The organism is Limnohabitans sp. 2KL-27, from assembly GCF_001269345.1.
Classification (GTDB): Bacteria; Pseudomonadota; Gammaproteobacteria; order Burkholderiales; family Burkholderiaceae_C; genus Limnohabitans_A.
Map to the genome: position 1 here is coordinate 1065114 of NZ_CXOP01000002.1, position 55069 is coordinate 1120182.

Genomic DNA, 55069 nt, shown 5'->3' on the forward strand with positions numbered 1-55069 from the left:
AAACCGTGATGCAACAGGAGGCGGGCAAACTCAAATTGGACGCCAGCGTGTTGCAAGCGGCGCAGCGCTGGTTGCACCGCGATGCGGCCAAGGTGCCAGCGGCTGCGCAAGCCCAGCTCAAGCAAGCCCGCGATGCCAGCCCTGTGCTGGACAAGATGGTGCAAATGCGCGAAGAGTTGAGCCAGATTTGGCTCAACACCTCACATTCCCGCGAGCAATTGGCCGCTGACCTGCAGGCCTGGTGCCGCCGGGCCGAAGAAAGTGGCATTGCCGCATTGCGCGACTTCTCGGTCAAGTTGCGTGCCGTGCGCCAAGCTGCCTGATTTTTTTTCGGCAGCCATTCCAACAGGGCCTTCGGGCCCTGTTGGCTTTTGGGGTCCAAGATGATTCGCAGGGGCTGTGATGCCCCAAGCCCATTGCGTGTGCCCGTACCTCTTTGTCATGCCCGCGCATGCGGGCAGCCATGATGGTCAAAGTCGCTGAGTCTCAGACAGGCTGGAATTGACAGACGCGCCGAGGAGGTTGGGCGGCGGCTGAACGGACCGCCTCATGCACCCCGTTTCGGACATAAAAAAACCCGCTGTGCAAACAGCGGGTTTTTTCTTGCAAGGTGCAGGCCGAATCACTTCAGCTTGATTTCCTTGTATTCAACGTGCTTGCGAGCTTTGGGGTCGAACTTCATGATCGACATTTTCTCGGGCATGGTTTTCTTATTTTTGCTGGTCGTGTAGAAGTGACCAGTGCCAGCTGTGGATTCCAGCTTGATTTTTTCGCGTCCGCCTTTGGTTGCCATGGTGTATGACTCCTAATGTTCTGGGTTTAGGCTTGACCGCGTGCACGCAGGTCTGCGAGCACGGCATCGATGCCGTTTTTGTCGATCAGGCGCAGAGCGGCGCTGGAGACGCGCAGGCGCACCCAACGGTTTTCTGTTTCAACCCAGAAACGACGGTATTGCAGGTTCGGCAGGAACCGGCGCTTGGTTTTGTTGTTGGCGTGGGAAACATTGTTCCCGGTCATTGGGCCTTTGCCCGTTACGTCGCAAACGCGTGCCATGTGGACACTCCGATACTTTTTAAACAGCTGGTGCCGATGGGTCTCGTGCAGATTTGCACGGGGCCTGGCGCTCCAGCCTCACCTCGCCAAGATGGGTGGCGGTATCCCAGATCGCTGGCCCTGTGATCCCGAATGACCATCCGGGCAGATCCAGCAAAGCCTCGAATTATAGCCAGAAAGCAGGGGCTTGGACGCTTGTGCTGGTCTTTTGTGACAAATACAGGGCGGTTTGGGTCTTGTTCGTGAGGCGTTGCGGGTGCCTGCCGGGGTTCAGAGGCGCTTCGCTTGGCCACATCACCCCGTCAGGCAACCCTGCGCCCTTTCGGTGTTCGTTGGCAGTCAACTTCTGGACCGCAGGGCTCAGGTTTACCTTGGAGTGCGATGGCGGCAGTGATTTAACCGTTGTTCTGTTCCAGAAAACGCTGCGCATCGAGCGCGGCCATGCAGCCTGTGCCCGCGCTGGTGATGGCCTGGCGGTAGACGTGGTCTTGCACATCGCCCGCGGCAAACACGCCGGGCACCGAAGTCTGGGTGGCAAAGCCCTTCAAGCCGCTTTGGGTCACGATGTAACCGTTCTCCAGTGCCAGTTGGCCCTGGAAGATGTCGGTGTTGGGGGCGTGGCCAATGGCGATGAAGCAGCCCTTGAGTTCGACATCGTGCAGACTGCCGTCTTTGGTGGATTTCAGTCGAACGCCGGTCACGCCAGTCGCATCGCCCAGCACTTCCTCTAGGGTCTGGAAGGTCTTGAGCTCAATCTTGCCGGCGGCGACTTTGTCCATGAGCTTGTCCACCAAGATGGGTTCGGCTTTGAATTTGTCGCGACGGTGGATCAAATAGACCTTGCTGGCGATGTTTGACAGGTACAGGGCTTCTTCCACGGCGGTGTTGCCGCCACCGACCACGCAGCAGACTTGGTCGCGGTAGAAAAAGCCGTCGCAGGTGGCGCAGCCGCTCACGCCGCGGCCCATGAAGGCGGTCTCGGTGGGAAGACCCAGGTATTTGGCCGAAGCGCCCGTGGCGATGATCAGGCTGTCGCAGGTGTAGGTGCCGCTGTCGCCGATCAGGGTGAAGGGGCGCTGTTCGAGTTTCACCGTGTGGATGTGGTCAAACACGATTTCGGTGTTGAAGCGCTCGGCATGTTCCTGGAAGCGTTGCATCAGGTCCGGGCCTTGCACACCGTGCACGTCGGCGGGCCAGTTGTCCACCTCGGTGGTGGTCATGAGCTGGCCGCCTTGCGCCATGCCGGTGATCAACAGGGGTTTGAGGTTGGCGCGAGCGGCATAGACGGCGGCGGTGTAACCGGCGGGGCCGGAGCCGAGAATCAGGACTTGGGCGTGTTTGGCAGAGGCAGACATGTGGAGCAATCGGTGTGGACAGACGGTTGAAAGAAAAGACAGTGCAGTGCACCGAATCTTCAGATTGTAAGAAACCGCCAAAGGCAAAGGGTGAAGAGGGCTTAGGCGCAAGCGTCTTGCGGTCTGGATGGGGCCTGATCGGGTAAGCTTGAGGCTTAATTTATGACCTATTCCCTGCACACATTGACCAACCCGACAGCCCGAGACAAGGCGCTGGAGGCACCTCAGACTTTTTGGGCGCGATTTGCCCAGGAAATCGTGTTGTTGATGGGTGGCGCCTTGTTGTTGCTGTGCCTGTTGGCTTTGATCAGTTACCAAGCCTCCGATCCCGCCTGGTCTACATCGGGCAGTGGTCAGGGGGTGCGCAACTGGGTGGGGCCCTTTGGGGCTTGGTTGGCCGACTTGGCTTACTTTGCTTTGGGGTATTCCGCTTGGTGGTGCTTGGCTGCGGCTGGCCGGGCCTGGTTGGTTGGTTTGGCCCGGTGGATGCGCGGCGCCTCCGAAGAGGAGCAGTCGGCCCATGCGGCGGGCAGCCTGCGCAGCCCTTGGACTTTCTGGATCGGCTTGATGGTCTTGGTGGCCGCGAGTGCGAGCATGGAGTGGGCCCGTCTGTACCGACTGGAGGCCCATTTGCCGGGGCACAGCGGTGGCATTCTGGGGTATCTGGTGGGCAGCACCAGCGTTCGATGGCTCGGCTTTACCGGCGCTGCACTGATGGGCATCGCCTTGGTCGTGGCGGGTGTCGCCATGGTGTTTCGTTTTTCATGGGGCCAGTTGGCCGAGTCGATTGGTGCGCGCATTGACGGCTTGATCCAGTCGCGCCATGAAAAGCGGGAAATTCAAGAGGATCTGGCCCTGGGCCAGAAAGCATTGCGTGAACGTGAGCAAAGCACACCATTTCAGGCCATTGAGCCGCAATGGGATTTGAACCCTTTGACAACGGCGCCTGAAGGTCAACTCGATCTCGAGCCCGTGCCTTTGCCCGTGCCACCCCCCGTCCCCAGGGTCATCGAGCCCACTGTCATGGAGGTGCCACGCAGCGATCGGGTCGTCAAGGAACGTCAAAAACCCCTGTTCACCGAACTGCCCGACAGCAAGCTGCCGCAGGTCGATTTGCTCGACAGCTTGTCCATTCGGCAAGAAACGGTGTCGCCCGAGACGCTGGAGATGACCAGCCGCTTGATTGAGAAAAAGCTCAAGGATTTCGGTGTGGAAGTGCGTGTGGTGGCGGCTGCCCCAGGCCCTGTGATCACGCGTTACGAAATCGAGCCAGCCACGGGTGTGAAGGGTTCACAGGTGGTGAACCTGGCCAAAGACCTGGCGCGCTCGCTCAGTCTGGTGTCCATCCGGGTGATCGAGACGATTCCGGGCAAAAATTTCATGGCCTTGGAGTTGCCCAACGCCAAGCGCCAGTCGATCAAATTGAGCGAAATTTTGGGCTCGCAGGTGTACAACGAGGCCAAATCCATGCTGACCATGGGTCTGGGCAAAGACATCATTGGCAACCCGGTGGTGGCCGATCTGGCCAAGATGCCGCACGTGCTGGTGGCTGGAACGACCGGTTCGGGCAAGTCGGTCGGTATCAACGCCATGATCTTGTCGCTGCTGTACAAGGCCGAGGCCCGGGATGTGCGCCTCTTGATGATCGACCCCAAGATGCTGGAAATGTCGGTGTACGAAGGCATTCCGCACCTGCTGGCCCCGGTGGTGACCGACATGCGCCAAGCGGCCCATGGTTTGAACTGGTGCGTGGCCGAGATGGAAAAACGCTACAAACTCATGAGCAAGATGGGCGTTCGCAACTTGGCCGGTTACAACCAGAAAATTGACGAAGCCACCGCCCGCGAAGAGTTCATCTACAACCCCTTCAGCCTCACGCCGGACGATCCTGAGCCGCTCAAACGCCTGCCGCACATCGTGGTGGTGATCGACGAGTTGGCCGATTTGATGATGGTGGTGGGCAAGAAGATCGAAGAGTTGATTGCGCGATTGGCCCAAAAAGCCCGTGCGGCCGGTATCCACTTGATTTTGGCCACCCAACGCCCCAGCGTGGACGTGATCACCGGTTTGATCAAAGCCAATATCCCAACCCGCATCGCGTTCCAGGTGTCGAGCAAGATCGACAGCCGCACCATCTTGGACCAGATGGGCGCCGAGGCGCTGCTGGGCATGGGTGACATGCTCTACATGCCCTCGGGCACGGGGTTCCCGATTCGGGTGCACGGTGCTTTTGTGAGCGACGAGGAAGTGCACCGCGTGGTGAGTTACCTCAAGAGCCAGGGCGAGCCCGACTACATCGAAGGCGTGCTCGAGGGCGGCACGGTGGACGACGATGGCGGCATGCTGGGCGAGGGGGAAGACAGCGAGAAAGACCCGATGTACGACCAGGCCGTCGAGGTGGTCTTGAAAAACCGCAAGGCCAGCATTTCTTTGGTCCAGCGCCACCTCAAGATCGGCTACAACCGTGCAGCCCGCTTGGTGGAGGACATGGAAAAAGCCGGCCTCGTCAGCGCCATGAGTGGCAGCGGGCAGCGGGAAATTTTGGTGCCCGCCCGGGCTGAGTGAGTGCGATGCCCCACTCTTTTTTCAACCGCCGAATGGCCATGAATTTTCTGGGCAAAGGCATGCTGGTCGCAGCGCTGTCGGTTTGGATGTTCCCCCTACAGGCCAGCAGTGTGGATTTGCTTGCCCAGTTCATGAAGCAGGCCCGCAGTGGCCGCGCCGACTTCACCCAGGTGGTCACGTCACCCAGCCGAGCGGGCCAGACCCCACGGGCCAAAACATCGAGTGGCCGTTTCGAGTTCCAGCGCCCAGGCAAATTCCGTTTTGATTACCGCAAGCCCTTTGTGCAGACCCTGGTGGCCGATGGGCAGACCTTGTGGCTGCACGATGTGGACCTGAACCAGGTCACAGCCCGCCAGCAGTCCCAGGTGCTGGGGTCAACCCCGGCCGCCTTGCTGACGGCGGCTTCGGATTTGCAGGCCTTGAAAAATGATTTTCAATTCACCCCCGAGCCCGATCGCGATGGTTTGCACTGGGTGCGAGCCACGCCCCAATCGCCAGACGGACAAATCCGCTCCGTGATGGTGGGCTTGCGTGCAGCCGCATCTGGCCCCGAGCTGGCCGTGCTCGATGTGCAAGACAGCTTGGGGCAGCGTTCTGTGCTGACCTTCTCTGGCTTTGAGCTCAACCCGGTTTTGCCCGCCAGCACCTTTGTGTTCAAAGCCCCGGCGGGGGTGGACGTCATTCGGCCTTGAGGCTGTCCGGGTGCCGATGAAAGCCGCCAGTTTGTCCTCCCATGCGCCTTTGGCCGAGCGCTTGCGCCCGCATCATTTGGGTGAGGTGATAGGGCAGCAGCATTTGTTGGGCGAGGGCATGGCCTTGCGACTGGCCTTCGAGTCGGGCCAGCCGCACAGTTGCATTTTGTGGGGGCCGCCGGGCGTGGGCAAAACCACGATCGCCCGTTTGATGGCCGACGCGTTTGATGCGCAATTTTTGAGCATCAGCGCGGTCCTGGGCGGGGTCAAGGACATCCGTGAAGCGGTGGAAAAAGCCGAAGCGGCCCGCACAGGTTTGCATCCCCAGCGCACCATCATGTTTGTGGACGAGGTGCACCGTTTCAACAAAAGTCAGCAAGACGCGTTTTTGCCGCACGTGGAAAGTGGCTTGTTCACCTTCATCGGTGCCACGACCGAGAACCCTTCTTTTGAGGTGAATTCGGCTTTGTTGTCGCGGGCGGCGGTGTATGTGCTGCAGCCCCTGACCGAGGAGGACCTGCAAAGCATCGTGCTGCGAGCGCAAGGCATTCAAGCCATTCCCGCCATCGAACCTCAAGCTTTGTCCCGCTTGCTGGCCTATGCCGACGGCGATGCCCGGCGTTTGCTCAATACGCTGGAAACCCTGGCCATGGCGGCCCAACAAGAAAGCATCGATCCGGTGACCGATGCATGGTTGATGCGGGTGCTGGGCGAGCGCATGCGCCGCTACGACAAAGGCGGCGAGCAGTTCTACGACACCATCAGCGCCTTGCACAAATCGGTGCGCGGCTCCGACCCCGATGCTGCCCTCTATTGGTTCGTGCGCATGCTCGACGGTGGTGCGGACCCGCGTTACATGGCCAGGCGTCTGATCCGCATGGCCAGTGAAGACATTGGCCTGGCCGACCCGCGTGCCCTGCGGATGGCGCTCGACGCCGCTGAGGTGTACGAACGCCTGGGCAGTCCCGAGGGCGAGTTGACGCTGGCGCAGTGTGTGATTTACTTGGCCGTGGCCCCCAAATCCAATGCCGCTTACAAAGCCTTCAACCAGGCCAAGGCCTGGGTCAAAAAAGACGGCACCCGGCCGGTGCCCATGCACTTGCGCAATGCACCCACCCAGCTCATGAAGCAGCTGGACTATGGCAAGGGCTACCGCTATGCCCACGACGAGGAAGACGGTTTTGCGGCAGGCGAGCATTACCTGCCCGATGGCATGCCTGAACCCGGCTTTTACAAACCGGTTCGCCGGGGTCTGGAAATCAAAATTGCCGACAAACTGGAAGAACTGCGAAAGAAAAATGCGGCCAAAGGGTAAGTCCCGACGGCAATGAAGACTGACGGGAACTTTCTTTCACTACAATCCCGCCACCCCGCCCAGCATCGCATGAACTGGCGGGGTTTTTGCTAGTTGTCAGGTCTCACCCAAAAGGTGATTCTTGATCCTAAAACAACAACCGAAGCTAAGACCCGCTAAGCGCAGGTCAAAACACGGAGGAATCCATGGACGTCTTTTTCCAGCAGGTCATCAACGGCCTGGTCATGGGCAGCATGTATGCGTTAGTGGCCTTGGGCTACACCATGGTGTACGGCATCATCAACCTGATCAATTTTGCGCACGGTGAGGTGCTGATGGTCGGGGCTTTGACCAGCTGGTCGGCCATTGGCATGATGCGGGACGCCATGCCCGGCGCGCCAGGCTGGGTCATTTTGATTTTGGCCACATTGATCGCGTGCGTGGTGGCTGTGGTCCTGAACTTTTCCATTGAAAAGATCGCCTACCGGCCGTTGCGCAACAGCCCCAAACTCGCCCCCCTGATCACGGCGATTGGCATGAGCATCTTGCTGCAGACCCTGGCCATGATCATCTGGAAGCCCAATTACAAGGCCTACCCCACTTTGCTGTCCAGCACCCCCATCAACATGGGCGGCGTGGTCATCACGCCCACCCAAATCATGATTTTGGGCGTCACGGCCGTGTCGCTGGCCATCCTGATGTGGCTGGTCAATTACACCCGCTTGGGCCGTGCCATGCGGGCCACTTCTGAGAACCCGCGTGTGGCCGCTTTGATGGGTGTGAAGCCCGACATGGTGATCTCGGCCACCTTCGTGATTGGCGCCATTTTGGCGGCCATTGCGGGCGTGATGTACGCCTCCAACTACGGCACCGCGCAGCACGCCATGGGTTTCTTGCCGGGCCTGAAGGCTTTCACCGCCGCGGTGTTTGGGGGCATTGGCAATTTGTCAGGGGCGGTCATTGGCGGCATCTTGCTGGGCTTGATCGAAGCCATTGGCTCGGGCTACATCGGTCACCTGACTGGCGGTGTGCTGGGCAGCCACTACACCGATATCTTTGCGTTCATTGTCTTGATCATCGTGTTGACCCTGCGCCCCTCGGGCCTGATGGGTGAACGTGTGGCCGATCGCGCTTGATGGGGACAACCATGAAAAACAACAAAACACTTCAATACATCCTGATCGGTGCTGCGCTGATTGTCTTGCCGCTCATCCTGCAAATTTTTGGCAATGCCTGGGTGCGCATCGCCGACATGGCCTTGCTCTACATTTTGTTGGCCATTGGCCTGAACATCGTGGTCGGTTATGCCGGTTTGCTCGACTTGGGCTATGTGGCTTTCTTTGCCGTGGGCGCCTACATGTACGGCCTGCTGTCTTCGCCGCATCTGACCAACACCTTTGCGTGGATCGCTGCGGCTTATCCCAACGGCATGCACATGCCCATTTGGCTGATCGTGCCCGTGGGCGCTGCCTTGGCGGGTATCTTTGGCATGTTGCTTGGTGCGCCCACGCTCAAGCTGCGCGGTGACTACCTGGCCATCGTGACTTTGGGTTTTGGCGAAATCATCCGAGTGTTCATGAACAACCTGGACCACCCGGTCAACATCACCAACGGCCCCAAGGGTCTGGACCAAATCGATCCGATCTCGATTTTTGGCCTCAATCTGGGCAAGAAGTTGATGATCGGCGATTTTGAAATCGCCTCGGTGTCGCTTTATTACTACCTGTTCCTGAGCCTGGTGCTGGTCACGATTTTGATTTCGCACCACCTGGAAGTGTCCCGCATTGGCCGCGCCTGGATGGCCATTCGTGAAGACGAAATCGCCGCCAAGGCCATGGGCCTGAACACCCGCAACCTCAAGCTGCTCGCGTTTGGCATGGGCGCCACTTTTGGGGGCGTTTCGGGGGCCATGTTTGCCGGTTTCCAGGGCTTTATCTCACCCGAATCCTTCAGCCTGATGGAGTCGGTGATGATCGTGGCCATGGTGGTGCTCGGCGGCCTGGGCTACTTGCCGGGCGTCATTTTGGGGGCGATTTTGTTGTCGGCTTTGCCCGAAGTGCTGCGCTACGTGGCCGGTCCCTTGCAAGAGATGACGGGTGGACGTTTGGATGCGTCCATCATGCGTCAGTTGTTGGTGGCGCTGGCCATGATCGTGATCATGTTGATGCGTCCTCGTGGGCTGTGGCCTTCGCCTGAACATGGCAATTCGCTCAAGACGAAATGAAGGAGCCGAACATGAATCCAACAGCCAACCCAGACACCGTTCTCAACGTCTCGGGCATTTCCAAGCGCTTTGGCGGTCTGCAGGCCCTCACCGATGTGGGCATGACCATTCAACGCGGTCAGGTCTATGGCCTGATCGGGCCCAACGGCGCGGGCAAGACCACGTTTTTCAACGTGATCACCGGCCTGTACACGCCCGACAGTGGCACTTTTGAGCTGGCGGGCAAACCTTACCAGCCCACGGCCGTGCACGAAGTGGCCAAGGCCGGTATTGCCCGGACCTTCCAGAACATTCGCCTGTTCGCCGAGATGACGGCGCTCGAAAACGTGATGGTGGGCCGCCATGTGCGCACCCATTCGGGCTTGCTGGGCGCGATTTTTCGCACGCCGGGCTTCAAGGCCGAGGAAGCCGCCATTGCCCAGCGGGCGCATGAGTTGCTTGACTATGTGGGCATTGGCAAATACGCCGATTTCAAGGCCCGCACGCTCTCTTATGGCGACCAGCGGCGCCTGGAAATTGCCCGTGCTTTGGCGACCGATCCGCAGCTGATTGCCTTGGACGAACCTGCCGCCGGCATGAACGCCACCGAAAAAGTGCAGCTGCGCGAGTTGATCGACCAGATCCGCAAGGACAACCGTACGATCTTGTTGATCGAGCACGACGTGAAGCTGGTCATGGGCTTGTGTGACCGTGTCACGGTGCTCGACTATGGCAAACAAATTGCCGAGGGCACGCCTGCCGATGTGCAGAAGAATGAAAAAGTGATTGAAGCCTATCTGGGCACGGGAGGGCACTGAGATGGCGAATGTTCTTTTGAAAGTCAAAGACCTGCAAGTCGGCTACGGCGGCATTCAGGCCGTCAAGGGCGTGAGCCTCGAGGTGCGTGAGGGCGAACTGGTCTCGCTGATCGGCTCCAATGGTGCGGGCAAGACCACCACCATGAAAGCCATCACCGGCACCTTGCCTTTGCAAGCCGGCGACATCGAATACCTGGGCCAAAGCATCCAGGGCCAAGGCCCTTGGGACCTGGTCAAGCAAGGCTTGGCCATGGTGCCGGAAGGCCGTGGCGTGTTCACCCGCATGACCATCACCGAAAACCTGCAAATGGGCGCCTACATCCGCTCGGACGCGGCAGGCATTGCGGATGACATCGAGAAGATGTTCACCATTTTCCCGCGTCTGCGTGAGCGCAAGGACCAGTTGGCGGGCACCATGTCCGGTGGCGAGCAGCAAATGCTGGCCATGGGCCGTGCTTTGATGAGCCGCCCCAAGGTCTTGCTGCTCGATGAGCCGTCCATGGGCTTGTCGCCTATCATGGTCGACAAGATCTTTGAGGTGGTGCGCGATGTGTACGCCCAGGGCGTGACGGTGTTGCTGGTGGAACAAAACGCCAGCCGGGCATTGGCCATCGCCGACCGCGGTTATGTGATGGACTCTGGCCTCATCACCATGACCGGGGTGGGCAAGGACATGCTCGAAGACCCCAAGGTGCGCGCGGCCTATTTGGGCGAGTGAGTCACCCGCGGTTCAGCAAAAAAGCCCGGCTCGCCGGGCTTTTTGCATGCTGGGCCAGATGGCTCAATCGACCCGTGCGCCGCTGGCCTTGACCACGCTTTCGTAGCGTGCCAGTTCTTTTTTCATGAACGCACCAAATTGCTCCGGGGTGTTGCCCACCGGCTCGGCCAGCAGTTGGCCAAAACGTGTTTTGGTTTCGGGCGTTTGCAGCGCGGCCACAAACGCTTTGTTCAGCCGATCCACCACATCCGGGGGCGTCGCCGCAGGGGCGACCAGCCCCCACCAAGTGTCGATCGAAAAGTCTTTCAGGGTTTCGCTCATGCTCGGGATGTCGGGCAGGGCGTTGCTGCGCTGGGCGGTGGTCACGGCCAGGGCCTTGAGTCGGCCTGCCTTGATGTTGGCAGCTGCCGTGGCCAGGTTGTCGAAGTTGAAATCGACCTGTCCCGACAACAAAGCCAGCTGCGCGGGGTTGCCGCCGTTGTAGGGAATGTGCACCGCAAAAATGCCAGCAGCCCGCTTGAACATTTCGCCGGCCAAATGGCCCGCACTGCCGTTGCCGCCCGAGCCAAAGTTCAGCTTGGCCGGATTCGCCTTGGCATAAGCCACCAGATCGGCCAGGGTGTTGATTTTGAGGCGCTGGGCGGTCTCGGCGTTCATCACCAGCACGTTGGGCACGCGCAGCATTTGCGTGATGGGCGCAAAGTCGCGGCTGGCGTCATAGGGCATCTTGGCAAACAGCCAAGGGTTGATGGCGTGCGTGGCCGTGGCCGCGATGCCGATCGTCAGGCCATCGGGCGCGGCCTTGGCCACCAAATCAGCGCCCAGATTGCCACCTGCACCAGGGCGGTTCTCAATGATCACCGTGCCCAAGCTGTCTTTCACGCGCTCGGCCAAGGCCCGCGCGGTGACGTCGATGGGGCCACCGGGTGCATAAGGCACGATGATGCGGATGGGTTTGCTTTGCGCCCAGGCGGGCGCGCTGAGTGCGAGGGATGCGGCGGCAAATTGACGACGGCTAATGGTCATGGGAATCTCCGTGGAAAAGGTCAACGTCAAGCCTTGGCTTTGTCGGCTTCGGAGGTGAACGAATCGGCGTAGAACTCCTCCTCGGGCAAACCGCCCATCGCCACATAGTCGCGCTTGGCCGAGTCGACCACGATGGGCGCGCCGCAGGCATAGACCTGGTGGCCTGACAGATCAGGAAAGTCCTGCAGCACCGCCTGGTGCACAAAGCCGGTGCGGCCGCTCCAGTGGTCTTCGGCCTCGGCGTTCGAGATCACGGGCACATAGCGCAGGTTGGGCATCTCGGCCAAGCGGGCCTCGACCCAGTCGGCCATGTACAAATCGGCCGGGCGGCGGCCACCCCAGTACAGCGTGGCCGGGCGGGTGATGCCGCGGTGCTGCATGTGCTCGATCAGCGCCTTGATGGGCGCAAAGCCTGTGCCAGAGGCCAGCAGCACCATGGGCTTGTCACTGTCTTCGCGCAGGAAAAAACTGCCATACGGGCCTTCGGCGCGCAGGATGTCTTTTTCTTTCATGGTGGTGAAGACCGGGTCGGTGAACTTGCCGCCGGGCATGTGGCGGATGTGCAGCTCGACCGTGGGCGGGGCCACTTCCAGCGTGTGCGGGGCGTTGGCCATGCTGTAGCTGCGGCGCGATCCATCACGCAGCAAAAATTCGATGTACTGGCCGGCGTGGAACTTCATCACATCGTTGGCGGGCAGTTGCAGTTTCAGCACGATCACGTCGTGCGACTTTTTCTCCAGACTGACCACGCGCACCGGCATTTTCTTGACGGGCAAGCCGCCTTCGGCGGTGACTTGTTTGGATTCGAGCACCACATCGCTTTGCGCGGTGGCGCAGCAGGTCAGCACCAGGCCTTGGGCTTCTTCCTCGTCGCTCAAGGCTTTGGCTTGGTGCGGGCCGTGCACCACAGTGCCCGAGATTTTTTTGCATTTGCAGGAACCACAAGCGCCGTCCTTGCAGCCATAGGGCAGGCCAATGCCTTGGCGGATGCCTGCGGCCAGCAGGGTTTCGTTGTCATCGGCGGTGAAGCTGCGGCCGCTGGGCTGCACGGAAATTTGGAAGCTCATCTTTTGGGTATCCTAGAGGGCGTGAATATGACCCGGAACCCCTGATTTTGCCTTCAAACCAAACCCCTTTGGGCGCACTGCCCGCCCGCTTTCGCCGTCAGCGTGTTTTGATCGTGGGCTGTGGCGATGTGGGGCTGCGCACGGCGGGTCAATTGGGGGCGCCGCAAAGCCAACGGGTGCGCTTGATGGCCTTGACCTCATCGCCCGAGCGGGTGCGTTTGCTGCGGGCCTGTGGCATCACCCCCTTGCTTGGCAACCTCGACGATGCGGCCAGTCTGAAGCGCTTGGCAGGCATCGCGCACCGGGTCATTCACTTGGCGCCACCGCCAACCGATCGCAGGGGGGCGTCTGAGCGCGACCCGCGCAGTTTGGCCTTGGTGCAAGCGCTGCGCTTGCGCTCACCACCGCATGCCCTGGTTTATGGGTCCACCACCGGCGTTTATGGCGACTGCGGTGGCCGGAGGGTGGATGAAACCCGGACCGCGAACCCGCACACCCCCCGCGCTCAGCGCCGGGTCGATGCCGAAAACCTGATGCGTTTTTTGGGTCGCAGCGGGGTGCGCGTCAGTGTGCTGCGCATCCCGGGCATTTACGCCCCTGACCGCGACGGCGGCACACCGCGTGAGCGCTTGATCAAGGGCACGCCCGTGTTGGTGGCCAAGGAGGATGTGTACACCAACCACATCCACGCCGACGATCTGGCCCGCGCCTGCGCCGCCGCTTTGTGGCGTGGCAAGCCCCAGCGCGTGGTCAACGTCACCGACGACACCGACCTCAAAATGGGCGATTACTTCGACCTGGCCGCCAGCCTGTATGGCTTGCCCAAACCGCCTCGGATATCGCGCCTCGATGCCAACACGGCGCTGCCCCTGATGCTGCTGAGCTTCATGAGCGAGTCCCGACGTCTGGACAACACCCGCATGAAAAAAGAATTGAAAGTCCGCTTGCATTACCCGCATGTACGTGACGGTTTGAGTCCGCAAGGCGCTCTGTTTTCGGTGGCGCGATGACTTCCTTGCGCATCGACAAATGGTTGTGGGCGGCCCGTTTTTACAAAACCCGCAGCCTGGCCAGCGATGAAATTGGCAAGAGTCGTGTGCAGGTCAACGGCCAAGATGCCAAACCCTCCAAAGAAGTCAAGCCCGGCGACACGGTGTGTCTGCGCCAAGGCCCTGTGGTGCGCACGGTCATTGTGCAGGCCTTGAGCGGCGTGCGTGGCCCCGCTCCGGTGGCGCAGCTGCTGTACACAGAAACCCCGGAAAGCATCGAGGCCCGCCAAAAAGCTGCCGAGCAACACCGCCTGGCCCGCGAGCCCGCGCTCAGCATCGAACAAGGCCGCCCGACCAAACGTGACCGCAGGCAAATCGAGCGCAATTGGAACGATCGCTGGAGTGCGGGGATCGATTGATCTGAAAAACCAAAGAAAAAAGCCGCAAGTTTCTGGAACTTGCGGCTTTGGTCTGGTGCCCGGGGCCGGACTCGAACCGGCACGCCTTGCGGCGGGGGATTTTGAGTCCCCTGATGTATTTATCTTGAAATGTTGATGGTTGTTGATATACTCTATAAAAATCAACAGCTTGCGTAAAAATACTGTATGCAATATCAGTATCGCATGTTGGTTGATATTCGTCTAAATCGGCATACACGGCATACATGGCGCATACATGGAGTATCAACATCATGGCAAGAACACCCAAGACGATAGCGCCAGACCTGAGCAAAAACCAACGCCTGACGGTGGACAGTATCGATCGCCTGCGCTGCCCTGATGGAAAGCAACAGGCATTCATGCGCTGCGCTGAGGTCAACGGCTTGCAGGTTCGCGTGACCGCCGCCGGGTCCAAGTCTTACGTGTACCAACGCAAAGTCAACGGGCAAAGCCTGCGTGTGACCATTGGGGCTGTGTCTGCGTGGTCAATTGCTGATGCTCAAAAAGAGGCTCGCCGTTTGGCCGTGACACTGGATAAGGGCGATGACCCGCGCCAGATTGCCCGTGAAAAGCAAGCAGCCAAAGCCGCCGCCCGAGCCGAACAGGACCGCGCCGCCCATTACACCTTTGCTAACTTGATGGCCGCTTATGCCAACGAGTTGGAGCGTCAAGGCAAGACCTCACACGCAAAGGTCCGGGCCATGATGCGCCTGCATCTGGTGGAAGGCTGGCCAGAACTTGCCAACACACCCGCCAACAAAGTGACCGCTGAACAAGTGGCCGATCTGCTCCGTGGCCTTAGTGAAGCCGACAAGAGCCGGACTGCTGGAAAGGTGCGTAGCTACACACGCGCCGCCTTTGAGATGGCCCGCACCGCCAAGCTGGACCATGAAGTGCCCGTTCACTTCAAAGCTTTCGAGGTCAAACATAATCCCGCCGCTGAGACCGTAGCCATCAAGTTGGAGACCGACAAGAACCCTTTGAAGCCAGCACACCTGCGCCAGTATTGGCAAGCCATCGAAAAGCTACCCGGGGTCCAAGGTGCCGCCCTCCGCCTTCACCTGCTGACAGGTGGACAGCGCATCGAGCAACTGCGTTTGTTGGTCCGGTCCAACGTCAAGCCCGGGGCTTTCACGCTGCTGGACGCGAAGGGCAGGGCAGGCCGTGGGGCAAGACTGCACACCGTGCCACTGAATGCCGCCGCCCGTACCGCCATGGCCGAACTGCTGGCGTTGAACGCCGGGGGTGATTTCCCGCTATCGGTGACAGGTGGCAAAACTCCAATCAGCGCCAAAGCCTTCGCTGAGTGGGCCAAAGCCGCCGCCTCAGGCATCGAATGGCAGGACTTGGGCGAACCCGTGGGGCAGTTTCAAGCCAAGCGCCTCCGGTCCGGGGTAGAGACGACACTGGCCAGTTTGCGTGTGAGCCAAGAGATTCGAGGGCACCTGCTGAGCCATGGCGTGAAGGGGGTGCAAGCTGCCAGCTACGACGGGCACGACTACGAACCCGAAAAGCTGGAAGCTTTAGACACACTGCACCGACATTTGACCGAGACCAGCGCCAGCGTGGTGCACATATCAGCAAGGGTGGCGGCGTAATTCATTGATCGCCGCCTGACCGTTTTTTGCCCCAGCTAGGCCCGATTGCAACCCGGGCCGAAAAGTCGGAAACCTTCGCCGACCTCCTGGGGCACCTCACTTTTGAAGGGTGCCTTGAAGGGGCCGCACATGCCACGCGCAAAACGAAAAGAAGTCACGCCATTAAATTCTGGTTTTTTCAAACTCGAAAATCAAAATTATCAATTTCTGGTCTACGAAAATTTAGCCGATCAAGGGGGTCGTGGCATCCACATGCTTTCAAAACGCTCAAAGGCTTTTCACAAAGTCTTGACGTATTGTGAAGAAATGCTTGACTGCAATTCCCCTCTCCAAAGGCGGATTTTCAAAGGACACACAACCGGTCAAACTAGAGTGTCTGACTTCGCAAAAATTATTGGCCCAATAGTGCGTCCGCTTGTCATCGGAAAAACGCTCAAAGATGACATTGTTCACATGGTGCGGCTGCATTACAGAGCTTGCAATGCTGCTTTGCAAGAGGAATCCGAAAAAAACAAACCTTGCAAACCCGCATGAATACTGGCTTTGGTACGTCTCGGCGGGAAATCAGCAATAAAGGAACGTCTCGGCGGGAAAACTGAGATTTTTAATTGCAGCATCGCAACAAACCTTAGGGGTTTTCAATGGCTGCAAAGACTTTTCAACCAATACCGCTGGAGCGCGAAAAACGCGCCGCATTGCCAACCAACGAGGCCGCTTATCACCTGAACCGTGCAGAACAAACGCTCAGGATGTGGGCCATAAAAAATGATGGGGCCGTGAAGTGCCTGCGAGTCAACGGACGCTTGCAGTGGCCTGTTAGCCAAATCAAGGCCGTCATGGGGGTGGCACCATGAGAATCGATGACTTCAGCCCCATCCAAAAATTCCAACACTCGATTTCGGGAATCGGACTTTTTCCGCCGGTGACAGTCGTCGCTGATGGCGAGCGCCAAACCTTCGACACAAAAATTCAGGGTAAAGAAAATCAGGCTTGGTACAAGCTAAATCCAGACCTGCAAACGGGCTACTTCGGTTTCGTCGGCATCTCCGTGCGCTGGGACTTTGCAGACTCTAAAGCGCGATTGACCACAAAGCCAAGGTGGGCGTGATGAGCTTCGACCGCCAAGCGCTCCCTGAGCCGAATTCTTATTTTGAAAACGCCGGATTGATTCTCCAAGGCCGTGGTAAGTGGCGCACAACTACTTGCCACTTCCATGGGGGCCGAACAACATTACGCATCAATCTTGAATCCGGTGCGTGGGTTTGTATGTCGTGCGGCCAAAAGGGAGGCGATGTCCTTGCCTACGAGATGCAGTCCACCGGGGCCGATTTTGTTACCGCTGCCCGTTCACTTGGTGCATGGATGGATGACGACCGGACCTCAGCGCCAGCAACACACAAGCCGTTCAGCACCCGCGAAGCCCTCAGTGTTTTAGCAGTCGAAGCGAACCTAGCCGCCATTGCTGCATCAAATTTGGCCTATGGGAATCGACTGACATCAGATGACCTTGCGCGGCTACAAACCGCCGCCCAACGTATCAACCTAATTCGAGAAACTTACCCATGAACGCTTACCCCAAAGTCACGGCCGAAATGGACCGCCTCATTTCTGAAAAAGAAGCTTTGGCCTATCTCTTGCCCATGCCGCCCGATGAAGTCACCGACAACTACGAGTTGCAGGTCGCCTACGCCAAAGCCGCACACGCTTGGCCTGAACTGCAACCCTTACAAGCCAAGCTGGGGACGATGCCCTACCCCACCGAGGCGCTGCCGCCCCTGATTCGCGAGGCAGTGCGCGAGGTCGAGGATTTTGTTCAAGCGCCGACCGCATTGATCGCCCTGAGCGCCTTATCGAGCGTGAGCCTTGCTGTCCAAACTTTCTATGACGTGGAGCGCGCCAAGTCACTGCATGGTCCGACCGGGTTGTTCATGCTGGCCATTGCTGAAAGTGGCGAGCGTAAGTCTTCCTGTGATGGTTACTTTTCCAAGGCCCTGCGCGACTATGACGCTGAACAACTTGAAGCCGCCAAGCCTGAACTGGCCGCTTTTGAAGCTTCACGATCAGCTTGGGCCGCCGAGAAGTCCGGGATTGAATCCGCTATCAAGCGCGAAGCCAAAGAAGGACAAGACACCTCAGACCTGAAACGTCAGTTATTGGCCCATCAGATCAAAGAACCCAAGCCGCCAAAAGTTCCCCGTCTTGTTTACGGAGATGCCACCCCTGAGGCTTTGATTGATGGCCTGAGTTCTTGGAAATCCGGGGGGGTGATGAGCGCCGAGGCGGGAGCCATCCTAGGGGGGCACGCCATGGGCGACAGCGCCATGAGGCACTTGGCCACTCTGAATGTTTTGTGGTCCGGAGAAACCATCCGCCAGCATCGACGTGGCCGGGGTGACACCTTTATCGAAGGCGCACGGCTGACCATTGGCTTGCAAGTTCAAGAATCCACCCTGCGCGAGTTCATCAAAAGCACTGGCGATTTGGCAAGAGGCACGGGGTTCTTTGCGCGCTGCCTGTTGGCTTGGCCAGCATCCACCCAAGGCACCCGGCAATTCAAACAGCCAACCGGGTTCGACTCACTGAACCACTTTAATGGACGGATTCGGCAGATTCTCAACCGCCCGGTGACTAAAGACCACGACAAGGCCATGATTCACCTAAGTGGCGAAGCCAAAGCGGTTTGGGAGGCTTATTACAACGACACAGAGGCGGCTTTGGCCGAGGGCGGCGAACTGCGTGACATACGCGATATTGCGAGCAAGACCGCTGACAACGCCGCCCGACTTGCCGCTCTGTTTCATGTTTTCAATGGTACGACAGGGGCCATCGACGGCACCACCATGGAAAACGCCTGTGACGTGGCGAAGTGGCACCTTAACGAAAGCCTGAGATTCTTTGGCCAGATGAGCCAGCCGAAGAACATGTCAGATGCAGCCCGACTCGAGGAATGGGCACTTCAGTATTTGAAAGGCACCGACACCGACAAGATCAGCACGCGCAATGCTCAAAGGCTTAGCCCGGTGCGAGACAAACAAGACATCAATGCCGCGCTTGAAGAACTGGCAGACCTAGGCCGAGCGCGCATCATCAAGGCTGGGCGGCAAAAATACATCCAGATTCGCCGGGAAGTTTTGGAGGGTGCGCCATGAGTTTTGCACTCAGAAAAAAAACATGGGGGCTTGCGACAGTTGCGACTATTGCGACAGTTGGCACAAAAGATGGTGTCAGCGGGCAAAAAACAGGGCGGCAAACCCCAAGTGTCGCAACTGTCACAACTGTCGCAATGGGGGCCTCTTCAAAAAGTGAAGGCACAACGACCGCAAAGGTGTTTCCGATAAGCAACCCCGACCGCTGGTGTTGGCCGAACGGCCCAGCGATGAACGGGCAAGAGATCGATGTTTTCAATAGGCGGAACAATCTTTTTCTCGCTCGTGGCTGGGGTGCTGCCGAGGCCGTAGCCGACAGACTGGTGCGCCGTGATCGTGAGAGTGACGACCGCGTGGTCTGTTTGGAGTGTGTTCACTACACGAAGCGATGGTGTGCCAACGCCAACGCTGCTCAGTTATCACCAACCAAGTCAAGCATACAAATTGCGACAGACCTGATAACGTTATTGCAACGCTGCCCGGGGTTTCTAGCCATATTCGCCCTGCCAGTTGCGGCAACCTTTGACCACTCCCTTGCTTGAGGTTATGTGCGAATTTCGTCAATCCCACCCCGAAAGAGGCCGAGCATATGAAAAAACCAATCCTCACCACCCTGTCGTTTGGTAACCCTGCCTTGCGATGCACGGCCTGCGCCAAGCATTCAAAGCAGCAATGCAAGAATCCGGCAGTCATGGGCTTTACTGTTTGCCGCATGCATGGTGCACGTGGTGGTCCGAGGACTCAAGAAGGTATTGACCGTATCGCCATGGCGAACACTTTGCATGGTCGCGAAACAAGGGCCAAAAGACTCACGCGTCAAGAAATCAGGCTCCGACTGAAAACTGCCATCGCTATTGGGGAAATTCTTGGAATGTTTGAATAAACAGCAAGCTGCGTTCACACGTTAGGTTTGCGCAATTTTTGGAATCCTTGGGCGAGGGATTGAATTTTGATAGTAGGAGAGACGCGGTAGACTAATAAACTGATCCAAAAAATTTTCAAGATTGAAGACCCATGAGGCTTTTAAAAATAGCGGTGGTGATTTTGCTTATGGCATCGTCCTCGGCGTTCGCTCGTGACTATGTACTCCGTTTAAACATGGCTACATGTGAACCTGATGGAATGATCAATTCTTGGAGGGAAAGGTCTAACCCTAGAGATTTTTGGATTGCACAGAAAGTTGTGTTGGAAAAGGAGTTGGAATGGATGAACAGTTCCTCGGTTGCCGAAGAATGCTCCCCATCAGACAACATGTCGGAAAAAAGAAGGTGTATGGAGTACAAGTCCAACATAAGAGCTTCTGCGGTTCGATGTTTATCTGTCTCACGGCGCAGATGTCGTGAGCAGGGCGCTTGTTAGTCTACTTTTGCTTGATATCGTCATTGGAGACTGCGGAAATTTTCGTCAGTGATGTGATGATTTTTTGTTGACTTCGTAATCAGGTCAACAAGGAAGAAAGCCCCCAAAGTGGTGGTCAAAAAAGCAAAACCAGAACACAAACAAATTGGCTTATGACCACCATCGCCGGATACAACCTTTGCGCTGCTCCCTGCTGCGGAGCAATCTACAGAACCTTGAATTACCGTTCCATGAACTTCAGTGCATGGGAGTATTGGACCGATGGCTATCGGGAGGGCACCTTAATGCCTAATGATCACGGGCTACGTCAGTGCCTCTGCGGTGCCTTCTACCTAGTTAAAGAAATGGAATTCATCGAGCAGGTCGAGGAGACGAACGCTCCTCATACCGCGCATGTTGCCGATACGTACTTGCCTGTTGCCATCGCTCAAGCAAGAACATCCGAAATTGAATTGGCCGCTCGACTCGATTATTGGCAACTCTTGAATCACCCTTACCGCGTGCTGTATCGCGCCCATAACGATTCGAAAAAGGCCGCCTGGATATCCGCAAACCCGGATCAACGTTCTTGGTGGCAACGTATCTGCAAAGCACAGCCTCCTCAATATGTGGAGACGGTAAACCAGCCCTTTAGTTACCCGCTTTATGAACTGAGCGAAATGCAAAGCGACAACCTCAAAGCTTTGCTTCGTTTGCACGAAGAAGAACTTCGTAATGACAACGAGACTCGAGCAGAGCTGCATCGCGAGCTTGGTCAATTTGAACAAGCCATGCAAGCTTTACAAGAGGAACCCATCGATGAGCATGACTTTGCAAAACATCTGATGGGGCGTTTGATCAACTCAAAAGTAAATGCACCAATGTTTTATCGGATCTGACTACAGGCATATTCAGAATTTTTATACCCCCCGGGGGCCGACTTGCGAACAATGACGGGGGTCTTCAAACAGTGCGGCTGAGGTTGCGTAGGTTGTAGCTTTGGAGCCAACAGGCCATCGTTTGTCCAAAACAGTATTCGTATCAGACAGGGACTCCATTTCCCTGTTTAGGGGGGTGCCCTCCCGGTGGGGTCTGCTTGAACTGGAATTTTGACCACTGCACCCAAAGCCACACCATCAAACTTTCAGGTCAGGACTGACACATGACCACCACCCAACTCTAGGGTGCCGTGCACACCCGAGATTTCACCTACACCTGACCTACTAGACCAGCGCCAGCAAGTGCCGATTGAAGGGGATACGGCATACATACGGCATACATGGAGACCACCAAAGAAAAAGGCCAACCTGTGAGGGTTGGCCTTAGTTCGCTTGGAACCCGCATGGTTAGTGGGTTTCCGCTGATGGTGCCCGGGGCCGGACTCGAACCGGCACGCCTTGCGGCGGGGGATTTTGAGTCCCCTGAGTCTACCAATTTCACCACCCGGGCGGTATTTGTGAAGACCCGAATTATGGCACATTATTGGGATGATTTATCCAACCATTGAAGATGCGATCGGCAAAACACCTGTGGTGGCTTTGCAGCGCTTGGGGGCCGCCGACATGGCTGCGCGTGGCAATGTGATCCTGGGCAAGCTCGAGGGCAACAACCCGGCGGGTTCTGTGAAGGACCGTCCTGCCTTGTCGATGATTCGCCGGGCCGAAGAGCGCGGGGAAATCAAGCCGGGTGACACCCTGATCGAGGCCACATCCGGCAACACCGGCATTGCGTTGGCGATGGCCGCAGCCATCAAGGGTTACCGCATGGTGTTGATCATGCCGGAGGACCTGTCCATTGAACGCGCACAGACCATGAAGGCGTTTGGTGCCGAGCTGATCCTCACGCCCAAGAGCGGCGGCATGGAATACGCAAGAGACCTCGCCGACAACATGGCCGCGCAAGGCAAGGGTCGCATCCTGGACCAGTTTGCCAACGCCGACAACCCGCGCATCCATTACGAAACCACTGGCCCAGAGATTTGGGAGCAGACGGGTGGGCGCATCACGCACTTTGTGAGTGCCATGGGCACCACCGGCACCATCACGGGCGTGTCGCGGTTTTTGAAAGAAAAGAACCCGGCCATCCGCATCATTGGCGCTCAACCCAGTGAGGGCTCGCGCATTCCGGGCATCCGCAAATGGCCGGAGGAATACCTGCCCAAAATTTACGACCCCAGCCAGGTGGATGAGCTGATTTACGTGAGCCAAAACGACGCCGAGGAAACCTGCCGCCAGATGGCGCGGACCGAAGGCATCTTTGCTGGCATCTCGGCTGCAGGCGCTTGCTGGGTGGCCCAGCAAGTGGCCAAGACGGCACAAAACGCCACCATCGTGTTCATCGTCTGCGACCGCGGTGACCGTTATTTGTCCACGGGCGTTTTCCCCGCCTGACCGGAGGCTTCATGGCTGAATACCGCTTTTGCCCCATGTGTGCCAGTCCTCTGGCCTGGCTTTCGCAAATGGAAGACGGGGGCGAAACGATGCGCCTGCGTTGCACCGCCTGCGACTTCACCCACTGGAACAACCCCACGCCCGTGCTGGCAGGCATTGTGCAGGTGGGCGATCAGATTTTGTTGGCCCGCAATGCCGCATGGCCCGGCAGGCGTTTTGCGCTGATCACCGGCTTCATGGAAGCGGGCGAAACGCCCGAAGAAGGCATCACGCGTGAGATTGCCGAAGAAACCAACCTCAAGGTGTCAGCCCTCAAGTTGATTGGTGTTTACGACTTCCAGCGCATGAACCAGGTGATCATTGCCTACCATGCGGTGGCCGAAGGCGAGGTGCGTTTGTCGCCCGAGTTGGCCGAGCACAAGATGTTTGACTTCAAGGATTTGATCTGCTGGCCCGCAGGGACTGGCTACGCCTTGGGCGATTGGTTGCGCACCATCGGGATCGAGCCCAAGTTCATGACTTGGGAAGAGCGTGCCGCCCAAAGCCAAGAATCAAATCAGGACACATGATGCACATCGACAAGGAAATTGACACCAGCGGCCTGAATTGCCCCTTGCCCATTTTGAAAGCCAAAAAGGCCCTGAACGAGATGAGCAGCGGTCAGGTGCTCAAAGTGACGGCGACCGACCCGGGTGCTTGGCGGGACTTTGAGGCCTTTGCCCGGCAGACCGGCAACGATTTGCTGATGCAGGAAAAGACCGAAACGGCGTTTGTCTTCGCACTCAAACGCCGCTGACAAGACCTCGCGCAGTCTCAGAGGTTCAAGCTTTTGAGGTAGTCGCGGAACGACGCACCCACCTGCGGGTGCTGCAAAGCCAGCTCCACCGTAGCTTGCAGAAAGCCTTCCTTGCTGCCGCAGTCGTAGCGCTTGCCCTCGTACTGAAAGGCGTACACCGCTTCGCGCTGCATCAGACGGGCAATCGCATCGGTGAGCTGGATTTCGCCCCCAACGCCCGTGGGTTGGTTGCGGATCTCTTCAAAAACGCCTGGCGTGAGGATATAGCGGCCAGCCACGCCCATGCGCGAAGGGGCTTTGTCCGGGCTGGGTTTTTCCACGATTTGCTCGACACGGATGAGCTGCTTGCCCGCAGGCTCACCGGCCACGATGCCATAGCGTTTGACTTGGTCGAGCGGCACTTCTTGCACCGCCAAGACCGAGCGGCCTTGCTTGGTGTAAGCCTCGACCATTTGGGTCAAGATGGAGGGGCCTTGGTTGACCATCAGGTCATCGGCCAGCAGCACGGCAAAGGGCTCATTGCCCACCAGGGGCTCGGCGCACAGCACCGCGTGGCCCAGGCCGAGCATGCGGTTTTGGCGCACATAGGCACAGACCATGTCGTCCGGTTGTACCGAGCGCACCAAAGCCAGCAATTCATCCTTGTGCGCGGCTTCGAGTTCGGTTTCAAGCTCGTAAGCGGTGTCGAAATGGTCTTCGATGGCGCGCTTGCTTCGGCCCGTCACAAAAATCATGTGGCGTACCCCCGCCGCATAGGCTTCTTCCACCGCGTACTGGATCAGCGGCTTGTCCACCACGGGCAGCATCTCTTTGGGCGCGGCTTTGGTGGCCGGCAAAAAGCGTGTGCCCAGACCGGCCACCGGGAAGACGGCTTTGCGGATGACGTTGTGGCTCATGGGGGTGTCCTTGGTGTGCAGGCGATCAGCCCAAGCGTTGCAGTTGCTGGCGAATTTTATCGAGTGTGGCACCGAAGTCGGCCACGCGCTTTTTGGTTTCGTCGAGCACGGCTTGTGGGGCTTTGGCCACAAAGGCCTCGTTGCCGAGCTTGGCATTGGCCTTGGTGATTTCGCCTTCCAAGCGTGCGGCTTCCTTGGTCAGGCGGATTTTTTCGGCCGCCGCATCCACTTCGATGAAGAGGCACAGGCGTGCTTCACCCACCACGGCCACCGGCGCGGCTTGTGCGGCAGCAATCCATTCGGCTTCGGTGTCAAACACCTTGACCTCGCTGAGTTTGGCCAGTGACTGCAGGACTGGTGCCACGCTGTGCATGAAGGCGGTGTCGCCCAGCACATACAGGGGCATGCGGGTGGCGGGCGAGACATTCATCTCGCCGCGCAGGTTTCGGCAGGCGTCCACCAGGGTTTTGAGCTTGGCCACATGGGCTTCGGCTTGTTCGTCGATGCGCTCAGGCTGGCTCACGGGGTAGGCCGCGATGCTGACCGACTCACCCGGAAGGCCCGCCACCACGGATACTTTTTGCCAGAGCTCTTCGGTGATGAAGGGGATGATGGGGTGCGCCAAGCGCATGATGGTCTCTAGGGTGCGGATCAGAGTGCGGCGGGTGGCGCGTTGTTGCGCGTCGTTGCCCGTGTTGATTTGCACCTTGGCGATTTCGAGGTACCAGTCGCAGAACTCATTCCAGACGAAGTCATAAATCGTGTTGGCCACGTTGTCCAAGCGGTACTCTGCAAAACCTTTGGCCACATCGGCCTCAACGCGCTGCAGCTGGGAGCTGATCCAGCGGTCGGCTTGACTGAAGTCCAAGTAGCCATGGGCCGGACCACCCGGTTGGCATTCGGCTTTGGTGTGCTTTTTCAAGCCACAGTCTTGGGCCTCGCAGTTCATCAGCACAAAGCGGGTGGCGTTCCACAGCTTGTTGCAGAAGTTGCGGTAGCCCTCGCAGCGCTTGCTGTCAAAGTTGATGCTGCGCCCCAAAGACGCCAGCGCCGCAAAGGTGAAGCGCAGGGCGTCGGCGCCGTAGGCCGGAATGCCCTCGGGGAATTCTTTTTCAGTTTGTTTGCGCACCTTGGGCGCGGTCTCGGGTTTGCGCAGGCCTTGGGTGCGCTTTTCCAGCAGGGGCTCGAGCGTGATGCCGTCGATCAGGTCCACGGGGTCGAGCACATTGCCTTCGGACTTGCTCATCTTCTTGCCTTGGGCATCGAGCACCAGGCCGTGGATGTAGACATGCTTGAAGGGCACTTTGCCGGTGAAGTGGGTGGTCATCATGATCATCCGGGCGACCCAGAAGAAGATGATGTCGTAGCCGGTCACCAGCACGCTGGAGGGCAGGTAGAGGTCGTAATCGCTTTGGCTGTTGTTGTCGGTTCCGCTGGCGAGCGTGCCGGAACCGGTCTTGCTCCCACTCGCTTCGCTCGCCATGTCGCTGCGTCCGGCTCCGGCACGCTCGCCAGCTGCGTTGTTTGTGTTTTCGTTGTTGCCCCAGCCCATGGTGCTGAAAGGCACGAGGGCCGATGAGTACCAAGTGTCCAACACGTCTTCGTCGCGCTTCAACGTTTTACCGGGTGCTTGGGCCTGCGCTTCGGCTTCGTTGCGGGCCACGTAGACCTTGCCGTCTTCGTCGTACCAAGCGGGAATCTGATGGCCCCACCACAGTTGGCGCGAGATGCACCAGTCCTGGATGTTGTTCATCCACTGGTTGTAGGTGTTGACCCAGTTTTCGGGCACAAAGCTCACTTGGCCGGACTGCACGGCGTCGATGGCTTTTTGGGCAATGCTCTTGCCGGTCGTGTCGCCTTGGCCCACTTGGTTCATGGCCACAAACCACTGGTCGGTCAGCATGGGCTCAATCACCTGGCCGGTGCGGGCACAGCGGGGCACCATGAGCTTGTGTTTTTTGACTTCCACCAAGGCGCCAGCGGCTTCGAGGTCGGCCACCACGGCCTTGCGGGCCACGAAGCGGTCCAGACCCCGGTATTTTCCAGGGGCGTTGTGGTTGATGGTCGCGTCCAGATTGAGCACGCAGATCATCTCCAGCTGGTGGCGCTGGCCGACTTGGTAGTCGTTGGTGTCGTGCGCGGGCGTGACCTTGACGACGCCGGTGCCAAAGTCTTTGTCCACGTAGTCGTCGGCGATCACGGGGATGGTGCGATCACACAAAGGCAGGTTTACTTGCTTGCCGATGAGGTGTTGGTAGCGTTCGTCTTCGGGGTGCACCATCACGGCCACGTCGCCCAGCAGGGTTTCGGGCCGGGTGGTGGCCACCGTGAGGCTACCGCTGCCATCGGCCAAGTCATAGCGGATGTGCCACATCGAGCCGTCTTCTTCGGCGCTTTCGACTTCCAGGTCGGACACCGCGCTTTGCAGCACTGGGTCCCAGTTGACCAGGCGCTTGCCACGGTAGATCAGGCCTTGCTCATAGAGCCGCACAAAGGTTTCGGTCACGGTTTTGGACAGCTTGGGGTCCATCGTGAAGTATTCGCGGCTCCAATCCACGCTGTCGCCCATGCGGCGCATCTGGCGCGTGATGGTGCTGCCCGATTCTTCTTTCCATTCCCAGACCTTGCTCACAAAGTTCTTGCGGGCTTCGGCGGGGGTGGGGCCCATGTCGTGGCGGCTGATGCCTTGGGCTTGCAGCTGGCGCTCCACCACGATCTGGGTGGCAATGCCCGCGTGGTCGGTGCCTGGAATCCAGGCGGTGTTGTGGCCCAGCATGCGGTGGTAGCGCGTCAACGAGTCCATGATGGTCTGGTTGAAGGCATGGCCCATGTGCAGCGTGCCCGTCACGTTGGGCGGCGGTAGCTGGATGGCAAACGCGGGTGCATCCGCAGACGCGGCGCCCGTGCCCCTGAAACCGGCCACGCCGTAACCGCGTTTTTCCCATTCGGGGCCCCAATGGGCTTCCAGTGCAGCAGGCTCGAAGGATTTGGACAGGCTCTCAAGGCCGGGCTGATGGGCCACTGTGGCGGGGGCGTTGCTCATGGGGAGGGTCTTTTCAATAAGAAAACGGCAGCTCAGCGGACGCCGTGCGGGACCCTGTCAGGTCCCAAAACCATGATTTTACCCAGCCCTTGAGCCTTTCTCATGGTCCTGCCTGGGCCGGTGCTCGGGTTTGTGCCGAGCTTTCAGGCCTGCCAAAGAAAGGGGAGATTTGTAATTAGTTGATATTAATCAAATGAATAGTTCAATAGCGATGGCCAATCGATGCCATTGCATCAATCTATTGGGCAGACTGGACGGTACAAGGTTAACCTACGGCGTCTCTGGCGATCCTGCCAGGGCAATCGACTCAAAACCCACAAGGAGATATCCATGGCAGCACTCAAAGGCTCGCGCACGGAACAATGCCTGAAGGACGCCTTCGCTGGCGAATCCCAGGCCAACCGTCGCTATTTGTACTTCGCGAACAAAGCTGACGTTGAAGGTCAGAACGACGTGGCAGCCCTGTTCCGTTCCACCGCTGAAGGTGAAACAGGCCACGCCCACGGTCACCTGGAATTCCTGGAGCAATCCGGCGATCCAGCCACCGGCATGCCCATCGGCTCGACACGTGACAACCTGGCTTCGGCTGTGGCTGGCGAAACCCACGAGTACACCGACATGTACCCTGGCATGGCCAAGACCGCTCGCGAAGAGGGTTTTGACGAAGTCGCCGACTGGTTCGAGACCCTGGCCAAGGCTGAGCGTTCACACGCCAACCGTTACCAGAAAGCCTTGAACGAACTGGTGGATTGATTCCCCAGCTTGGTCAGCCCGCTGCACCGCAAGGGGCAGCGGGTTTTTCTCAGGGCTCTGTGCGCAGAGTCCTCAGGAAAACCCCATAAATATCCCCAAGGAGCACAACATGGCCAAAGAAGGCAACCTCGAAGCCCCCACACGACACGCCCTCGGCTGGGAGAGCCCTGACTTCTACAACGAAGAAAAATGCTTCGATGAACTCGAGCGCATTTTTGACATCTGCCATGGCTGCCGCCGCTGTGTGAGTTTGTGCAATTCTTTCCCCACCTTGTTCGACCTGGTGGACGAAAGCAGCACCATGGAAGTCGATGGGGTTGACAAGAAGGACTACTGGAAAGTGGTGGACCAGTGCTTCATGTGCGACCTGTGCTACATGACCAAGTGCCCCTACACACCGCCCCACGAGTGGAACCTGGATTTCCCGCACACCATGCTGCGGGCCAAGGCCATCAAGTTCAAAAAAGGCGAAGTGGGCGCGGCTGAAAAGTTTCTGGCCTCGACCGACACGCACGGCTCTTTTGCGGGCATCCCGATCGTGGTGCAGGCGATCAATGCCATCAACAAGACCGAAGCCGCGCGCAGCATCATGGAAAGCGTGGCGGGCGTGGACAAAAACGCCTGGTTGCCCTCCTTGGCCACGCAAAAGTTTCGCTCCAGCGCCCCGGATGCCCAGTCGGTCACAGTCGTGGATGGCGAGAAAACACCCGGCAAAGTGGCGATCTATTCCACGTGCTACATCAATTACAACGAGCCTGGCATCGGCCACGATTTGCTCAAAATCCTCGACCACAACACCATTCCCTATGTGCTGGTCGAGAAAGAAAAGTGCTGCGGTATGCCCAAGCTGGAGTTGGGTGATCTGGACTCGGTCAAGCAGTCTAAAGAAGCCAACATCCCGGTGTTGGCCCAATACGCCAAAGACGGCTACGCCATCATGGCGGCAGTGCCCAGTTGCGCCTTGATGTTCAAGCAAGAAATCCCGCTGATGTTCCCCGACTGCGCCGACACCCAGTTGGTCAAGGACGCGATGTGGGACCCGTTCGAGTACTTCATGGCCCGCAAGCGCGATGGCTTGCTCAAAACCGAATTCCCGCAAAAACTTGGCAACGTGAGTTACCAGATTCCTTGCCACGGCCGGGTGCAGAACATCGGCAAGAAGACCGAGGAAATGCTCAAGATGATCCCGGACACCGAGATCAATACCATCGAGCGCTGCTCGGGCCATGCCGGCACCTACGGCGTGAAAAAAGGCTCACACGAGATGGCGATGAAAATCGGCAAGCCCGTGTTCAAGGCCATGGCCACCATGAAGGACGGCTCCAAGCCCGACTTCATCAGCTCCGACTGCCCTCTGGGCGGCCACCACATTGCCCAAGGCTTTGAGGTCAATGGCCTGGGCGCCCCCGAACTGAACCACCCCTTGACCTTGGTGCGCAAAGCCTACGGTCTCAAATAAGGAACACTGCCATGCAACTGACCGGAAAAATCACGCCCGAGACCCTGATGTCTTTGGAGGCCTACACCAAGTGGCGCAAAGTCCACAAGCCCGATGTGATCGCCCACCGCAAGCTGCGCAGCGTGCAGCTGGGAGAGCACATCAACATGCAGTTTGAGAGCGAGACCACCATCCGCTACCAGATTCAGGAGATGCTGCGCATCGAAAAAGTTTTCGAAGAAGAGGGCATCCTGCAAGAGATCGAGGCCTATGCCCCGCTGGTGCCGGACGGCAGCAACTGGAAAGCCACCATGATGATCGAGTACACCGATATCAACGAACGCAAGCGCGAGCTGGCCAAGCTGATTGGCGTGGAAGACAGGATGTTTGTCGAGGTCGAAGGACATGGCCGCGTGTATGCGATTGCCGACGAAGACCTGGACCGCGAGACCGAAGAAAAAACCTCGGCCGTGCACTTTGTGCGCTTTGAACTCAAGCCGGCCATGTGTGCGGCCGTGAAGGCGGGCGCTGGGGTCAAGATGGGCTGCGACCACACGCATTACCCCTCGCACATTGAAATTGCAGCCGATACCTTGGCCAGCTTGGCGGGCGATCTGAAGTAAACCGATTCGATCCGCCCACAAAAAAAGCCGGAGCAGGCCCCAAGGCCTGCTCCGGCTTTTTGACGTCTGGCGATCAGTCGAGCTTGATGCTGGCGGCCTTGATGGCCTGTGTCCAGTCGGCAATGTCGCGGTCCAGCAGTTTGGTCATCTCGGCGGGGGCCACAAAACGCACTTCAATGCCAGCTTGATCGGCGCGTTGCTTGCTCTCGGGCAGGTCCAGGCTGCGTTTGACGGCATCGGCCAATTGGTTCACCACGGCAGGTGGTGTGCCGGCGGGCGCGTACAAGGCCACCCATGACTCGAGGTCAAAGTTGGGGTAGCCGGCTTCGGCCATGGTGGGCACTTGGGGCATGCCGGCATGGCGTTTTTTGCCCGTCACAGCCAGCGCCTTGAGCTTGCCGGCCTGGATGTGCTGCATCACCGAGGGTGGTGTGGTCATGAACACCTGCACTTGGCCAGCCAGCACGTCGGCAATGGCCTGGCCCGAGCCTTTGTAGGGCACATGCACCAGGCTCACGCCGGTTTGCTGTTTGAAGATTTCGGTGCCGATGTGCGAGACCGAGCCGTTGCCTTGCGAGGCGTAGTTCAGCTTGCCCGGGTTTTGTTTGACGTAGGCGATGAACTCCTTCATGTTGTTCACCGGCACAGAAGGGTGCACTGCTACCACGTTGGTGGCCACGGTGATCAGGCCCACGGGTGTGAGGTCCTTCAGCTCCCAGGGCAGCTTGCTCATCAAGATCGGGTTGGCGACGTGGTAACCCGAGTACGACACCAGCAGCGTGTGGCCGTCCTTGGGCGCGCGCGCCACTTGTTGGTAGGCCAGGTTGCCACTGGCGCCGCCCTTGTTTTCCACCACGATGGATTGACCGATCAAGCGGCCCAGCGGCTCGGAGATCAGACGCGCCGACGTGTCGACCAAGCCGCCCGGTGGCACGGGCACCACCAAGTTGATGGGCTTGGTGGGGAAGGCTTGCGCCATCAGGGCCATGGGGGCGCACAGGCTGGCCAGGGCCAGCAGGCGGGTGGTGTTTTGCAGCAGGGTGCGGCGAGTGTTCATGTGTCTCTCTCTTTTGGGTTTTGGAAATCAGCGCATGCCAATTTTGGCGTCATTGAAAATGTTTTTGGCCTCGCGGGGCAGGCTGCGCCAGTACTGGTGCTGGGCATCCACGGTGCCGCCCAGCGCCACTGCCGCTTCCCAGCCCCATCGAGGCTTGTACAAAAAGCTGCGCGCCAGCGCCACCAGGTCGGCGTCGCCGCGTTGCAGCACCGCTTCGGCTTGGGCCGGCTCGGTGATCAGGCCCACGGCGATGGTGGTCAGATCCGATGCGGCTTTGACTGCTTTGGCCAAGTGCACTTGGTACTCTGGGCCCAAGGTGATTTTCTGCAAGGGCGACACGCCACCCGACGAGATGTGCACGAACTGCGCCCCGGCTTGTTTGAGCTGGGCCGACAAGGCAGAGGTTTCTTCCACGGTCCAGCCGCCATCGACCCAATCGGTGCCCGAGATGCGCATGCCCAGCGTGCCGCCAAATGCTTCGCGCACCGCTTTGAAAACTTCCATCGGAAAGCGGATGCGGTTTTCAAACGAGCCGCCATAGGCGTCGGTGCGCTGGTTCGAGAGGGGTGACAAAAACTGGTGCAGCAAATAGCCGTGCGCGGCGTGCAGCTCCACCGCCTCGATGCCCAATTCGTGGCTGCGCCGGGCGGTGTTGACAAAGTCGGCCTTGATCTGCGCGATGTCGGCCAAGCTCAGCGCGGTCGGCGCGACTTCTTGCGGCAGGTGGGGCAGGGCGCTCGGCGCCACGGTTTGCCAGCCACCGTCTTCGGGCGCGAGCAGCATGCCGCCGTGCCAAGGTGCGGCGCTCGAGGCCTTGCGTCCTGCATGGCCAATTTGAATGCACACGGGCATGGCGGGTGCCAAGCGGCGGGCACGGTGGAGTTTGTCGGCCAGAGCGGCTTGCGTGACGTCGTCCCACAGGCCCAGGCAACCGGGGCTGATGCGGCCCACGGCCGACACAGCGGTGGCTTCGATGGTGAACAGGCCCGCGCCGCTGTTGAGCAGGTTGGTCCAGTGCGTCAGGTGCCAGTCTGAGGCCTGGCCGTTGTCGGCCGAGTACTGGCACATGGGCGCGATCACGATGCGGTTGGGCAAGGTGAGCGGCCCGGACGGGGCGTTGAAGGTGAAGGGCGTGAAAAGCAGGCTCATGGGGGGCAATAGGGGGTGGTTGGAGGCTTGGCTTGTGACAGCCAGCCGGACCGCGTATCTTATGGAAAACCGATCCAATGCGTATCCGTTGTGTGACAGCCCGCACCGCCTTGCAGGCGCCCACATGGGTGGGGCCCTGCCCAAGAGGGGTCAGAGCGAAGCAAGTTTGGGACTCAATTCGAGGGCTCAGTGAAAAAAACATCCCAAAGCATCCACTCGCTGGGCAAGGGCGATGTCAGGTGCAATGGCTGCCCGGTCACTGGATGGGGCAGCGTCAAGCTTTGCGCATGCAACCACAGCCGCTGCAGTCCCAGCAGATCGGCCACCGCCCGGTTGAGTGGCCCCTTGCCGTGCGTGGCGTCACCGATGATCGGGTGGGCGATGTGCTTCATGTGGCGTCGCAACTGGTGGCGGCGGCCCGTCAGCGGCGCCAAGGCCACTTCGGCGCATCGGGTGCCGGCAAAGTCCTGTTGGGGCAGCGGCAGCTCAAACCGGCGCAAGGTGGCAAAGCGGCTTTGCGCGGGCTGGATTTCTTCGCGCTCTGAGCGCATGTCGTCGGGCATGCGCTTCAAGGGGTGGTCGATCAGCCCTTGCGCTGAAGGCCAGCCGCGCACGATGGCGTGGTAAGTTTTGTGCAGGCCCTCTCCTGTTTCAAAAGCCTGCCCCAAGGTGCGGGCCACCTCGGCGCTCAGGGCAAACACCAGCACGCCGCTGGTGCCTTTGTCCAGCCGATGCACAGGCCAAACGTGTTGGCCGATCTGGTCGCGCAGGGTTTGCAGCACAAAGCGGGTTTCTCCCTTGTCGAGCGGGGTGCGATGCACCAGCCAGCCTGCAGGCTTGTGCACGATGGCGAGATAATCGTCCAGATAAAGGATGTCGAGCATGTTGTTCTTATTGTCTCCCGCCAAGTCGCTGGATTACGAAACCCCTGCAGCAGGCGTACCCCACACGCTGCCGCAGTTTGTGCCGCAGTCACAAGCCCTCATTGAGGTGCTGCGCCAGAAGTCGCCCCAGCAAATCGCCGAATTGATGGACTTGTCGGACGCGCTGTCGGCCCTGAACGTGGCCCGCTATGAAGCTTGGACACCCAAATTCACGGCCAAGAATGCCAAGCAAGCCGTGCTGGCCTTCAATGGCGATGTTTACGAAGGCTTGGACGCCAAGACCCTGTCAGCGCAAGACCTGGATTGGGCGCAAACCCATGTGGGCATTTTGAGTGGCCTGTACGGCGTGCTGCGCCCGCTGGATTGGATGCAGCCCTACCGCCTGGAGATGGGCACCACGCTGCAAACCGACAAGGGCAGCAACCTGTACAAGTTTTGGGGGCCGCAAATTGCCGAGCACCTGAACGCCCAACTGGCCAAGGACAAAACCCCGTTCATCGTCAACCTGGCCTCGCAGGAATACTTCAAGTCGGTGGACCGCAAAACCCTCAAGGCCCGGGTGATCGAATGCGTGTTCGAAGACTTCAAGGGCGGCAAATACAAAATCATCAGCTTCAACGCCAAGCGGGCGCGGGGCCTGATGGCCCGTTACGCCATCCAGAACAGAATCACCCACCCCGAAGGCCTGCTGGGTTTTGACCAGGAAGCCTATGCCTACGACGCCGCTGTCTCTGAACCCGACCGGCTGGTCTTCCGCCGCAAAGTGCAAGCATGAGCAATTTCAACAACTCTCCCGAGCAATCGCAGCTGGGCAAGTCCAGCGCCTATGTGGACCAGTACGACGCCAGCTTGCTGTTCCCCATTCCCCGCGCCACCAAGCGGGCCGAGATCGGCGTCACCGGGCAGCCGGTGTTTTTTGGGGCCGATTTGTGGACCGCGTTTGAGCTGTCCTGGCTCAACACCAAAGGCAAGCCACAGGTGGCGCTGGCGCACATCACCGTGCCGGCTGAGAGCACGCACATTGTGGAGAGCAAGTCCTTCAAGTTGTACCTCAACAGCTTCAACAACACCCGCTTGGAAAGCGCCGACGCCGTGCGCGACATGATCCGCCGCGACATCAGCGCGGCCATCTGGCACGGCGGTGCGGTGCAAGCCAGCGTGGGCGTGAAGCTGTTGCTGCAGGAACACTTTGACGCCGAGCCGGTGCACGAGCTCGACGGCCTGAACCTGGACCGCATGGACATCGAATGCACCCGCTACGAGCCCGCGCCCGACTTGCTCACGGCCAACTCAGACGAGCAGCCCGTGTCCGAAACGCTGGTGAGCCACTTGCTCAAAAGCAATTGCTTGGTTACCGGCCAGCCCGACTGGGGCAGTGTGCAAATCACTTACAGCGGCCCGCAGATCGAGCAAGCGGGTTTGCTGCAATACATCGTGAGTTTTCGCAACCACAACGAGTTCCATGAGCAATGCGTCGAGCGCATCTTCATGGACATCTGGACGCGCTGCCAGCCCACCAAGCTCACGGTGTACGCCCGCTACACAAGGCGCGGCGGGCTGGACATCAACCCCTGGCGTACCAGTGCGCCCGGTGCGCTGCCACCCAATGTGCGCACGGCGCGGCAGTGAACTGGGGACTCATTGACATGGGCACGCATCTCTTTTCTTGAAGCATTGGGTTCTTGGTGATATATTGCCAGCAATATGAACTATGTTCTTGACACCAATGTGCTCGTAGCCGCAGTGCGTAGCCCTGCTGGTGCATCGGCTGAAATTTTGCGACGCGTGCTACTGAGGCAAGTGGGCGCTCTGTGCAGCGTGCCTTTGTTCATGGAATACGAAGCTGTTTTGCTGCGTCCAGAGCATTTGGAAGCAGCGGGTGCACATGCGGATCAAGTGATCAACTTGCTCGATGCCTTGGCTGGCGTGGTGATTCGGGTTGAAATTCAGTATTTGTGGCGCCCGCAATTGCGTGACCCCAACGATGATTTGGTGTTGGAGTTGGCAGTGAATGGCCAAGGACTGGGTGATTCGGTGGCCATCATCACGTCCAATCAAAAAGATTTTTTGCCACAAGCGGGCAAGTTTGGAATCGGTGTCATGACACCGCGGCAATTTTTTCAAGGAGCCTGATATGGGAACTCAAAGCAATTACGCCCTGCGTTTGCCGCTGTCATTGAAGGCGGGGGCAGAGCAACTAGCCCGTGAAGACGGCACCACCTTAAACCAATTTATTGTTAGTGCCGTGGCTGAAAAGCTCTCGGCCATGAAAACCGCCGACTACTTTGCGCAACGTGCTCAACGTGGCGATGTGAACGCAGCGCTGGCGTTCTTGGGCCGTCAAGGTGGGCAAGCGCCAGAGGATGAGGACGTATTGCCTTCTTGATGCCTGCAACGCCTTGCCGTCCTACTCACCACGTTCCCCAAGATGACCCCCACCACCCGACGCGTGCTCCAGGCACTTTTGTACGAGGCCATTGCGATTGCCGTGGTCGGGCCGGTGTTGAGCGTGGCCTTTGACAAGTCGTCCGCTTCCACCTTGGGCCTGGCGGTCGTTTTGTCGAGCATTGCGCTGACGTGGAATTACGCCTTCAACTGGCTCTTTGAACGCTGGGAGTCGCGCCAATCCGTGCGGGGCCGCTCCTGGGTCAGGCGGCTGGCCCACGGGGCCGGTTTTGAAGGCGGGCTGGTGATCATTCTCTTGCCCGTCATGTCGCTGTGGCTGGACATTTCACCCACCGCTGCTTTGGTGGCCAACTTGGGCCTGCTGGCGTTCTTTTTCTTTTATGCCATCGCGTTCACCTGGTGCTTCGACCGGGTCTTCGGATTGCCCGCTTCTGCCCAGGCGAGCGATGTTCCCTGACATCGAAGAGCCGTTCTACCCAGACGTGCAGACCCTGAGCAATTGGTCAGCACTCACCACATTAAGTCCTCGTGCTTTTCCCTGTACCTTTGGCCGACCAAGACCCCACCCCCACCGCCCCAAGCCCTGTTCAAGATGCTGTTCAAAGTGAGTTACGCCATGTGCGCACCCTCATGCAGCTGGAGCAACAGGAAGACCAGGCGCAGTTCAAGCTCAAAAATGCCAGCGCCAGCATCAAAGAGCGCCGTCGGCGTGGCTTGACCTGGTACCCCGTCACCATCACCCAAGAAGACATTGGTTTCGGGGGCAAGGTGGTGCTGGAGCTGGAGCGCCCGGCGCATCGGCAAGACCTGCACTTGTTTCAGGTGGGGGCGGCGGCGGCGCTGTTCAGCAGCGCGCCCGGCTACTCGGGGCCAGACAGGCCTGTGGTGAGCGGCGTGGTCACCCGCGTGCGGCGCAACAAGCTGCTGTTGGCCACCACCAAAGAAGCGCTGCCCGACTGGGTGCTGGACGGCAGCAGCCTCAACGGAAGCACATTAGGCATTGACCTGACCTTTGACGAGGTCAGCTACCGCGAGATGAACCAGGCCCTGAGCGCCGTCATGGCCGCACACGGCAACCGCTTGGCCGAACTGCGCGACGTGCTGCTGGGCGCCAAGGCAGCCCGTTTTCGCGATCCCCAAGCCGACGACCTGTTTTACCCCAGTGCGCTCAACGACTCGCAGCTGGCGGCAGTGCGCCATGTGGTCACGGCGCAAGACGTGGCCATCATCCACGGCCCGCCCGGCACGGGTAAAACCACCACTCTGGTGCATGCCATTTTGGAAACCATTCGGCGTGAGCGGCGCGTGCTGGTGTGCGCCCCCTCGAATACCGCCGTGGACCTGCTGACCGAAAAGCTGGCCGAGCGCGGTGTGAATGTCATCCGCCTGGGCAACCCCAGCCGTGTGTCGGACCTGCTGCTCAAGCACACGTTGGACGCCGGGGTGATGGCCCACGCCAGCTACGCCAAGATGCACGCCATGCGTCAAACCGCTGAACAGCACCGAGAGGCAGCCAGCGAACGCGTGCGCAACTTTGGTTTTGAAGAGCGAGAGCGCCGCCAGTGGCTGCGCGAAGAAGCCCGCACGCTGCGCCAAGCCGCCGACGATTTGGAACGCTTCATGACCGAAGACGTGCTCGAATCGGTGCAAGTCATCACCTGCACGCTGGTGGGCGCCAGCCACCGCGCCATTCGCCACTTGGGCTTTGAGACCGTTTTCATCGACGAAGCCGCCCAGGCCTTGGAGCCGGGTTGCTGGATTCCCATTGCCAAGGGCCAGCGCCTGGTGTTGGCGGGCGACCACCACCAACTGCCACCCACGGTGAAAAGCGAAAAAGCCGCCCGCGAAGGCCTGCGCGAAACCCTGTTTGAAAAGTGCATCCAGCGCCAACCCAACACGGCCCGCATGCTGAAGGTGCAATACCGCATGCACGCGCACATCATGGGCTTCAGCTCCGAGAAGTTTTATGGCGGCCAACTGGTGGCACACCCCAGCGTGCGCCACGCCGACTTGGCCGCTTATGACCCACGCTTTAATTCCCCGCGCTTTGATGACCCGCGCTTTGCACCCGACCTGCCTGTGGAATTCATCGACACAGCGGGCTGCAGCTTTCAAGAACTGGCCATTCCTGAGAGCCGTTCAACCGCCAACCCCGAAGAAGCCCACTTGCTGCTGGACCGCTTGGCGCAGCTACTGGCGCTGGGCGAACCCACCGCACCCGACCAACGCCCACTGACCATTGGCGTCATCGCACCGTACCGCGCCCAAATCAACTATTTGAAAGACGCCATCGAAGACAGCGCCGTGCTGAATGATTTGCTGCTGCAACGCAGGCTGAGTGTGGGCACCGTCGATTCGTTTCAGGGCCAAGAGCGCGACATCATTGCCATCACCTTGACGCGCAGCAACCCCCAAGGCGAGATCGGCTTCCTGACTGACATCCGCCGCATGAACGTGGGCATGACCCGCGCACGGCGCAAGCTGCTGCTGGTGGGCGATTCGTCCACGCTGTGCAGGCATCCGTTTTTTGGGGAGTTGTTGGCGTATGTGAAGGGCGTTGGGGGCTACCGCTCAGCGCATGAGGTGGTCAAACAGATTTAAATTCGTTATGGCCATCGCGGCGAAGAAGCCACGAGAGTTTTTTTGAACGGATTGGTTTGCTCGGTTACGCCACACGGTGACGAGCGCTCAGCACGGTATGACACCGCAAAGGCTGATCAGCGGCCAAGCCCTTCGAGCACATTCACTGTGTTGACGCCCAAATCTGCCGCAGCGTAGCCACCTTCGAGCGTGAGCACTGTCGGCAGGCCCAGCTGCGCGATCGCTCGGCCGATCTGCAAGTAATCGACACTGCGCAACTTGAAGCCCGAGATCGGGTCGCCCTCGAATGTGTCCAGCCCCAGCGGCACCACCAGCGCTTGCGGCGCAAAGTCACTCACCGCCTGCATGGCGGTTTGCAGCGTGGCCCACCAGGCCTCAAACCCGGTGCCGCGTGGCAGCGGCAGGTTCAGGTTGAAGCCCTCGCCAGGCCCCGCACCGCGCTCGTCCGCATGGCCCAAAAAGAAGGGGTATTCGGTGCGCGGATCGCCGTGGATGGACGCGGTGAACACGTCGCTGCGCTCGTAAAAACAAGTTTGCGTGCCGTTGCCATGGTGGTAATCCACATCCAGCACGGCCACGCGCTCCAACCCGCCGTCGCGCAGGGCTTGCGCGGCCACGGCGGCGTTGTTGATGAAGCAATACCCGCCCATGTAATTGGGGCCCGCGTGGTGGCCCGGTGGGCGGGTCAGGGCCATGGCAAAACGCTCGCCACCCAGCACCGCTTGCGCGGCGGCCAGTGCACAGGCTGCACCCTCGCGAGCGGCAGCCCAGCTGCCTGCCATCAGGGGTGTGCCCGAGTCAAACGCGTATTGCCCCAGCCGCGCCGCAAAGTTGAGCGGCGGCGCATCGGTGCGAAAGCCGTGCCGGGCGGCCAGCGGCCATACCGAAGGCAGGGCGTCCACGTTGGCATTGGCCGGGTCTAGTGCCACCCAGTCGCGCCAAGCATGCGCCAAAAAGTCGAGATAGTCGGCGCTGTGCACACGCCGCAAGGCCGCGTCCAACGGCAGGTCGGCTGCAGGCTGAACCAGCGTGCCGACAGGCCGCCGCGCCAGTTCGTCCAGAACGTGCTGCAGGCGCATGGGCACTTCGTGGCAATCGACCAAGCGGCCGCGAAACATTTCTTGACGGCCAGCGTGCTCGGCGTGGCGGGTGTTGTGAAAGATTTTCATGGCGGGTTACTTTGATGTCCTGCCGGTGATTTTTTTGCTAGGGCTTTGACTCAACAGCCGCAACTGCTTGGCGTTTTGAGAGCTGATCACTTTTTTGCCCGTCTCAGCCTCCAGCTTGAGCCGTGCTTGTTTGGCAACCCCGCCACCGCGTTTGGCCACATCTTCGTGGTCGTCCAGCGTCTGGGGCTGGACGGCTTCTGAAATTTCCTTGGTGGACAGCTCGGCCAGCATGCTCATGATCAGCTCTTTGTTGGTCATGTTGTCACGCAGGTTTTCTTTTTTCAGGCCCTTGTGCTGCTTGTATTCCTTGGCTGTTTTGTCGGCCCAGGTTTTGTAAATCACATCGGTCAAAAAAGCGAACTCCGGCCCCTCTTTCAAGCCGTGCTTTTTCCACTCGTCGGTCAACTCTTTGCGAATTTCAATGCTTTTGATACGCTGGTTGATCCAGTTGTCTGAATAGCCTAGGCGCTTGTAGTCGAGCATGGCTTGCTCGATGCTGAGCTCGGGGTCTTGCAGCTGGTCTAGGCGTTGATTCGCCACTTCTGCCAACCACAGTTTGAAGGGCTCGGCTTTTCTGGAAGGGATGGATTGGATGATCCTGAAAACCTGCTGTGTATCCAAAACATCCGTCAGGCGCTGTTTGCCGTCCGGGGCCTCCAGCTTCAACTGGTTAGTGGCACTAACCACTTCACTGCCTTCTTGCTTGAGCTTGTTCTTGAGCCACTTCCAGTAGTTGCGGACTTTGGCGTAATCCGGCTGATCGGTGAGGGTCCCAACGATATCGAGGGCAGAAAACCACCACTTTTCTTCGCCCTCATCCCATGCCGTGCGAATGTGAGCGGAGTCGAAAAATTGCACTTTTACGGGGCGATCATTGGGCATGGGTTTCTCCACCAACATCTAAGTAGATATTTTCGCATTAGGCGTTGGCAAAGCGCTTACCAACGCTTCAACCAAACTCCCGAAACCCCTTGAGCGCTGGCAGCGGCCCAAAGTTCGCCTCGCGTTTTTGCTGCATGGCGCTGATGGCTTCGCGCACATTGGCGTTGCTCCAGATCGCGCCTTGCAGCCAGCCCATGTGGCGCAGGCTGTCTTCGGTGCTGTGGTCGCGGGCGTAGTGCAGCACTTGCTTGGTGCCCCAAATCGCCACGGTTGGTTTGCTGGCAATTTCTTTGGCCGCTTGCAGGGCGGCGGCCACGGTGGCTTCGTGGGTGGGCAGCACCTCGTTGACCAGGCCGTGGGTCAGGGCTTTGTCGGCGCTGAGGCGCCTGCCGGTGTAGGCCAGTTCTTTCACCAGCGCCATGGGCAGAAGTTTGGGCAGGCGCTGCAGCGTGCCCACGTCGGCCACCATGCCGATGTTGATTTCCTGGATGCAAAAGAACGCATCGGCCGAGGCGTAGCGCATGCAGCAGGCGGTGACCATGTCCACCGCGCCGCCAATGCAGCCGCCGTGGATGGCGGCAATGACCGGAATGCGCAGCTCTTCAAGCAGGGTGAAGGTGTGCTGCATGTCGGTCAGCAGGTCATAGACGGCCGAGCGGCCTTCGGCGCTGCTGTCGTCCATCTGGATGGCGCTGCCAAAAGTCTGCAGGTCCATGCCCGCGCTGAAGTGTTTGCCCGTGCTGGAGATCACCAGCGCCCGGGCGGTGCCTGCTTTGTGGATGTCGGTCAGCACCTCGTGCAGCTCGCGCCAGAAGGTGGGGTGCATGGTGTTCATCGCCTCGGGGCGGTTCATCACCAGATGGGTAACGTGGCCTTCAGTCGTCAAAGAAAAGCAGTTGAGTTTGTCCATGGTCATTCACTTGGGGTGGTGGGTTGGCAATGGCTTCACTGTAAGAGGCACCGGGGGCCGACGCTGTCCCGGCCTTGACCAGTGACCCCACCCGCACGCCCAGCAGCCGCAGGCGGCGCGACAGGTCCACACGTTTCAGGCACTGCCCCGCGATTTGTCGGATTTGTTTGGCGTCTGCCGTGTAACCGGGCAGGCTTTGGTCACGCGTCACGGCCTGGAAGTTGTCATAGCGCAGCTTGATGCCGATGGTCTTGCCCTCATAGCCTTTGCGCTGCAGGTCGGCGGCCACTTGTTCACACAGCCGGGTGAAAACGGCCCCGAGTTCTGCGCGGTCGCGCACGGCGTGCAGGTCGCGCTCAAAGGTGGTTTCACGGCTCATGCTGACGGGCTCGCTCTCGGTTTCCAGCGGGCGATCATCTCGACCCCAGGCGGCTTCGTGCAGCCAGGCGCCGTAGCTTTTGCCAAAGTTTTCAATCAGCCAGTTCGGTTCACGCGCCGCCAAATCGCCAATGGTGTGGATGCCAAAGCCCTTGAGCTTTTCATCGGCTTTGGGACCGACACCGTTGATCTTGCGGCAAGCCAGCGGCCAGATCAGGGTTTGCAGATCGCTCTCGTGCACGATCGAGATGCCGTTCGGCTTATTGAACTCGCTGGCCATTTTGGCGATCAGTTTGTTGGGCGCAACGCCCACTGAGCAGCTCAGGCCGGTGGCTTCAAAAATGCTTTTTTGAATCAGTCGCGCCAGCACCCGCCCGCCTTCGCGCTGGCCCCCGGGCACGTCGGTGAAGTCGATGTAGACCTCGTCAACACCGCGGTCTTGCATGAAGGGGGCGATGTCCAGAATGATGCCCTTGAAGGTGCGCGAAAAGTGCCGGTAGCGCTCAAAGTCCACCGGCAAAAGGATCGCCTGCGGGCAGAGCTTGGCGGCTTTCATCAGCCCCATGGCCGAGCCGATGCCAAACTGCCTGGCCGCATAAGTGGCGGTGGTGATGACGCCGCGCCCGGTGTAGCCCTCAATGCGTGGAAAAAAGTCCACCGGAATGCGGTCCAGCCGTTCGGCAAAGGTGGCTTCGGTCCACTCATCCTCAGGGTAGGCCGCTTGCAGCTTGCTCAGCAGGTCGTCTTCTTTGCGCCGGCCGCCGCCGATGACCACCGGCAAGCCCTTGAGTTGCGGGTAGCGCAGCAACTCGCAGGACGCGTAAAACGCGTCCATGTCGAGGTGGGCGATGCGGCGCACGGGTTGAGCGGTTGGGGCGGTGGTCACCCCCAAAGCATAGCGCTAGCTGTCAGCCATCAGGCAGTTGGGAAGGTGCCTGGCAGCAAGATGTTGGTGCCCACGTTCTGTATGTTGGTGTGGCCGCAAAAGGCCATGGTCACGTCCAGTTCTTTGTGGATGATTTGCAGGGCTTTGGTCACGCCTTCTTCGCCCATCGCGCCCAGGCCATAGACCATGGCGCGGCCGATCATTGTGCCTTTGGCGCCCAGCGCCCAGGCCTTCAAAACGTCCTGGCCCGAGCGGATGCCGCCGTCCATCCAGACTTCGATCTTGTCGCCTACAGCGGCCACGATGGCGGGCAGGGCCTCGATGCTGCTGGGGGCGCCGTCGAGCTGGCGACCGCCGTGGTTGCTCACCACGATGGCGTCCGCCCCGCTGGCCACGGCCAGTTGGGCGTCTTCCACGTCCATGATGCCTTTGAGGATCAGCTTGCCGCCCCATTGCTTTTTGACCCAGGCGATGTCTTCCCAATTCAGGGTCGGGTCAAACTGTTCGTTGGTCCAAGAAGCCAGCGATTTCATATTGGTCACGGCTTTGACGTGGCCGACCAGATTGCCAAAGGTGTGGCGCTTCGTTCCAGCCATCCCTAAGCACCAGCGCGGCTTGGTCATCAGGTTCAGGATGTTGGTCAGTGTCGGGCGGGGGGGCGCGGTCAGGCCGTTTTTCAGGTCTTTGTGGCGCTGGCCGATCACCTGCAAATCGAGGGTGAGCACCATGGCGCTGACGTTGGCGGCCTTGCAGCGGTCGATCATGCGGGCCATGGCTTCGCGGTCGCGCATCATGTACAGCTGAAACCAAAACGGTGCTTGGGTGTGGGCCGCGATGTCTTCAATCGAGCAGATGCTCATGGTCGACAAGGTGAAGGGGATGCCGAATTTTTTGGCGGCCATGGCGGCGTGCATTTCGCCGTCGGCGTGCTGCATGCCTGTGAGGCCCACGGGGGCAATGCACACGGGCATCTTGGTGTCGATGCCGACCATTTGGGTGGCGGTGCTGCGGTTTTCCATATTCACCGCCACGCGTTGGCGCAGTTTGATTTTATGGAAGTCGCTTTCGTTGGCTCGGTAAGTGCCCTCGGTCCAGGAGCCACTGTCGGCATAGTCGTAGAACATGCGCGGCACGCGCTTTTCGGCCAGAACGCGCAGGTCTTCGATGTTGGTGATCACGGGCATGGGTTGTCTCCTGCTGGATGGGACGATTTTTGAAAGTCGCCCATCGTAGCCGCAGGCTTGGGCGAGCGCTGTGAAACTTGAGACAGCCCCTTTGAAATTTCTTGTGGAACTGCCAGGTACGTGCCTCTGAGCTCAGGCTTTGGGGCCGTGGGCTCAGCCGTGGGGCGATGCTTTGACGAACGCGCCGCCTTGGTAAATGGCAGCCGGGTCTTGCTTGTCGATGGTCTGCTGGCGCGCTTCGACAACAGGGCGAAACACGTCAGACGAGTCCAGTGGTCGGTAACCGATGTGTTGGGCGTGGGTGTTGTCCCACCAGGAGGTCTGGTTGTCGGACATGCCGTAAATGATGCTGTGGCCGACGATGGGCGCGGTGAGTGCGGCCACCACCAGGCGCTCCAAGTCGTCAAAGCTCAGCCAGGTGGCCAGCATGCGGCGGTCTTTGGGTTCGGCATACGAGGAGCCGATGCGCAGGCTCACTGTTTCGATGCCCCAACGGTCCCAATACAGCTGGGCCAGATCTTCGCCAAAGGCTTTGGACAAGCCATAAAACCCGTCGGGCTTGGGCTGCATGCGGGTGTTGACGACTTCGTCCTGCCGGTAAAAACCGGTCACATGGTTCGAGCTGGCGAACACGATGCGCTGGACGCCCTTCAGGCGAGCCGCTTCGTACAGGTTGACCATGCCCACAATATTGCCCGCCAAAATGGGTTCCCAAGGCTGTTCGGTCGAGACGCCACCCATGTGCACCACGGCGCTCACGCCGTCTAGCAAGTTCATCATCTGGTCCTTGTCCTCAAGCGATGCGAGTTGCACCTCTTCGCCTAGGCCCGCAGGTTCCAACTCACGGCGGTGGCTCACGCGCAGCACATCGCAATAGGCTTTCAGGCGGGGGCGCAGTTCTTTGCCCAGATTGCCGCCAGCGCCCGTGAGCAAGAGGCGGTGAAATCGGACGGCGGAGGCGGTGGTGTTCAGCATGGCTTGTCCGGTGTTCAGGATTTGAAACGGCCCGCCAAGGCGGTGGCGCTGTCGCGCAGCACGTTTTGGTCGGCGCCCACGGCCACAAACAGGCAGCCTTGCGCGACATAGTGTTTGGCCAGGGCTTCGTCGCCCGTCAAAATGCCAGCGGCTTTGCCACAAGCGCGGATGCGGGCAATGGATTCGTCAATGACTTTCAGAACATCGGGGTGCTTGGGATTGCCCAAGTGGCCAAGCGCCGCCGACAGGTCGCCGGGGCCGATGAACACGCCGTCCACGCCGTCCACGTTGGCAATCGCTTCGATGTTTTGCAGGCCCTCGACGGTTTCCACTTGCAGCAAGACGCAAATTTCCTCGCTGCTGTTCTGCGCGTAGCCCTTCACCCGGCCGTAGTGGCTGGCGCGGGGCGCCCCCGCGTAGCCGCGCACGCCGTGGGGCGGGTAACGGGTGTAGGACACCGCTTGTCGGGCTTCTGCTTCGTTCTGGATGTAGGGCACCAACAGGGTTTGCACGCCCACATCGAGCAAGCGCTTGAAGGTCACCATGTCGTTCCAGGGGGGGCGCACTATTGGCGTGGTCGGGCTGCCCTTCATGGCTTGCAACTGCGCCACGATTTCCGTCAGGTCGTTGGGTGAGTGCTCCATGTCCAGCAGCAGCCAGTCAAAGTTGCAATGCGCCAGGATCTCGGTGCTGATGTTGCTGCACAGATGCGACCACAAGCCAATCTGCTTGTGGCCCGATTGGATCGCGTGTTTGAAATGGTTGATGGGCATGTCCATGGGGTGGGTCTCTTTTCGATGAATGGCGGGATGTTCAGTTGCCTGCGATCTGGAAATTGGCCGCGATCTCCAGCGCGCGCACGATGCCGGAGTGGTCCCAGCCGGCGCCGCCGTTGGCCACGCAGCTGTTCATCAGTTGCTGGGTGCTGGCGGTGTTGGGCAGGCTCAGGCCCATGGCCTTGGCACCTTCCAGTGCCAGGTTCAGGTCTTTTTGGTGCAGCTCGATGCGGAACCCAGGGTTGAAGGTGCGCTTGATCATGCGCTCGCCATGCAGTTCCAAAATGCGGCTAGTAGCGAGGCCCCCCATCAGGGCTTGGCGCACTTTGGCGGGGTCGGCCCCGGCTTTGGCGGCAAAGAGCAAGGCTTCTCCCACGGCCTCGATGTTGAGCGCCACGATGATCTGGTTGGCCACTTTGCAGGTCTGGCCACTGCCGTTGTCACCGATCAGGGTGATGTTCTTGCCCATCAAGGCAAACAGGGGCTGCACTTTGTTGAAGGTGGCCTCGCTGCCGCCCACCATGATGGTCAGGCTGGCCGCTTTGGCCCCCACTTCGCCACCCGACACCGGCGCGTCCAGGTAGTCGCAACCCAGTGCATTGATCTTGGCCGCGAACGCCTTGGTGGCGATGGGCGAGATGGAACTCATGTCCACCACGGTTTTGCCCACCCGGCCGTCAGGCCCGGCGCTCAATGACTTCAAGCCCTTGGCCACACCTTGGTCACCAAACAATACGTCTTCCACATGCGGGGTGTCGGGCACCATGGTGAAGATGATGTCGGCGTGTTGGGCCACTTCGGCCGGGCTGGCGCAGGCTTTGGCGCCTTGTTCGAGCACGGCAGCAGGCACGCCGCTGCGCGAAAAAGCAAAAACTTCGTGGCCGCCTGCCAGCAGGTGTCCGGCCATGGGCACGCCCATGATGCCCAAGCCGATGAATCCCAGTTTCATGGTGTTTCCTTTGGAGTGAATGGCCCGGGTGCTCAGCGCACCATGCAAGGCATCTTGTTGTTGAATTTCCAGCCGGGGATCAGGTACTGCATCGCGATGGCGTCATCGCGTGCGCCCAGGCCGTGTTGTTGGTAGAGCTGGTTCGCTTGCATCACCGCGTCCATGTCCACCTCGATGCCCAAGCCGGGCTTGGCCGGCACATCGATGTAGCCGTCCTTGATTTGGAGTGGGTCTTGGGTGAGGAACTGGCCGTCCTGCCAGATCCAGTGCGTGTCGATGGCGGTGACTTTGCCGGGTGCGGCGGCGGCGCATTGGGTGAACATGGCCAGCGAAATGTCGAAGTGGTTGTTGGAGTGCGAGCCCCAGGTTAAGTCGTACATCTTGCAAAGCTGGGCCACGCGCACCGAGCCTTGCAGTGTCCAGAAATGCGGATCGGCCAGCGGAATGTCCACCGACTGCAGCTGGATGCTGTGGGCCATCTCGCGCCAATCGGTGGCGACCATGTTGGTGGCGGTGAGCAAACCCGTGGCACGGCGGAATTCGGCCATCACCTCGCGGCCCGAGAACACACCTTCTGCGCCGCAAGGGTCTTCGGCATAGGCCATGGTGCTGCGGTGGTCGCGCAAGAGGCGAACGGCGTCTTTGAGCAGCCAACCGCCATTGGGGTCGAGCGTGATGCGCGCTTGGGGAAAGCGCTCGTGCAGGGCCACGATGGCTTCGACTTCTTCTTCGCCGCGCAGCACGCCGCCCTTGAGTTTGAAGTCCTGAAAGCCGTAGCGGGCCTGCGCGGCTTCGGCCATGCGCACCACGGCCTCGGCCGTCATGGCTTTTTCGTGCCGCAGGCGCAACCAATCGTCGGGCTGGTCGGGCTCACTGCGGTAGGGCAGGTCGGTCTGCTGGCGGTCGCCCACATAAAACAGATAGCCCAGCATTTGCACGCGTTGACGCTGCTGGCCGTCGCCCAAGAGGGCACAGACCGGCACGTTCAGGTGCTGGCCCAGCAAATCGAGCAGGGCAGATTCAACCGCCGTGACGGCGTGGATGGTGGTGCGCAGGTCAAAGGTCTGGTTGCCCCGGCCACCACTGTCGCGGTCGGCAAACTGCTGGCGCATGGCGTTGAGCACTTGGTTGTACTGGCCTATCGCTTGGCCTTCGATCAAGGGCCTTGCGTCTTCCAGCGTCTGGCGAATTTTTTCGCCACCGGGCACTTCGCCCAAACCCGTGTGGCCGGCAGAGTCGGTCAGGATGACGATGTTGCGGGTGAAGAACGGTCCGTGCGCACCGCTCAAATTGAGCAGCATGCCGTCGTGTCCCGCCACAGGGATCACCTGCATGCGTGTGACGTGGGGGGTGGTTGCAGAGGTCATGGTGGGCGTCTTTAGTCAATAGACATCGTACAACTTAATCGCGGCTTGCACATTGGGGAAAACGCGGGTGCCAGCGCGTTTTCGGTGTCAGGGGCTGTCGGGGTCGCTTTTGCGCAGCCGCTCTCGGCTGTTGGCCAGATGCGTGCGCATCGCGGCGCGAGCCGCTTCCACATCTTGCTCGGCGATGGCGTTGTAAATGCTCTCGTGCTCTTGATTGACCCGCCTGAGGTAGTTCTGCCGTTCGGGGTCGGAGCTCAGGATGCTGCTGATGCGGGCGCGCGGAATCACGCCTGCGCCCAGTGAGTTCATCAGGTCGATGAAGTGGTGGTTTTGGGTGGCGCGGGCAATTTCCTGGTGGAATTGGTGGTCGGCAGCCACCGCGTCGCGGCCCTCCTCGATGGCGCTGTTGAAGGCGAGCAATGCGGACTGGAGTTCTGCCAGGTTTTCGGGCCCGCGTCGCACGGCGGCCAATGCGGCAGCCTCGGTTTCAACGCTGATACGGAACTCCAGCAGAGCAATGACCTCACGCAGGGTGCCCATGTGCTCTGCGCTGATCCGAAAAGAGGGGTGTTCGCTTTGCTGCAGGACAAAGGTGCCGATGCCGTGCCGTGTGTCGACCCAGCCCGAGGCTTGCAACCGGGAGATGGCCTCGCGCACCACGGTGCGGCTCACGCCGAAGTCTTTCATGATCGCCGCTTCGGTGGGCAGTTTGTCGCCCGCCTTGAGGCGGCCGCTGCGAATTTGGTCGGTCATGGCGTGGACCAGTTGGATGGCCAGGCCGCCGGGTTTTTTCAGAGAAGTGGTCGTTGCATCCATGGGTAATCCCTAGCTGACTGAATGGCAAAGCGGAACGATAATATAGGCTCTATTGTACGACAACTGATGACTTGAAGTGTTTTTCCAGGTTCATAGGTTGGCTTCAATGGCTTTTACCCCCCAACAGGAGACATCAATGAACTTTCGCAGAAACCTGATTTCCTCCACGGCAGCGGCCGTGCTGTCTTTGGCTTTGATCCCCGTGGCCTCGGCGCAAACCGTGCTCAAGGCTTCGGACGTGCACCCGGCTGGCTATCCCAACGTGGTGGCGGTTGAAAACATGGGTAAAAAGCTTGAAGCGGCCACCAATGGCCGCTTCAAGCTGCAAATGTTCCCGGGTGGCGTTCTGGGCTCTGAAAAAGAAGTCGTGGAGCAAACCCAGATTGGTGCGATTCAGATCGCTCGCATTTCATTGGGCATTCTGGGACCCGTAGTGCCCGATGTGAACGTGTTCAACATGCCCTTTGTGTTCCGCGATGAAGCGCACATGCGTGCTGTGATCGACGGACCCGTGGGCAAGGAAATCCTGGACAAGATCACCAGCAGCCCGGCACGCCTGGTGGCATTGGGCTGGATGGACAGCGGCTCGCGCAGCCTCTACACCAAAAAGGAAATCAAATCGCCGGCCGACCTCAAAGGTTTGAAGATCCGAGTGATGGGCAACCCCTTGTTTGTTGACACCATGAATGCCATGGGCGGTAACGGCATCACCATGGGCCACAACGACACTTACAGCGCCTTGCAAACCGGCGTGGTGGATGGGGCAGAGAACAACCCGCCCACCTTGTTCACCGCCAACCACTATTCCACCGGGGTCAAGTTTTACACCCAGACGACCCACCTGATCATTCCTGAAATTTTCGTCATGTCCAAGGTTGCCTGGGACAAGATGAGCAAAGACGATCAGGCCAGCTTGATGAAATTTGCCCGCGAAGCCCAAATGGAGCAACGCGCGCTGTGGGACAAGAGCGTGGCCGAGTACAGCGCCAAGCTGCAAGCCGCAGGCATTCAATTCAAGACGGTGGACAAAAAAGCCTTCTATGACGCCACAGCACCTGTGCGTGCGAAATACGGCAGCCAGTACGCTGAGCTGATCAAGCGCATCGAAGCCGTCAGGTGAGTGTGAACCGGCGGCACAGGAAGTGCTGCCACTTTTAGGGACAGGGCTTGCCCTGTCCCGTTTGTTGGGGCCGACTCAATTTCCCTGGGGCTTGAACCATGTTGCGTTTGTTTGATCGCCTGTATCTGTTGTGCATCTGGACATCGGGCATCTCGATTTTTTTCATGAGCCTCATCATCCCCTGGGGCGTTTTCACCCGCTATGTGCTGGGTACCGGCTCCAGCTGGCCCGAGCCTGTGGCGGTGCTGCTCATGGTCACTTTCACTTTCTTGGGGGCTGCAGCGAGTTACCGGGCGGGGTCACACATTGCCGTGGGCATGCTGACCGATCGTTTGCCAGAGCCGCTGCAAAAAACATGCGCCGCATTGGTGCATTTGTGCATGCTGGGGATTTGTATTTTTGTGATGGTGTGGGGCAGCAAGCTGGCCATCGAAACCATGGGGCAGACCCTGGGCGACTTGCCCTGGTTGGCGGTTGGCTGGACCTACATGCCTTTGCCTTTGGGCGCATTGATGACCTTGATTTTTGTGCTGGAAATTTTGATTTGGGGTCCTGCACACGAACGTGCCGTGGTGGTGTTTGACCACGAAGGACCTGCATCGGCGGAGGCGATCTGACCATGGACGCACTCGTTTTGATTGGCAGTTTTGTCTTGTTGATGCTGGTGGGCATGCCGGTGGCCTACGCCTTGGGCTTGGCGGCCTTGATAGGGGCTATGTGGATTGACCTGCCGCTGGACGCGGTGATGATCCAGATGGCCAGTGGCGTCAACAAATTTTCCTTGTTGGCCATTCCCTGTTTTGTGCTGGCGGGCGCGATCATGGCCGAAGGCGGCATGTCCAGGCGTCTTGTGGCGTTTGCTGGGGTGCTCATCGGTTTTGTGCGCGGCGGCTTGTCGCTGGTCAATATTTTGGCGTCCACGTTCTTTGGGGCGATTTCTGGTTCATCGGTGGCCGACACGGCATCGATTGGCTCGGTTCTGATTCCCGAGATGGAGAAAAATGGCTATCCACGGCCATTTGCCACGGCGGTCACGGTCAGTGGCTCGGTGCAAGCGATCCTGATTCCGCCCAGCCACAATGCGGTCATTTATTCGATGGCCGCTGGCGGCACGGTGTCGGTGGCAGCCTTGTTCATGGCGGGGGTGTTTCCAGGTTTGCTGCTGGGGCTGAGTCTGGCGATTTACTGCCTGTATGTGGCGCGCAAGGAAAACTACCCCAAAGGCCGCGTCATTCCCCTGAAGGAAGCACTCAAGATTTGTGCCGAGGCCATGTGGGGGCTGGCCACCATGGGCATCATCTTGGGCGGTATCTTGAGTGGCGTTTTCACGGCCACAGAATCGGCCTCGATCGCGGTGGTGTGGGCCTTTTTTGTGACCATGTTCATTTACCGTGACTACAAGTGGAAAGACCTGCCCAAACTGATGCACCGCACGGTCAAGACGGTCACGATCGTGATGATCTTGATTGGTTTTGCAGCAAGCTTTGGCTACATCATGACCATGATGCAGATTCCCCTCAAGATCACCACGCTCTTCACGTCGTTGAGCACGGAGGCCTGGGTGATTCTTTTGTGCATCAACATCATGCTGCTGGTGCTGGGCACGCTGATGGACATGGCGCCGCTGATTCTCATCTTGACGCCCATCCTGATGCCTGTCATCAAAAGCATCGGCATCGACCCGGTTCACTTTGGCATGATCATGATGGTCAATCTGGGCATTGGCCTGATCACACCACCTGTTGGAGCGGTGCTGTTTGTGGGCAGTGCGGTGGCCAAACTCAAGATCGAGCAAGTGGTCAAGGCCATGAAGCCCTTCTTTGTGATACTGCTCTTTGTGCTCATTTTGGTGACGTATGTCCCGCAAATCTCGCTGTGGTTACCACGCACCATGGGCCTTTAAATGGCAACCATGCGATTGCCTTTGGTGCTGGTCACCCATCCCCGTGAGCGACTGACCACTTACTTCGGCGAGGAGGCGCTGGCCAGTTTGCAGAAGATGGCCCGCGTCAAACTCAACCCCGATTCACACGACTGGTCAACCCCGGAGCTGATCGGGGCCGCGCAGGGTTGCGATGTGTTGATCGCTTACCGCCAGACAGCACTCACTGCAGATTTTTTTGCTGCAGTGCCGGGTTTGCTGGCGGCCGTGCGGTGTGCGGTGGACATCCGCACCATCGACGTCGCAGCGGCGGGTCGCGAGGGGATTTTGGTGACCCAGGCCAGTGCCGGATTTGGTCCTGCCGTGGCCGAGTGGGTGATCGGCGCCATGATCGATTTGAGTCGCCACATCAGCCCATCGGCTGCAGCTTACTGGCAAGGCCAGTGCCCGCCACCGCGCATGGGCCGTGAACTGCGCGGCGGATGTTTGGGCATCATCGGCTACGGGGAAATCGGTCGTCATGTGGCGCGTTTGGCGCAGGCGTTCGGTATGCGTGTGTGTGTGTACGACCCGCATGTTCAGTCGCCAGACCCTGCCATCGAGTCGTTGGGTTGGCATGAGTTGTTGGCCTGCGCAGACCATGTGGTCTGCCTTGCCTCAGCTACGCCCGAAACCGAAAAGTTGATCAATGCGCAGGCCTTGTCGTGCATGAAACCCACTGCATTTTTCATCAATGCATCGCGGGGTCAGCTGGTGGACGAGCCGGCCCTGTTGCAGGCGCTGGAGCGGGGGGCGCTGGCGGGCGCCGCTTTGGATGTGGGCTGTGCGGCAGACCAGATGCCGTCCCTTGAATTGGCGCGGCATCCCCGTGTCATTGCCACGCCGCATGTGGGTGGTCTCACGCCGCAAGCGATTGCCCACCAGGCCTTGGAAACCGTAGAGCAGACGCGAGACATCTTGCAAGGGCGCATGCCTGACGGGGCTGTCAATCCTGCTCAAGCATCCCGTTTGACTTCACGAATGCCATCATGAGCAGTGCTGTTTTGAACACGCCCCATGCTGCAGCGTTTGAGGTGCCGGCAGATGCCTGTGATTGTCATGTGCACGCCTATGACGACGCTTACCCATTGGCCCCCACCGCCACTTTCCAACCCCCGCATGCGCCGATGGCCGACTACGCCAAAGTGCAAGCCGCTTTAGGGCTCACGCGCGTCGTGGTGGTGCAGCCTACGGGCTATGGTTTTGACAACCGCTGCACACTGGCGGCTGTGGCCAGTATGAGCGGCCGAGCCCGTGCAGTGGCCATGGTCCCCCCTGCCGTGACACAGGACACGCTGCAAGATTTGCACGCGGCAGGTGTGCGTGGCGTTCGCATGATGATGTTGCCCGGAGGGCCGCTGGGCTGGGAGGCCTTGGCACCCTTGGCACTGAAGATCAAAGATTGGGGCTGGCATTTGAATGTGCAGTTCAACGGCTGTGACTTCGCAGAGCGGCTGCCTCTTTTGCAAGGCCTCGGTGTGCCTTTGGTGTTGGACCACACGGGCAAATTTCTGGTGCCTCCTGCCAGCACCGACGATGTCGCATTTCAGGCCCTGTGCCGCTTGCTGGACACAGGGCGTGTCTGGGTCAAGCTGTCGGCCCCTTACGAAACATCGCGCACCGGCGCGCCGCGCTACGAGGACGTGGGTCTGCTGGCCCGCTACCTGGCCACGCATTACCCTGAGCGCTGCTTGTGGGCCAGCAATTGGCCGCACCCCAATCAGAACCCTTTGCCCTCTTCGGGTGCCTTGCTGAACCTGTTGCCCCAATGGGTGTCTCGCGCTGCTGACATTCAGCGCATTTTGGTGGACAACCCGGCCCGGGTGTACGGTTTCGAGGCCTGAGCCGGCATTGGCTTTTCTTGTGATGCTTTTTCTTCCATTTTGACCATGCCCCACGTTTATGTTTCCAACGCCGACAGCGGCGACATCTCGGTTCTGCACATGGCGCCCGATGGCAGCTTGCGTCTGCAAAGTACGGTGTCCGTGGGGGGCAACCTGATGCCCATGGCGATCCACCCCAATCAGAAAGTGCTTTATGCGGTTCGGCGCAGCGAGCCGATGGCGGTGGCCCGTCTGGCCATTGACCCTGTCAGCCGAGATCTGCAGCTTCTGGATGAGACGGCCTTGCCTGCCAGCATGGCCTACATCAGCACCGACTTGGCGGGGCGGTTTTTGCTGGCGGCCTCCTACCCCGGGCACCAGATCACGGTGAGCCCCCTCGCGGCCGATGGCACCGTAGGCCCTGTGCAACAGGTACTGGCTACAGGCCCTTACGCCCACGCCATCTTGCCCTCCCCCTGTCAGCGCTATGTGCTGGCCACAGCCCTGGGTGGTGGCGAACTCATGGTCTTGCATTTCAATGCCGAGTCAGGCCAATTGACACAGGCCGCATCATGGGCAGCGCGTGCAGGCGCTGGTCCTCGGCATTTTCGGTTTGACCCACAAGGCCGCTGGGTGTACTTGCTCCACGAGCTCGATGGCACGGTGGATGTGTTGGCTTGGGACGCGGCCCAGGCCCGCTTGAGCCTTGTGCAAACCGTGGGCATTTTGCCGCCGGGCTTCACAGGCAAGCCCTGGGCCGCTGATTTGCACCTGACGCCCGATGGGCGTCACCTGTACACCAGCGAGCGCACGTCCAGCACATTGGCGCACTTCACGGTCGATGCCGCTTCAGGGCGTCTCACGCCCCAAGGCCACACGTCGGTTGAAACCCAGCCACGGGGGTTCGCGATCGACCCGTCCGGGCGGCATTTGCTGGTGGTGGGGCAGTTGTCACACCACCTGAGCCGCTGGGCGTTAGATCCGAACACGGGCCACCTGGACATGCAGCAACGCATCGCGGTGGGTCAGGGCCCCAATTGGGTGGAGATCCTGGCATGAACGGCACCACAGAATCCGAGACCCCGCGTGTGGTGCGCATGCACCCGGCGGACAACGTGGCGATCGTGGTCAACGATGGCGGTTTGCCCGCTGGCAGTGTTGTGGCGCTGGGCCTGGTGCTGCGGGAGAAAGTACCGCAGGGTCACAAGGTGGCGCTCAGTGATCTGTTGCCGGGCCAAGCGGTCATGCGCTACAACGTCCCGGTGGGCTATGCGCGGCAAGCCATCCCCGCAGGCAGCTGGGTACACGAGCGTTTGCTGGACATTCCGCCAGCGCGTGAACTGCAAGGCCTGCCCATGGCCACTGTGCAGCCTGCGCCGCAAGCCCCGCTGGAGGGCTTCACCTTTGAGGGCTATGTGAATGCCGATGGTTCGGTGGGCACACGCAACCTGCTGGCGCTGACCACCACCGTGCAATGCGTGGCAGGTGTGGTCAAGATTGCGGTAGAGCGCATCGAGCGAGAACTGCTGCCCCTGTATCCGAATGTGGACGGTGTGGTGGGTCTGGAGCACAGCT

Annotated in this window: 58 protein-coding genes and 1 tRNA gene (2 of these 59 only partly in view); 38 read left to right on the forward strand and 21 right to left on the reverse strand. The window is 59.5% G+C overall.

The features are described 5' to 3' along the window. Positions 1–323, forward strand: partial view of a DesA family fatty acid desaturase gene (locus LHAB_RS07935; protein WP_090045229.1) — the 3' portion only. 889 nt of this gene lie to the left of the window's left edge; only the last 323 of its 1212 coding nucleotides appear in the window; its start codon lies off the left edge, out of view; it ends in the stop codon at positions 321–323. Between the two features lie 299 nt (positions 324–622). Here LHAB_RS07935 and rpmG read toward each other — a convergent pair whose 3' ends face one another. The 3 genes from rpmG to trxB all read right to left on the reverse strand — a co-directional run bounded on the left by rpmG (position 623) and on the right by trxB (position 2408). After that, complete coding sequence (gene rpmG / locus LHAB_RS07940; protein WP_006298735.1) at positions 623–793, reverse strand: 50S ribosomal protein L33; 171 nt, start codon at positions 791–793, stop codon at positions 623–625. A 26-nt stretch (positions 794–819) separates the two neighbouring features. Then, positions 820–1053: a 50S ribosomal protein L28 gene (gene rpmB, locus LHAB_RS07945; protein ID WP_026039317.1), complete on the reverse strand. Its 234-nt coding sequence runs from the start codon at positions 1051–1053 to the stop codon at positions 820–822. Between the two features lie 395 nt (positions 1054–1448). Continuing rightward, positions 1449–2408: a thioredoxin-disulfide reductase gene (trxB, locus tag LHAB_RS07950; RefSeq protein WP_090045230.1), complete on the reverse strand. Its 960-nt coding sequence runs from the start codon at positions 2406–2408 to the stop codon at positions 1449–1451. 162 nt (positions 2409–2570) lie between these two features. On the opposite strand from trxB, the gene LHAB_RS14825 reads away from it, so the two are divergent. The 7 genes from LHAB_RS14825 to LHAB_RS07985 all read left to right on the forward strand — a co-directional run bounded on the left by LHAB_RS14825 (position 2571) and on the right by LHAB_RS07985 (position 10698). Beyond that, positions 2571–4973, forward strand: a complete 2403-nt coding sequence (locus tag LHAB_RS14825) for a DNA translocase FtsK (RefSeq protein WP_090045232.1) — start codon at positions 2571–2573, stop codon at positions 4971–4973. 86 nt (positions 4974–5059) lie between these two features. Then, a complete protein-coding gene (lolA, locus tag LHAB_RS07960; protein ID WP_228763455.1) occupies positions 5060–5665 on the forward strand; it encodes an outer membrane lipoprotein periplasmic chaperone LolA in 606 nt (201 codons plus the stop codon). Between the two features lie 16 nt (positions 5666–5681). Continuing rightward, entirely contained in the window at positions 5682–6980 is a 1299-nt protein-coding gene (locus tag LHAB_RS07965; RefSeq protein WP_090045234.1) for a replication-associated recombination protein A, read from the forward strand. A 185-nt stretch (positions 6981–7165) separates the two neighbouring features. Further along, complete coding sequence (locus LHAB_RS07970) at positions 7166–8095, forward strand: branched-chain amino acid ABC transporter permease (RefSeq protein ID WP_090045236.1); 930 nt, start codon at positions 7166–7168, stop codon at positions 8093–8095. Positions 8096–8106: 11 nt separating this feature from the next. Further along, a complete protein-coding gene (locus tag LHAB_RS07975) occupies positions 8107–9183 on the forward strand; it encodes a branched-chain amino acid ABC transporter permease (protein ID WP_090045237.1) in 1077 nt (358 codons plus the stop codon). Further along, a complete protein-coding gene (locus LHAB_RS07980; RefSeq protein ID WP_090045239.1) occupies positions 9180–9980 on the forward strand; it encodes an ABC transporter ATP-binding protein in 801 nt (266 codons plus the stop codon). The genes LHAB_RS07975 and LHAB_RS07980 overlap by 4 nt, the downstream gene beginning before the upstream one ends. Before the next feature lies 1 nt (position 9981). Continuing rightward, positions 9982–10698, forward strand: a complete 717-nt coding sequence (locus LHAB_RS07985) for an ABC transporter ATP-binding protein (protein WP_090045240.1) — start codon at positions 9982–9984, stop codon at positions 10696–10698. Positions 10699–10761: 63 nt separating this feature from the next. Here the strand turns inward: LHAB_RS07985 and LHAB_RS07990 are convergent, their stop codons facing one another. Together LHAB_RS07990 and LHAB_RS07995 are read right to left on the reverse strand one after the other, a co-directional pair. After that, positions 10762–11724: a Bug family tripartite tricarboxylate transporter substrate binding protein gene (locus tag LHAB_RS07990; protein WP_090045242.1), complete on the reverse strand. Its 963-nt coding sequence runs from the start codon at positions 11722–11724 to the stop codon at positions 10762–10764. A gap of 26 nt (positions 11725–11750) precedes the next feature. Then, positions 11751–12791 carry a CDP-6-deoxy-delta-3,4-glucoseen reductase gene (locus LHAB_RS07995; protein ID WP_090045243.1) on the reverse strand — a complete coding sequence of 347 codons (1041 nt, stop codon included), beginning with the start codon at positions 12789–12791 and terminating at the stop codon, positions 11751–11753. A 47-nt stretch (positions 12792–12838) separates the two neighbouring features. Between LHAB_RS07995 and LHAB_RS08000 the strand changes: the two genes are divergently transcribed. The 11 genes from LHAB_RS08000 (at position 12839) to LHAB_RS08035 (ending at position 21201) form a co-directional block, all read left to right on the forward strand. Further along, positions 12839–13801 carry an SDR family oxidoreductase gene (locus tag LHAB_RS08000; RefSeq protein WP_090045245.1) on the forward strand — a complete coding sequence of 321 codons (963 nt, stop codon included), beginning with the start codon at positions 12839–12841 and terminating at the stop codon, positions 13799–13801. Continuing rightward, on the forward strand, positions 13798–14199 hold the full coding sequence (locus LHAB_RS08005; protein WP_090045246.1) for an RNA-binding S4 domain-containing protein: 402 nt from the start codon (positions 13798–13800) through the stop codon (positions 14197–14199). Before LHAB_RS08000 ends, LHAB_RS08005 begins: the two co-directional genes overlap by 4 nt. A 272-nt stretch (positions 14200–14471) precedes the next feature. Continuing rightward, a complete protein-coding gene (locus LHAB_RS08010; protein ID WP_194943125.1) occupies positions 14472–15818 on the forward strand; it encodes a tyrosine-type recombinase/integrase in 1347 nt (448 codons plus the stop codon). Between the two features lie 129 nt (positions 15819–15947). Beyond that, positions 15948–16352: a hypothetical protein gene (locus LHAB_RS14645; protein WP_194943126.1), complete on the forward strand. Its 405-nt coding sequence runs from the start codon at positions 15948–15950 to the stop codon at positions 16350–16352. Between the two features lie 107 nt (positions 16353–16459). Continuing rightward, positions 16460–16672, forward strand: a complete 213-nt coding sequence (locus LHAB_RS08015) for a hypothetical protein (protein ID WP_090045248.1) — start codon at positions 16460–16462, stop codon at positions 16670–16672. Further along, positions 16669–16926: a hypothetical protein gene (locus tag LHAB_RS08020; protein WP_090045249.1), complete on the forward strand. Its 258-nt coding sequence runs from the start codon at positions 16669–16671 to the stop codon at positions 16924–16926. Before LHAB_RS08015 ends, LHAB_RS08020 begins: the two co-directional genes overlap by 4 nt. Then, positions 16926–17384 carry a CHC2 zinc finger domain-containing protein gene (locus tag LHAB_RS08025; protein ID WP_090045251.1) on the forward strand — a complete coding sequence of 153 codons (459 nt, stop codon included), beginning with the start codon at positions 16926–16928 and terminating at the stop codon, positions 17382–17384. Before LHAB_RS08020 ends, LHAB_RS08025 begins: the two co-directional genes overlap by 1 nt. Before the next feature lie 224 nt (positions 17385–17608). Beyond that, positions 17609–18967 carry a YfjI family protein gene (locus LHAB_RS08030; RefSeq protein ID WP_194943127.1) on the forward strand — a complete coding sequence of 453 codons (1359 nt, stop codon included), beginning with the start codon at positions 17609–17611 and terminating at the stop codon, positions 18965–18967. Beyond that, positions 18964–19506, forward strand: coding sequence for a hypothetical protein (locus LHAB_RS14650; RefSeq protein ID WP_194943128.1), 543 nt, complete (start codon positions 18964–18966; stop codon positions 19504–19506). The genes LHAB_RS08030 and LHAB_RS14650 overlap by 4 nt, the downstream gene beginning before the upstream one ends. A gap of 47 nt (positions 19507–19553) precedes the next feature. Then, on the forward strand, positions 19554–19847 hold the full coding sequence (locus tag LHAB_RS14655) for a hypothetical protein (RefSeq protein WP_194943129.1): 294 nt from the start codon (positions 19554–19556) through the stop codon (positions 19845–19847). Between the two features lie 628 nt (positions 19848–20475). Next, complete coding sequence (locus LHAB_RS08035) at positions 20476–21201, forward strand: hypothetical protein (RefSeq protein ID WP_194943130.1); 726 nt, start codon at positions 20476–20478, stop codon at positions 21199–21201. Positions 21202–21666: 465 nt separating this feature from the next. Here the strand turns inward: LHAB_RS08035 and LHAB_RS08040 are convergent. Next, positions 21667–21751, reverse strand: a tRNA-Leu gene (locus LHAB_RS08040). 38 nt (positions 21752–21789) lie between these two features. On the opposite strand from LHAB_RS08040, the gene cysM reads away from it, so the two are divergent. From cysM to LHAB_RS08055, 3 genes are read left to right on the forward strand one after another with little or no spacing between them, the layout of a single operon-like run. Beyond that, positions 21790–22692 (forward strand): cysteine synthase CysM, encoded by a 903-nt coding sequence (gene cysM, locus LHAB_RS08045; protein WP_090045256.1) that lies wholly within the window; start codon positions 21790–21792, stop codon positions 22690–22692. An 11-nt stretch (positions 22693–22703) separates the two neighbouring features. Further along, the gene (locus tag LHAB_RS08050) at positions 22704–23261 is read left to right on the forward strand and encodes an NUDIX domain-containing protein (RefSeq protein WP_090045257.1); all 558 of its coding nucleotides are present in this window, start codon (positions 22704–22706) and stop codon (positions 23259–23261) included. Then, positions 23261–23488: a sulfurtransferase TusA family protein gene (locus LHAB_RS08055; protein ID WP_194943213.1), complete on the forward strand. Its 228-nt coding sequence runs from the start codon at positions 23261–23263 to the stop codon at positions 23486–23488. Before LHAB_RS08050 ends, LHAB_RS08055 begins: the two co-directional genes overlap by 1 nt. Before the next feature lie 17 nt (positions 23489–23505). Here LHAB_RS08055 and galU read toward each other — a convergent pair whose 3' ends face one another. Together galU and LHAB_RS08065 are read right to left on the reverse strand one after the other, a co-directional pair. Then, on the reverse strand, positions 23506–24384 hold the full coding sequence (gene galU / locus LHAB_RS08060; protein WP_090045259.1) for a UTP--glucose-1-phosphate uridylyltransferase GalU: 879 nt from the start codon (positions 24382–24384) through the stop codon (positions 23506–23508). Positions 24385–24409: 25 nt separating this feature from the next. Continuing rightward, complete coding sequence (locus LHAB_RS08065; protein WP_090045260.1) at positions 24410–27427, reverse strand: valine--tRNA ligase; 3018 nt, start codon at positions 27425–27427, stop codon at positions 24410–24412. A gap of 330 nt (positions 27428–27757) precedes the next feature. On the opposite strand from LHAB_RS08065, the gene LHAB_RS08070 reads away from it, so the two are divergent. From LHAB_RS08070 to LHAB_RS08080, 3 genes are all read left to right on the forward strand, one after another. Then, the gene (locus tag LHAB_RS08070) at positions 27758–28180 is read left to right on the forward strand and encodes a rubrerythrin family protein (protein ID WP_089953128.1); all 423 of its coding nucleotides are present in this window, start codon (positions 27758–27760) and stop codon (positions 28178–28180) included. 109 nt (positions 28181–28289) lie between these two features. Continuing rightward, on the forward strand, positions 28290–29639 hold the full coding sequence (locus LHAB_RS08075) for a (Fe-S)-binding protein (protein ID WP_090045262.1): 1350 nt from the start codon (positions 28290–28292) through the stop codon (positions 29637–29639). Positions 29640–29650: 11 nt separating this feature from the next. After that, positions 29651–30241 carry a DUF3501 family protein gene (locus tag LHAB_RS08080; RefSeq protein WP_090045263.1) on the forward strand — a complete coding sequence of 197 codons (591 nt, stop codon included), beginning with the start codon at positions 29651–29653 and terminating at the stop codon, positions 30239–30241. Positions 30242–30314: 73 nt separating this feature from the next. Here the strand turns inward: LHAB_RS08080 and LHAB_RS08085 are convergent, their stop codons facing one another. From LHAB_RS08085 to LHAB_RS08095, 3 genes are all read right to left on the reverse strand, one after another. Beyond that, a complete protein-coding gene (locus LHAB_RS08085; RefSeq protein WP_090045265.1) occupies positions 30315–31298 on the reverse strand; it encodes a Bug family tripartite tricarboxylate transporter substrate binding protein in 984 nt (327 codons plus the stop codon). A 27-nt stretch (positions 31299–31325) separates the two neighbouring features. Continuing rightward, the gene (locus LHAB_RS08090; protein ID WP_090045266.1) at positions 31326–32447 is read right to left on the reverse strand and encodes an NADH:flavin oxidoreductase/NADH oxidase; all 1122 of its coding nucleotides are present in this window, start codon (positions 32445–32447) and stop codon (positions 31326–31328) included. A gap of 173 nt (positions 32448–32620) precedes the next feature. Beyond that, complete coding sequence (locus tag LHAB_RS08095; protein WP_090045268.1) at positions 32621–33331, reverse strand: pseudouridine synthase; 711 nt, start codon at positions 33329–33331, stop codon at positions 32621–32623. On the opposite strand from LHAB_RS08095, the gene yaaA reads away from it, so the two are divergent. The 6 genes from yaaA to LHAB_RS08125 all read left to right on the forward strand — a co-directional run bounded on the left by yaaA (position 33330) and on the right by LHAB_RS08125 (position 38338). Further along, positions 33330–34106: a peroxide stress protein YaaA gene (gene yaaA, locus LHAB_RS08100; protein ID WP_090045269.1), complete on the forward strand. Its 777-nt coding sequence runs from the start codon at positions 33330–33332 to the stop codon at positions 34104–34106. The two genes, LHAB_RS08095 and yaaA, sit on opposite strands and share 2 nt — an antisense overlap. After that, positions 34103–34960 (forward strand): NADPH-dependent 7-cyano-7-deazaguanine reductase QueF, encoded by an 858-nt coding sequence (gene queF, locus LHAB_RS08105; RefSeq protein ID WP_090045270.1) that lies wholly within the window; start codon positions 34103–34105, stop codon positions 34958–34960. The genes yaaA and queF overlap by 4 nt, the downstream gene beginning before the upstream one ends. 75 nt (positions 34961–35035) lie before the next feature. Beyond that, complete coding sequence (locus LHAB_RS08110) at positions 35036–35464, forward strand: putative toxin-antitoxin system toxin component, PIN family (protein WP_090045272.1); 429 nt, start codon at positions 35036–35038, stop codon at positions 35462–35464. 1 nt (position 35465) lies between these two features. Further along, positions 35466–35717, forward strand: a complete 252-nt coding sequence (locus LHAB_RS08115; protein WP_090045273.1) for a YlcI/YnfO family protein — start codon at positions 35466–35468, stop codon at positions 35715–35717. 42 nt (positions 35718–35759) lie between these two features. Continuing rightward, positions 35760–36194, forward strand: a complete 435-nt coding sequence (locus LHAB_RS08120) for a PACE efflux transporter (protein WP_090045275.1) — start codon at positions 35760–35762, stop codon at positions 36192–36194. Between the two features lie 71 nt (positions 36195–36265). Next, the gene (locus tag LHAB_RS08125) at positions 36266–38338 is read left to right on the forward strand and encodes an AAA domain-containing protein (protein WP_228763386.1); all 2073 of its coding nucleotides are present in this window, start codon (positions 36266–36268) and stop codon (positions 38336–38338) included. Between the two features lie 116 nt (positions 38339–38454). On the opposite strand, the gene LHAB_RS08130 is transcribed toward LHAB_RS08125, so the two are convergent. The 10 genes from LHAB_RS08130 to LHAB_RS08175 all read right to left on the reverse strand — a co-directional run bounded on the left by LHAB_RS08130 (position 38455) and on the right by LHAB_RS08175 (position 48630). Continuing rightward, positions 38455–39507, reverse strand: a complete 1053-nt coding sequence (locus tag LHAB_RS08130) for a histone deacetylase family protein (RefSeq protein ID WP_090045278.1) — start codon at positions 39505–39507, stop codon at positions 38455–38457. Positions 39508–39513: 6 nt separating this feature from the next. Then, positions 39514–40389 carry a BRO-N domain-containing protein gene (locus LHAB_RS08135; protein WP_090047802.1) on the reverse strand — a complete coding sequence of 292 codons (876 nt, stop codon included), beginning with the start codon at positions 40387–40389 and terminating at the stop codon, positions 39514–39516. A gap of 67 nt (positions 40390–40456) precedes the next feature. Beyond that, positions 40457–41299, reverse strand: coding sequence for an enoyl-CoA hydratase-related protein (locus LHAB_RS08140; protein WP_090047804.1), 843 nt, complete (start codon positions 41297–41299; stop codon positions 40457–40459). After that, on the reverse strand, positions 41265–42512 hold the full coding sequence (locus LHAB_RS08145; protein ID WP_228763456.1) for a Y-family DNA polymerase: 1248 nt from the start codon (positions 42510–42512) through the stop codon (positions 41265–41267). The genes LHAB_RS08140 and LHAB_RS08145 overlap by 35 nt, the downstream gene beginning before the upstream one ends. An 80-nt stretch (positions 42513–42592) precedes the next feature. After that, positions 42593–43747 (reverse strand): alpha-hydroxy acid oxidase, encoded by a 1155-nt coding sequence (locus tag LHAB_RS08150; protein WP_090045281.1) that lies wholly within the window; start codon positions 43745–43747, stop codon positions 42593–42595. 153 nt (positions 43748–43900) lie between these two features. Further along, a complete protein-coding gene (locus LHAB_RS08155) occupies positions 43901–44722 on the reverse strand; it encodes an NAD-dependent epimerase/dehydratase family protein (protein WP_090045283.1) in 822 nt (273 codons plus the stop codon). A gap of 14 nt (positions 44723–44736) precedes the next feature. Beyond that, a complete protein-coding gene (locus LHAB_RS08160; RefSeq protein ID WP_090045285.1) occupies positions 44737–45501 on the reverse strand; it encodes an HpcH/HpaI aldolase family protein in 765 nt (254 codons plus the stop codon). A 34-nt stretch (positions 45502–45535) separates the two neighbouring features. Continuing rightward, positions 45536–46447 carry a 2-hydroxy-3-oxopropionate reductase gene (locus tag LHAB_RS08165; RefSeq protein WP_090047805.1) on the reverse strand — a complete coding sequence of 304 codons (912 nt, stop codon included), beginning with the start codon at positions 46445–46447 and terminating at the stop codon, positions 45536–45538. 32 nt (positions 46448–46479) lie between these two features. Continuing rightward, positions 46480–47814 carry a glucarate dehydratase gene (gudD, locus tag LHAB_RS08170; RefSeq protein WP_090045286.1) on the reverse strand — a complete coding sequence of 445 codons (1335 nt, stop codon included), beginning with the start codon at positions 47812–47814 and terminating at the stop codon, positions 46480–46482. A gap of 87 nt (positions 47815–47901) precedes the next feature. Further along, positions 47902–48630: a FadR/GntR family transcriptional regulator gene (locus tag LHAB_RS08175; RefSeq protein WP_090045288.1), complete on the reverse strand. Its 729-nt coding sequence runs from the start codon at positions 48628–48630 to the stop codon at positions 47902–47904. Positions 48631–48766: 136 nt separating this feature from the next. Between LHAB_RS08175 and LHAB_RS08180 the strand changes: the two genes are divergently transcribed. The 7 genes from LHAB_RS08180 to garD all read left to right on the forward strand — a co-directional run. Beyond that, a complete protein-coding gene (locus tag LHAB_RS08180) occupies positions 48767–49750 on the forward strand; it encodes a TRAP transporter substrate-binding protein (protein ID WP_090045289.1) in 984 nt (327 codons plus the stop codon). 98 nt (positions 49751–49848) lie between these two features. Beyond that, a complete protein-coding gene (locus LHAB_RS08185) occupies positions 49849–50367 on the forward strand; it encodes a TRAP transporter small permease (RefSeq protein WP_090045291.1) in 519 nt (172 codons plus the stop codon). 2 nt (positions 50368–50369) lie between these two features. Continuing rightward, positions 50370–51653: a TRAP transporter large permease gene (locus tag LHAB_RS08190; protein ID WP_090045293.1), complete on the forward strand. Its 1284-nt coding sequence runs from the start codon at positions 50370–50372 to the stop codon at positions 51651–51653. Between the two features lie 15 nt (positions 51654–51668). Then, entirely contained in the window at positions 51669–52664 is a 996-nt protein-coding gene (locus LHAB_RS08195; protein ID WP_090047807.1) for an NAD(P)-dependent oxidoreductase, read from the forward strand. Then, the gene (locus LHAB_RS08200; RefSeq protein WP_090045295.1) at positions 52661–53515 is read left to right on the forward strand and encodes an amidohydrolase family protein; all 855 of its coding nucleotides are present in this window, start codon (positions 52661–52663) and stop codon (positions 53513–53515) included. The genes LHAB_RS08195 and LHAB_RS08200 overlap by 4 nt, the downstream gene beginning before the upstream one ends. Before the next feature lie 45 nt (positions 53516–53560). Continuing rightward, on the forward strand, positions 53561–54553 hold the full coding sequence (locus LHAB_RS08205) for a lactonase family protein (RefSeq protein ID WP_090045297.1): 993 nt from the start codon (positions 53561–53563) through the stop codon (positions 54551–54553). Next, a protein-coding gene (gene garD, locus LHAB_RS08210) for a galactarate dehydratase (RefSeq protein WP_090045299.1) crosses the window boundary here: on the forward strand, positions 54550–55069 show its beginning. It continues 1055 nt past the right edge of the window; only the first 520 of its 1575 coding nucleotides appear in the window; the start codon lies at positions 54550–54552; its stop codon lies off the right edge, out of view. Before LHAB_RS08205 ends, garD begins: the two co-directional genes overlap by 4 nt.

What these genes read in the sequence shown, in the direction of transcription:
- LHAB_RS08070 (WP_089953128.1), top strand. Translation starts at nt 27,758, where the DNA reads ATGGCAGCACTCAAAGGCTCGCGCACGGAACAATGCCTGAAGGACGCC.
- LHAB_RS08160 (WP_090045285.1), bottom strand. Translation starts at nt 45,501, where the DNA reads ATGGACATGCCCATCAACCATTTCAAACACGCGATCCAATCGGGCCAC.
- LHAB_RS08050 (WP_090045257.1), top strand. Translation starts at nt 22,704, where the DNA reads ATGGCTGAATACCGCTTTTGCCCCATGTGTGCCAGTCCTCTGGCCTGG.
- queF (WP_090045270.1), top strand. Translation starts at nt 34,103, where the DNA reads ATGAGCAATTTCAACAACTCTCCCGAGCAATCGCAGCTGGGCAAGTCC.
- gudD (WP_090045286.1), bottom strand. Translation starts at nt 47,814, where the DNA reads ATGACCTCTGCAACCACCCCCCACGTCACACGCATGCAGGTGATCCCT.
- LHAB_RS07980 (WP_090045239.1), top strand. Translation starts at nt 9,180, where the DNA reads ATGAAGGAGCCGAACATGAATCCAACAGCCAACCCAGACACCGTTCTC.
- LHAB_RS08130 (WP_090045278.1), bottom strand. Translation starts at nt 39,507, where the DNA reads ATGAAAATCTTTCACAACACCCGCCACGCCGAGCACGCTGGCCGTCAA.
- trxB (WP_090045230.1), bottom strand. Translation starts at nt 2,408, where the DNA reads ATGTCTGCCTCTGCCAAACACGCCCAAGTCCTGATTCTCGGCTCCGGC.
- LHAB_RS08150 (WP_090045281.1), bottom strand. Translation starts at nt 43,747, where the DNA reads ATGCCCGTGATCACCAACATCGAAGACCTGCGCGTTCTGGCCGAAAAG.
- LHAB_RS08080 (WP_090045263.1), top strand. Translation starts at nt 29,651, where the DNA reads ATGCAACTGACCGGAAAAATCACGCCCGAGACCCTGATGTCTTTGGAG.
- galU (WP_090045259.1), bottom strand. Translation starts at nt 24,384, where the DNA reads ATGAGCCACAACGTCATCCGCAAAGCCGTCTTCCCGGTGGCCGGTCTG.
- LHAB_RS08205 (WP_090045297.1), top strand. Translation starts at nt 53,561, where the DNA reads ATGCCCCACGTTTATGTTTCCAACGCCGACAGCGGCGACATCTCGGTT.
- LHAB_RS08165 (WP_090047805.1), bottom strand. Translation starts at nt 46,447, where the DNA reads ATGAAACTGGGATTCATCGGCTTGGGCATCATGGGCGTGCCCATGGCC.
- LHAB_RS08155 (WP_090045283.1), bottom strand. Translation starts at nt 44,722, where the DNA reads ATGCTGAACACCACCGCCTCCGCCGTCCGATTTCACCGCCTCTTGCTC.
- LHAB_RS08120 (WP_090045275.1), top strand. Translation starts at nt 35,760, where the DNA reads ATGACCCCCACCACCCGACGCGTGCTCCAGGCACTTTTGTACGAGGCC.
- LHAB_RS08110 (WP_090045272.1), top strand. Translation starts at nt 35,036, where the DNA reads ATGAACTATGTTCTTGACACCAATGTGCTCGTAGCCGCAGTGCGTAGC.
- LHAB_RS08135 (WP_090047802.1), bottom strand. Translation starts at nt 40,389, where the DNA reads ATGCCCAATGATCGCCCCGTAAAAGTGCAATTTTTCGACTCCGCTCAC.
- LHAB_RS07995 (WP_090045243.1), bottom strand. Translation starts at nt 12,791, where the DNA reads ATGAGCTTCCAAATTTCCGTGCAGCCCAGCGGCCGCAGCTTCACCGCC.
- LHAB_RS08015 (WP_090045248.1), top strand. Translation starts at nt 16,460, where the DNA reads ATGGCTGCAAAGACTTTTCAACCAATACCGCTGGAGCGCGAAAAACGC.
- LHAB_RS07990 (WP_090045242.1), bottom strand. Translation starts at nt 11,724, where the DNA reads ATGACCATTAGCCGTCGTCAATTTGCCGCCGCATCCCTCGCACTCAGC.
- LHAB_RS07975 (WP_090045237.1), top strand. Translation starts at nt 8,107, where the DNA reads ATGAAAAACAACAAAACACTTCAATACATCCTGATCGGTGCTGCGCTG.
- LHAB_RS08090 (WP_090045266.1), bottom strand. Translation starts at nt 32,447, where the DNA reads ATGAGCCTGCTTTTCACGCCCTTCACCTTCAACGCCCCGTCCGGGCCG.
- LHAB_RS08200 (WP_090045295.1), top strand. Translation starts at nt 52,661, where the DNA reads ATGAGCAGTGCTGTTTTGAACACGCCCCATGCTGCAGCGTTTGAGGTG.
- LHAB_RS08175 (WP_090045288.1), bottom strand. Translation starts at nt 48,630, where the DNA reads ATGGATGCAACGACCACTTCTCTGAAAAAACCCGGCGGCCTGGCCATC.
- LHAB_RS08115 (WP_090045273.1), top strand. Translation starts at nt 35,466, where the DNA reads ATGGGAACTCAAAGCAATTACGCCCTGCGTTTGCCGCTGTCATTGAAG.
- cysM (WP_090045256.1), top strand. Translation starts at nt 21,790, where the DNA reads ATGATTTATCCAACCATTGAAGATGCGATCGGCAAAACACCTGTGGTG.
- LHAB_RS14650 (WP_194943128.1), top strand. Translation starts at nt 18,964, where the DNA reads ATGAGTTTTGCACTCAGAAAAAAAACATGGGGGCTTGCGACAGTTGCG.
- LHAB_RS07970 (WP_090045236.1), top strand. Translation starts at nt 7,166, where the DNA reads ATGGACGTCTTTTTCCAGCAGGTCATCAACGGCCTGGTCATGGGCAGC.
- LHAB_RS08095 (WP_090045268.1), bottom strand. Translation starts at nt 33,331, where the DNA reads ATGCTCGACATCCTTTATCTGGACGATTATCTCGCCATCGTGCACAAG.
- LHAB_RS08075 (WP_090045262.1), top strand. Translation starts at nt 28,290, where the DNA reads ATGGCCAAAGAAGGCAACCTCGAAGCCCCCACACGACACGCCCTCGGC.
- lolA (WP_228763455.1), top strand. Translation starts at nt 5,060, where the DNA reads ATGTTCCCCCTACAGGCCAGCAGTGTGGATTTGCTTGCCCAGTTCATG.
- LHAB_RS08005 (WP_090045246.1), top strand. Translation starts at nt 13,798, where the DNA reads ATGACTTCCTTGCGCATCGACAAATGGTTGTGGGCGGCCCGTTTTTAC.
- LHAB_RS14645 (WP_194943126.1), top strand. Translation starts at nt 15,948, where the DNA reads ATGCCACGCGCAAAACGAAAAGAAGTCACGCCATTAAATTCTGGTTTT.
- LHAB_RS07985 (WP_090045240.1), top strand. Translation starts at nt 9,982, where the DNA reads ATGGCGAATGTTCTTTTGAAAGTCAAAGACCTGCAAGTCGGCTACGGC.
- LHAB_RS08145 (WP_228763456.1), bottom strand. Translation starts at nt 42,512, where the DNA reads ATGGACGCGTTTTACGCGTCCTGCGAGTTGCTGCGCTACCCGCAACTC.
- LHAB_RS14825 (WP_090045232.1), top strand. Translation starts at nt 2,571, where the DNA reads ATGACCTATTCCCTGCACACATTGACCAACCCGACAGCCCGAGACAAG.
- LHAB_RS08180 (WP_090045289.1), top strand. Translation starts at nt 48,767, where the DNA reads ATGAACTTTCGCAGAAACCTGATTTCCTCCACGGCAGCGGCCGTGCTG.
- LHAB_RS08065 (WP_090045260.1), bottom strand. Translation starts at nt 27,427, where the DNA reads ATGAGCAACGCCCCCGCCACAGTGGCCCATCAGCCCGGCCTTGAGAGC.
- LHAB_RS08085 (WP_090045265.1), bottom strand. Translation starts at nt 31,298, where the DNA reads ATGAACACTCGCCGCACCCTGCTGCAAAACACCACCCGCCTGCTGGCC.
- LHAB_RS08010 (WP_194943125.1), top strand. Translation starts at nt 14,472, where the DNA reads ATGGCAAGAACACCCAAGACGATAGCGCCAGACCTGAGCAAAAACCAA.
- rpmG (WP_006298735.1), bottom strand. Translation starts at nt 793, where the DNA reads ATGGCAACCAAAGGCGGACGCGAAAAAATCAAGCTGGAATCCACAGCT.
- LHAB_RS08035 (WP_194943130.1), top strand. Translation starts at nt 20,476, where the DNA reads ATGACCACCATCGCCGGATACAACCTTTGCGCTGCTCCCTGCTGCGGA.
- LHAB_RS08185 (WP_090045291.1), top strand. Translation starts at nt 49,849, where the DNA reads ATGTTGCGTTTGTTTGATCGCCTGTATCTGTTGTGCATCTGGACATCG.
- LHAB_RS08140 (WP_090047804.1), bottom strand. Translation starts at nt 41,299, where the DNA reads ATGGACAAACTCAACTGCTTTTCTTTGACGACTGAAGGCCACGTTACC.
- LHAB_RS08190 (WP_090045293.1), top strand. Translation starts at nt 50,370, where the DNA reads ATGGACGCACTCGTTTTGATTGGCAGTTTTGTCTTGTTGATGCTGGTG.
- LHAB_RS07965 (WP_090045234.1), top strand. Translation starts at nt 5,682, where the DNA reads ATGAAAGCCGCCAGTTTGTCCTCCCATGCGCCTTTGGCCGAGCGCTTG.
- LHAB_RS08055 (WP_194943213.1), top strand. Translation starts at nt 23,261, where the DNA reads ATGCACATCGACAAGGAAATTGACACCAGCGGCCTGAATTGCCCCTTG.
- LHAB_RS08020 (WP_090045249.1), top strand. Translation starts at nt 16,669, where the DNA reads ATGAGAATCGATGACTTCAGCCCCATCCAAAAATTCCAACACTCGATT.
- LHAB_RS08025 (WP_090045251.1), top strand. Translation starts at nt 16,926, where the DNA reads ATGAGCTTCGACCGCCAAGCGCTCCCTGAGCCGAATTCTTATTTTGAA.
- yaaA (WP_090045269.1), top strand. Translation starts at nt 33,330, where the DNA reads ATGTTGTTCTTATTGTCTCCCGCCAAGTCGCTGGATTACGAAACCCCT.
- LHAB_RS14655 (WP_194943129.1), top strand. Translation starts at nt 19,554, where the DNA reads ATGAAAAAACCAATCCTCACCACCCTGTCGTTTGGTAACCCTGCCTTG.
- rpmB (WP_026039317.1), bottom strand. Translation starts at nt 1,053, where the DNA reads ATGGCACGCGTTTGCGACGTAACGGGCAAAGGCCCAATGACCGGGAAC.